Origin of the sequence: Paenibacillus sp. FSL H8-0282 (assembly GCF_037963825.1) — a bacterium.
Classification (GTDB): domain Bacteria; phylum Bacillota; class Bacilli; order Paenibacillales; family Paenibacillaceae; genus Paenibacillus_AQ; species Paenibacillus_AQ odorifer.
The window spans coordinates 3,748,641-3,806,311 of record NZ_CP150146.1 but is presented as its reverse complement, the minus strand read 5'-3'; the positions used below and the strand labels follow the sequence as shown (position 1 = coordinate 3,806,311).

The 57,671-nt window shown below is 42.8% G+C and carries 55 protein-coding genes and 1 pseudogene (2 of these 56 cut by a window edge); 42 read left to right on the top strand and 14 right to left on the bottom strand.

The window, feature by feature from the left end; translation table 11 throughout:
* The 4 genes in view from NST94_RS16380 to NST94_RS16365 are tightly spaced (at most 36 nt apart) and all read left to right on the top strand, a layout consistent with a single transcriptional unit that may run on beyond the window.
* Window positions 1-675, top strand: the 3' portion of a protein-coding gene (locus NST94_RS16380) for an ABC transporter permease (protein WP_036687660.1). Its footprint begins 288 nt before the window's first position; 675 of the gene's 963 nt are visible here — the last part of the coding sequence; its start codon lies beyond the left edge, outside the window; the stop codon is at window positions 673-675.
* A 36-nt stretch (window positions 676-711) separates the two neighbouring features.
* Complete coding sequence (locus NST94_RS16375; protein WP_081383373.1) at window positions 712-1,614, top strand: ABC transporter permease; 903 nt, start codon at window positions 712-714, stop codon at window positions 1,612-1,614.
* A gap of 1 nt (window position 1,615) precedes the next feature.
* Window positions 1,616-2,602 carry an ABC transporter ATP-binding protein gene (locus tag NST94_RS16370; protein ID WP_076302597.1) on the top strand — a complete coding sequence of 329 codons (987 nt, stop codon included), beginning with the start codon at window positions 1,616-1,618 and terminating at the stop codon, window positions 2,600-2,602.
* Window positions 2,592-3,548: an ABC transporter ATP-binding protein gene (locus tag NST94_RS16365; protein WP_076130038.1), complete on the top strand. Its 957-nt coding sequence runs from the start codon at window positions 2,592-2,594 to the stop codon at window positions 3,546-3,548. The genes NST94_RS16370 and NST94_RS16365 overlap by 11 nt, the downstream gene beginning before the upstream one ends.
* A gap of 142 nt (window positions 3,549-3,690) precedes the next feature.
* Here NST94_RS16365 and NST94_RS16360 read toward each other — a convergent pair whose 3' ends face one another.
* The 3 genes from NST94_RS16360 to NST94_RS16350 all read right to left on the bottom strand — a co-directional run bounded on the left by NST94_RS16360 (window position 3,691) and on the right by NST94_RS16350 (window position 6,208).
* Entirely contained in the window at window positions 3,691-4,398 is a 708-nt protein-coding gene (locus tag NST94_RS16360) for a DsbA family protein (protein ID WP_076218221.1), read from the bottom strand.
* Between the two features lie 109 nt (window positions 4,399-4,507).
* Window positions 4,508-5,254, bottom strand: coding sequence for an HAD hydrolase-like protein (locus NST94_RS16355; protein WP_076098782.1), 747 nt, complete (start codon window positions 5,252-5,254; stop codon window positions 4,508-4,510).
* Window positions 5,255-5,290: 36 nt separating this feature from the next.
* Window positions 5,291-6,208 carry a helix-turn-helix domain-containing protein gene (locus NST94_RS16350; protein WP_036687649.1) on the bottom strand — a complete coding sequence of 306 codons (918 nt, stop codon included), beginning with the start codon at window positions 6,206-6,208 and terminating at the stop codon, window positions 5,291-5,293.
* Window positions 6,209-6,367: 159 nt separating this feature from the next.
* Here NST94_RS16350 and NST94_RS16345 point away from each other — a divergent pair, with 159 nt between their 5' ends.
* The 6 genes from NST94_RS16345 (at window position 6,368) to NST94_RS16320 (ending at window position 12,872) form a co-directional block, all read left to right on the top strand.
* Entirely contained in the window at window positions 6,368-7,522 is a 1,155-nt protein-coding gene (locus NST94_RS16345) for an MFS transporter (RefSeq protein WP_076302651.1), read from the top strand.
* 90 nt (window positions 7,523-7,612) lie between these two features.
* Window positions 7,613-8,338, top strand: a complete 726-nt coding sequence (locus NST94_RS16340; RefSeq protein ID WP_036687647.1) for an ATP-binding cassette domain-containing protein — start codon at window positions 7,613-7,615, stop codon at window positions 8,336-8,338.
* A gap of 34 nt (window positions 8,339-8,372) precedes the next feature.
* Entirely contained in the window at window positions 8,373-9,653 is a 1,281-nt protein-coding gene (locus NST94_RS16335; protein ID WP_248548717.1) for a hypothetical protein, read from the top strand.
* The gene (locus NST94_RS16330; RefSeq protein WP_036687642.1) at window positions 9,646-10,344 is read left to right on the top strand and encodes a response regulator transcription factor; all 699 of its coding nucleotides are present in this window, start codon (window positions 9,646-9,648) and stop codon (window positions 10,342-10,344) included. Before NST94_RS16335 ends, NST94_RS16330 begins: the two co-directional genes overlap by 8 nt.
* Complete coding sequence (locus NST94_RS16325; RefSeq protein WP_051491526.1) at window positions 10,341-11,807, top strand: HAMP domain-containing sensor histidine kinase; 1,467 nt, start codon at window positions 10,341-10,343, stop codon at window positions 11,805-11,807. The genes NST94_RS16330 and NST94_RS16325 overlap by 4 nt, the downstream gene beginning before the upstream one ends.
* Before the next feature lie 6 nt (window positions 11,808-11,813).
* Window positions 11,814-12,872, top strand: a complete 1,059-nt coding sequence (locus NST94_RS16320; protein ID WP_339281087.1) for a GNAT family N-acetyltransferase — start codon at window positions 11,814-11,816, stop codon at window positions 12,870-12,872.
* 100 nt (window positions 12,873-12,972) lie between these two features.
* Here NST94_RS16320 and NST94_RS16315 read toward each other — a convergent pair whose 3' ends face one another.
* Window positions 12,973-14,196, bottom strand: a complete 1,224-nt coding sequence (locus NST94_RS16315; protein WP_339281086.1) for a glucose-1-phosphate adenylyltransferase — start codon at window positions 14,194-14,196, stop codon at window positions 12,973-12,975.
* Between the two features lie 216 nt (window positions 14,197-14,412).
* On the opposite strand from NST94_RS16315, the gene glgB reads away from it, so the two are divergent.
* The 5 genes and pseudogenes from glgB (at window position 14,413) to NST94_RS16290 (ending at window position 22,139) form a co-directional block, all read left to right on the top strand.
* Entirely contained in the window at window positions 14,413-16,350 is a 1,938-nt protein-coding gene (glgB, locus tag NST94_RS16310) for a 1,4-alpha-glucan branching protein GlgB (RefSeq protein WP_076302596.1), read from the top strand.
* Between the two features lie 47 nt (window positions 16,351-16,397).
* Window positions 16,398-17,822, top strand: a complete 1,425-nt coding sequence (gene glgA / locus NST94_RS16305; RefSeq protein ID WP_076302595.1) for a glycogen synthase GlgA — start codon at window positions 16,398-16,400, stop codon at window positions 17,820-17,822.
* 452 nt (window positions 17,823-18,274) lie between these two features.
* Window positions 18,275-19,738, top strand: a pseudogene (locus tag NST94_RS16300) (ABC transporter permease subunit); the annotation flags it as partial.
* Window positions 19,725-20,447, top strand: a complete 723-nt coding sequence (locus tag NST94_RS16295; RefSeq protein ID WP_076130044.1) for an amino acid ABC transporter ATP-binding protein — start codon at window positions 19,725-19,727, stop codon at window positions 20,445-20,447. The pseudogene NST94_RS16300 and the gene NST94_RS16295, both read left to right, overlap by 14 nt.
* A gap of 162 nt (window positions 20,448-20,609) precedes the next feature.
* Window positions 20,610-22,139 carry a Ppx/GppA phosphatase family protein gene (locus NST94_RS16290; RefSeq protein ID WP_076130045.1) on the top strand — a complete coding sequence of 510 codons (1,530 nt, stop codon included), beginning with the start codon at window positions 20,610-20,612 and terminating at the stop codon, window positions 22,137-22,139.
* Here the strand turns inward: NST94_RS16290 and ppk1 are convergent.
* Window positions 22,087-24,201 (bottom strand): polyphosphate kinase 1, encoded by a 2,115-nt coding sequence (gene ppk1, locus NST94_RS16285; protein WP_076130046.1) that lies wholly within the window; start codon window positions 24,199-24,201, stop codon window positions 22,087-22,089. The two genes, NST94_RS16290 and ppk1, sit on opposite strands and share 53 nt — an antisense overlap.
* Window positions 24,202-24,601: 400 nt before the next feature.
* Between ppk1 and NST94_RS16280 the strand changes: the two genes are divergently transcribed.
* On the top strand, window positions 24,602-25,258 hold the full coding sequence (locus NST94_RS16280) for a 3D domain-containing protein (protein WP_076304109.1): 657 nt from the start codon (window positions 24,602-24,604) through the stop codon (window positions 25,256-25,258).
* Window positions 25,259-25,358: 100 nt separating this feature from the next.
* On the opposite strand, the gene NST94_RS16275 is transcribed toward NST94_RS16280, so the two are convergent.
* Window positions 25,359-26,240: a polysaccharide deacetylase family protein gene (locus NST94_RS16275; RefSeq protein WP_339281085.1), complete on the bottom strand. Its 882-nt coding sequence runs from the start codon at window positions 26,238-26,240 to the stop codon at window positions 25,359-25,361.
* Between the two features lie 187 nt (window positions 26,241-26,427).
* Between NST94_RS16275 and NST94_RS16270 the strand changes: the two genes are divergently transcribed.
* The 8 genes from NST94_RS16270 to glp all read left to right on the top strand — a co-directional run bounded on the left by NST94_RS16270 (window position 26,428) and on the right by glp (window position 32,761).
* Window positions 26,428-27,462, top strand: a complete 1,035-nt coding sequence (locus NST94_RS16270; protein ID WP_339281084.1) for an NADH:flavin oxidoreductase/NADH oxidase — start codon at window positions 26,428-26,430, stop codon at window positions 27,460-27,462.
* An 87-nt stretch (window positions 27,463-27,549) separates the two neighbouring features.
* On the top strand, window positions 27,550-28,254 hold the full coding sequence (locus NST94_RS16265) for a dihydroorotate dehydrogenase electron transfer subunit (RefSeq protein WP_076098787.1): 705 nt from the start codon (window positions 27,550-27,552) through the stop codon (window positions 28,252-28,254).
* Window positions 28,247-29,179: a dihydroorotate dehydrogenase gene (locus tag NST94_RS16260; protein ID WP_076098788.1), complete on the top strand. Its 933-nt coding sequence runs from the start codon at window positions 28,247-28,249 to the stop codon at window positions 29,177-29,179. The genes NST94_RS16265 and NST94_RS16260 overlap by 8 nt, the downstream gene beginning before the upstream one ends.
* A 24-nt stretch (window positions 29,180-29,203) precedes the next feature.
* Window positions 29,204-29,542 carry a hypothetical protein gene (locus NST94_RS16255; protein WP_076190204.1) on the top strand — a complete coding sequence of 113 codons (339 nt, stop codon included), beginning with the start codon at window positions 29,204-29,206 and terminating at the stop codon, window positions 29,540-29,542.
* Window positions 29,543-29,612: 70 nt separating this feature from the next.
* A complete protein-coding gene (locus tag NST94_RS16250; protein ID WP_036687619.1) occupies window positions 29,613-30,281 on the top strand; it encodes a PspA/IM30 family protein in 669 nt (222 codons plus the stop codon).
* Between the two features lie 123 nt (window positions 30,282-30,404).
* The gene (locus NST94_RS16245) at window positions 30,405-30,809 is read left to right on the top strand and encodes a DUF350 domain-containing protein (RefSeq protein WP_036687618.1); all 405 of its coding nucleotides are present in this window, start codon (window positions 30,405-30,407) and stop codon (window positions 30,807-30,809) included.
* Between the two features lie 14 nt (window positions 30,810-30,823).
* Entirely contained in the window at window positions 30,824-31,330 is a 507-nt protein-coding gene (locus NST94_RS16240) for a DUF4178 domain-containing protein (protein ID WP_076130052.1), read from the top strand.
* Between the two features lie 168 nt (window positions 31,331-31,498).
* Window positions 31,499-32,761 (top strand): gephyrin-like molybdotransferase Glp, encoded by a 1,263-nt coding sequence (gene glp / locus NST94_RS16235; RefSeq protein WP_339281083.1) that lies wholly within the window; start codon window positions 31,499-31,501, stop codon window positions 32,759-32,761.
* Window positions 32,762-33,431: 670 nt separating this feature from the next.
* Here the strand turns inward: glp and xerS are convergent.
* Window positions 33,432-34,514, bottom strand: coding sequence for a tyrosine recombinase XerS (gene xerS, locus NST94_RS16230; protein WP_076190208.1), 1,083 nt, complete (start codon window positions 34,512-34,514; stop codon window positions 33,432-33,434).
* 165 nt (window positions 34,515-34,679) lie between these two features.
* Here xerS and NST94_RS16225 point away from each other — a divergent pair, with 165 nt between their 5' ends.
* The 8 genes from NST94_RS16225 to NST94_RS16190 all read left to right on the top strand — a co-directional run bounded on the left by NST94_RS16225 (window position 34,680) and on the right by NST94_RS16190 (window position 41,122).
* Complete coding sequence (locus NST94_RS16225; protein ID WP_339281082.1) at window positions 34,680-35,189, top strand: GNAT family N-acetyltransferase; 510 nt, start codon at window positions 34,680-34,682, stop codon at window positions 35,187-35,189.
* A gap of 363 nt (window positions 35,190-35,552) precedes the next feature.
* Window positions 35,553-35,654 carry a sporulation protein YjcZ gene (locus NST94_RS16220; protein WP_197069683.1) on the top strand — a complete coding sequence of 34 codons (102 nt, stop codon included), beginning with the start codon at window positions 35,553-35,555 and terminating at the stop codon, window positions 35,652-35,654.
* A 186-nt stretch (window positions 35,655-35,840) separates the two neighbouring features.
* Window positions 35,841-36,464: a TetR/AcrR family transcriptional regulator gene (locus NST94_RS16215; protein ID WP_076281734.1), complete on the top strand. Its 624-nt coding sequence runs from the start codon at window positions 35,841-35,843 to the stop codon at window positions 36,462-36,464.
* Between the two features lie 60 nt (window positions 36,465-36,524).
* Complete coding sequence (locus NST94_RS16210; protein WP_143766469.1) at window positions 36,525-37,376, top strand: hypothetical protein; 852 nt, start codon at window positions 36,525-36,527, stop codon at window positions 37,374-37,376.
* 33 nt (window positions 37,377-37,409) lie between these two features.
* A complete protein-coding gene (locus NST94_RS16205) occupies window positions 37,410-37,889 on the top strand; it encodes a flavodoxin domain-containing protein (protein WP_076302590.1) in 480 nt (159 codons plus the stop codon).
* A 240-nt stretch (window positions 37,890-38,129) separates the two neighbouring features.
* Window positions 38,130-39,002 (top strand): AraC family transcriptional regulator, encoded by an 873-nt coding sequence (locus tag NST94_RS16200; protein WP_076302589.1) that lies wholly within the window; start codon window positions 38,130-38,132, stop codon window positions 39,000-39,002.
* 227 nt (window positions 39,003-39,229) lie between these two features.
* Window positions 39,230-40,204 (top strand): phosphotransferase, encoded by a 975-nt coding sequence (locus NST94_RS16195; protein WP_076184404.1) that lies wholly within the window; start codon window positions 39,230-39,232, stop codon window positions 40,202-40,204.
* Window positions 40,205-40,381: 177 nt separating this feature from the next.
* On the top strand, window positions 40,382-41,122 hold the full coding sequence (locus tag NST94_RS16190; RefSeq protein WP_081383371.1) for a class I SAM-dependent methyltransferase: 741 nt from the start codon (window positions 40,382-40,384) through the stop codon (window positions 41,120-41,122).
* 172 nt (window positions 41,123-41,294) lie between these two features.
* Here NST94_RS16190 and map read toward each other — a convergent pair whose 3' ends face one another.
* Together map and NST94_RS16180 are read right to left on the bottom strand one after the other, a co-directional pair.
* Window positions 41,295-42,041: a type I methionyl aminopeptidase gene (map, locus tag NST94_RS16185; RefSeq protein WP_076302587.1), complete on the bottom strand. Its 747-nt coding sequence runs from the start codon at window positions 42,039-42,041 to the stop codon at window positions 41,295-41,297.
* Window positions 42,042-42,048: 7 nt separating this feature from the next.
* A complete protein-coding gene (locus tag NST94_RS16180; RefSeq protein WP_248548709.1) occupies window positions 42,049-42,753 on the bottom strand; it encodes a TetR/AcrR family transcriptional regulator in 705 nt (234 codons plus the stop codon).
* 419 nt (window positions 42,754-43,172) lie between these two features.
* On the opposite strand from NST94_RS16180, the gene NST94_RS16175 reads away from it, so the two are divergent.
* The 4 genes from NST94_RS16175 to NST94_RS16160 all read left to right on the top strand — a co-directional run bounded on the left by NST94_RS16175 (window position 43,173) and on the right by NST94_RS16160 (window position 46,891).
* Complete coding sequence (locus NST94_RS16175) at window positions 43,173-43,985, top strand: hypothetical protein (RefSeq protein ID WP_076302586.1); 813 nt, start codon at window positions 43,173-43,175, stop codon at window positions 43,983-43,985.
* A 538-nt stretch (window positions 43,986-44,523) separates the two neighbouring features.
* Window positions 44,524-45,486, top strand: a complete 963-nt coding sequence (locus NST94_RS16170) for a YafY family protein (RefSeq protein ID WP_076302585.1) — start codon at window positions 44,524-44,526, stop codon at window positions 45,484-45,486.
* A gap of 109 nt (window positions 45,487-45,595) precedes the next feature.
* Window positions 45,596-46,222, top strand: a complete 627-nt coding sequence (locus NST94_RS16165) for a type 1 glutamine amidotransferase family protein (RefSeq protein ID WP_076302584.1) — start codon at window positions 45,596-45,598, stop codon at window positions 46,220-46,222.
* A gap of 312 nt (window positions 46,223-46,534) precedes the next feature.
* Complete coding sequence (locus NST94_RS16160; RefSeq protein WP_256716486.1) at window positions 46,535-46,891, top strand: DUF3889 domain-containing protein; 357 nt, start codon at window positions 46,535-46,537, stop codon at window positions 46,889-46,891.
* 504 nt (window positions 46,892-47,395) lie between these two features.
* Here the strand turns inward: NST94_RS16160 and NST94_RS16155 are convergent.
* A complete protein-coding gene (locus NST94_RS16155) occupies window positions 47,396-48,331 on the bottom strand; it encodes a Gfo/Idh/MocA family oxidoreductase (protein ID WP_076302583.1) in 936 nt (311 codons plus the stop codon).
* A gap of 111 nt (window positions 48,332-48,442) precedes the next feature.
* Here NST94_RS16155 and NST94_RS16150 point away from each other — a divergent pair, with 111 nt between their 5' ends.
* Complete coding sequence (locus NST94_RS16150) at window positions 48,443-49,399, top strand: WYL domain-containing protein (RefSeq protein WP_339281081.1); 957 nt, start codon at window positions 48,443-48,445, stop codon at window positions 49,397-49,399.
* 163 nt (window positions 49,400-49,562) lie between these two features.
* Here NST94_RS16150 and NST94_RS16145 read toward each other — a convergent pair whose 3' ends face one another.
* Window positions 49,563-50,807: an MFS transporter gene (locus NST94_RS16145; RefSeq protein WP_339281080.1), complete on the bottom strand. Its 1,245-nt coding sequence runs from the start codon at window positions 50,805-50,807 to the stop codon at window positions 49,563-49,565.
* 143 nt (window positions 50,808-50,950) lie between these two features.
* Between NST94_RS16145 and NST94_RS16140 the strand changes: the two genes are divergently transcribed.
* The 3 genes from NST94_RS16140 to NST94_RS16130 all read left to right on the top strand — a co-directional run bounded on the left by NST94_RS16140 (window position 50,951) and on the right by NST94_RS16130 (window position 54,350).
* Window positions 50,951-52,723 (top strand): ABC transporter substrate-binding protein, encoded by a 1,773-nt coding sequence (locus NST94_RS16140; protein WP_339281079.1) that lies wholly within the window; start codon window positions 50,951-50,953, stop codon window positions 52,721-52,723.
* 255 nt (window positions 52,724-52,978) lie between these two features.
* The gene (locus NST94_RS16135) at window positions 52,979-53,902 is read left to right on the top strand and encodes a ketopantoate reductase family protein (RefSeq protein ID WP_339281078.1); all 924 of its coding nucleotides are present in this window, start codon (window positions 52,979-52,981) and stop codon (window positions 53,900-53,902) included.
* A gap of 34 nt (window positions 53,903-53,936) precedes the next feature.
* Window positions 53,937-54,350: a VOC family protein gene (locus NST94_RS16130; RefSeq protein WP_339281077.1), complete on the top strand. Its 414-nt coding sequence runs from the start codon at window positions 53,937-53,939 to the stop codon at window positions 54,348-54,350.
* A gap of 126 nt (window positions 54,351-54,476) precedes the next feature.
* On the opposite strand, the gene NST94_RS16125 is transcribed toward NST94_RS16130, so the two are convergent.
* The gene (locus NST94_RS16125) at window positions 54,477-55,037 is read right to left on the bottom strand and encodes a TetR/AcrR family transcriptional regulator (protein WP_076184392.1); all 561 of its coding nucleotides are present in this window, start codon (window positions 55,035-55,037) and stop codon (window positions 54,477-54,479) included.
* A 153-nt stretch (window positions 55,038-55,190) separates the two neighbouring features.
* Between NST94_RS16125 and NST94_RS16120 the strand changes: the two genes are divergently transcribed.
* Window positions 55,191-55,871: an SDR family NAD(P)-dependent oxidoreductase gene (locus NST94_RS16120; protein WP_076184391.1), complete on the top strand. Its 681-nt coding sequence runs from the start codon at window positions 55,191-55,193 to the stop codon at window positions 55,869-55,871.
* Window positions 55,872-55,983: 112 nt separating this feature from the next.
* Here NST94_RS16120 and NST94_RS16115 read toward each other — a convergent pair whose 3' ends face one another.
* Window positions 55,984-56,376, bottom strand: a complete 393-nt coding sequence (locus tag NST94_RS16115) for a hypothetical protein (protein WP_248548701.1) — start codon at window positions 56,374-56,376, stop codon at window positions 55,984-55,986.
* Window positions 56,377-56,562: 186 nt separating this feature from the next.
* Here NST94_RS16115 and NST94_RS16110 point away from each other — a divergent pair, with 186 nt between their 5' ends.
* Window positions 56,563-57,435, top strand: a complete 873-nt coding sequence (locus NST94_RS16110; RefSeq protein ID WP_081383378.1) for a GNAT family N-acetyltransferase — start codon at window positions 56,563-56,565, stop codon at window positions 57,433-57,435.
* 121 nt (window positions 57,436-57,556) lie between these two features.
* On the opposite strand, the gene NST94_RS16105 is transcribed toward NST94_RS16110, so the two are convergent.
* Window positions 57,557-57,671, bottom strand: the 3' portion of a protein-coding gene (locus NST94_RS16105) for a hypothetical protein (RefSeq protein ID WP_175618918.1). The gene runs 53 nt beyond the window's last position; 115 of the gene's 168 nt are visible here — the last part of the coding sequence; its start codon lies off the right edge, out of view; its stop codon occupies window positions 57,557-57,559.

The following is a 57,671-nucleotide window of genomic DNA, read 5'->3' as shown; positions in this document are numbered from 1 at the left end:
CCGTCTTTGCAAATTGCGACTCAACTGAAGCAGGCTTTGCCGATCAGTACACTTTTGGCCTTTGGATCTGTTGTTCTTTCGGTAATTATCGGGGTTCCGCTTGGCATTATTGCAGCACTCAAACGTAACACTTGGATTGATTATGTGGTAAGCACCATCTCATTGACGGGTCAGGCTATTCCGGCATTTGTTCTCGCGGTGATTATGGTTTTGTTATTTGGTGTTGTGTTTCAAGGGATTCTGCCCGTAACGGGATGGGGTCACTGGAGGCAAGCAATTTTGCCGATTATTTGTTTATCTGCGGCGAATGTCGGTGTTGTTGCCAGATATATGCGGGGCAGTCTGATCGAAACCATGAGGTCGGATTTTATGCGAACCGCAAAAGCTAAGGGTGTCAAATATTGGCCGATGATTTTTAAGCATGGTGTCAAAAACTCGCTGACTGCGATGATAACCGTCATCGGACCACAATTTGCTTTTACCGTGATGGGCACGATCTGGGTGGAGCAAATTTTCGCCATTCCAGCGCTTGGTCAGGTGATGCAGACGGCATTTACCAGTTTCGACTATCCGCTCGCCATCACATCTGTATTTCTGCTGGGATCCATGATTATGATTATGAATTTACTCGTTGACATTATTTATGCCTTTATTGATCCGCGTGTCAGATTATAAGCGGCACAGACTATACGAACCTAGGAGGGGGAGCAATTGGCTGGCACAGTTGCAGCAACTCAATCGGATGTAGCTTTGAAGAGAAAAAAGAATCTTCAGAGATCCCAGTTTTATCAAGGTTGGAAGCGATTTAAAAGACATCGTCTTGCCGTTATTGGTTTGGTCTGGGTTATCCTTTTTTTGATCGCGGGGATCATTGGACCTTGGGTGGCCCCATATGACTATCGCACGGGAGATTTTTTGGCCATCAATCAAGGGCCGACCTGGCAGCATATTTTTGGTACGGATAATGTGGGGCATGACATGTTCAGCCAGATTCTGTTCAGTGTTCGAAGCGCTCTGATTATTGCTTTTGGCGCGACTTTGGTCAGCTTCATTATCGGGATTATATTGGGCTTGTGGGCCGGATTGCGCGGCGGAATCGCCGATATGATTATTATGCGTGCTGTGGATTTTATGATGACCTTGCCGGGGTTTTTGTTCGCCTTGATATTAGTCATTATGCTGGGACGTGGGTATTTATCTTTGATTCTAGCAATTGGAATTCCGGGTTGGGCGGGATATGCACGCTTGATCCGAAGTCTGGTCCTAAGTATGCGGGACGGGGAGATGGTAGAAGCGGCAAGAGCGTTAGGCGCATCTCAGGCGCATATTGCCAGACGGTATATGTTGCCGAATGTTATCGGCAGTATGGGTGTCTCTCTCGCCTTCGGGATTCCCGGTGATCTCATCCAGATTGCAGGCTTAAGTATTTTTGGCATGGGGCTTCGGCCGCCAATCCCTTCATTTGGGAGTATGATTGCTCAAGCCAGTGAGAATATTCTCGGCTTTCCATGGCTGCTGTATTTTCCGGCAGGTATCTTTGCAATAACCTTGCTTTCGTTTCTGTTTGTAGCAGACGGTCTCCAGGAAGCATTCAGTCCGAAAGGAGGCAATTAATATGGGTGAACCGCTACTTTCTATTGATGACCTTCATGTGAAGTTCTCCCGCAGTGAAGATGAAGTTTATGCCGTAAACGGCGTCAGTTTTTCGATCAATGAAAATGAATCCTTGGGGATTGTTGGTGAAAGTGGCTCCGGTAAGTCTGTTACATTGATGTCATCAATTGGGCTCATCCGTGAAAATGGAAAAATAACATCGGGGACAGCTCAGTTTAATGGTAAGGACTTACTTAAAATGCGTCCCAAACAATTAGAAGATATTCGTGGGTGTGACATCGGCGTTGTTTTTCAAGATCCGATGACCAGCTTGAACCCGATCATGCGTATCGGGGATCAAATAATGGAAGCCATGCTGACACATCAATATGCAAACCGGAAGGAAGCTTTTGACCGAACCATTCAGCTCTTGCATGAAATGGGGATTCCGGATCCTAAATCACGGTTTAAAAGTTATCCTCACGAATTTTCCGGTGGTATGCGCCAACGTATCATGATTGCTATTGCTTTGGCATGTGAACCGCAATTATTGATTGCCGATGAGCCAACAACCGCGCTTGATGTCACTGTGCAGATGCAGATTCTTGCACTATTGCAGGAATTACGCAGAAAACATGGGATGAGCGTAGTTATGGTAACGCATGATTTTGGCCTTGCGACCAACTTTTGTGACAAAATCATCGTGATGTACGGGGGCCAAATCATGGAGAAAGCCACTACGGACAAGTTCATAAGTGAGGCGGCGCATCCCTATTCACTTGGATTGAAACGCTCCATTATCGAAGTGGGCCACAAGGGAAAAGAAATAATGCCTATTCCAAAGACGGCAAAGACACTTACACAGACATTGACCGGCTGCCCATTTGCCGATCGTTGCTTCTATACAACTGAACGGTGTCAGAATGAAGTTCCCAAGCTTCGTGATTTTAGCACCGATCATCAGATCGCCTGCCATCATGCTGAGGAGGTCGCTTCCTATGCCCAATAATCCGCTCTTGCGCGTAGAAAATGTCTCGAAAACTTTTCGGGTACAAGGAAAAAAGCTGCATGCCATCGAGAATGTTTCTTTTACCCTGGAAGCGGGGAAAACACTGGGGCTTGTTGGGGAAAGTGGCTCAGGAAAATCAACCTTAGGGCGAATGGTTCTGCGTCTACTCGAATCTGACAAAGGAAAAATATTTTTTGAGGACGTGGAGCTCTCAAAGGCAAATAAAGAGAAGCTGCGGGCGATGCGCCGGGATATGCAAATTATTTTCCAGGATCCCAAGGCGAGCCTCAGTCCGAGAATGACGGTAGGAGACGCTATTGAAGATGCAATGGCTATCCACAAAATCGGAACTAAAGTAAGCCGGCATGAGCGTGTGATCGAACTACTTGAGCGGGTCGGTTTGCCTTCTGAAGTCCAATACGCTTATCCGCATGAACTGTCAGGTGGACAATTGCAGCGGGTTGGGATTGCCAGAGCGTTGTCACTGAATCCCAAATTGCTCATTTGTGATGAACCGGTGTCCGCATTGGATGTATCTATTCAGGTTCAAGTCATTCAACTACTAAAGGATTTGCAGAAGGAGTTTAACCTGACTTATATCTTTATTTCGCATAATTTGGCAGTAGTGGAGTATTTGAGTGATGATATCGCGGTTCTTTATTTAGGAGAGGTGGTTGAGCAGGCTCCGGCGGATGAATTGTTCAAGAAACCTACGCATCCTTACACGCAGGTCCTGCTAAATTCGATTTTGAAGATTCCGGATAGTGTGGAGCAGAAGCAGCAGATGGTATCGATTCAAGGTGAGGTACCATCTCCGCTCAATCCACCAAGTGGCTGCACTTTTCATCCCCGGTGTTCTTTTGCCTCGGATGTATGTATGGCTGTCAAGCCTGAACGGAAAATCGTGTCAGAAGGCCATAGTGCCGTGTGTCATTTGGTAGAATAAGCAGAGGCTTAATTAAGTAATCAGCAGATGACTTCTGTATATCATAGAAGTCATCTTTTTTAATTCATACACACAAAAAAGCCCTGTAAGAAGGTCACTTTTTTCAAAGTGAACAGCTTATAGGGCGCAGTTTAAAGACTGCTTACTGCTTGTCAATCGCTGCTGCTAACCCTTCATACGAAGAATCCTGAAGCAGCACTCCGTTCACCATAAATTTAGGAGTACCGTTCACTCCGTAGGAACCAGCGATCTTAAAGTCTTCTTTTACATCGAACATGTAGGTATGATTCTTGAGATCTGTTTCAAATTGGGCGTAATCAATGCCCTCGATGTTATTCTTAACGAATTTTAAAATGAATTTCTGAGTGGCCCAAATTTGACTCTCATCGCCTTGATTAGCGTACAGCTTATGAAGGTATTCCCAGAACTTCTCGTTGCTTTGCTTGTAGATGGCTTCGCCGGCGCTAGCAGCAAGATAAGAGTCCCGGTCCAAAAATGCAAAGTTCATGAAGAAAAGTTCCACTTTTCCGGTATCTACGTAGTCTTTAATAAAAGTATCCAGATACTTTTCAGTCCACATTTTGCAGGCGGGACATTTGAAATCTGCGAATTCGATAACTTTAACTTTGGCATCAGGACTTCCAAGATGAGGTTGCTTCTCATATTTCAGCCCATCAACAACAATGCTTCCCTTTACGTCGGTGTAGTTGGGTAGATCTGCTGTATCATCAGTCTTATTGCTTAAGATGAAAACAATTACAGCGAGAAGGATTACAACAACGACACCTAATATCATGGGAAGCAAAGGTCTTTTGGTCTGAGATTGTTTAGCTGACACTTTCTTATTCATATCTCACCTCCTAGACAATATAGGAATACTATAAAAATAGTATAATCATCCAGTTGGTAGTGTAGATATGTCATTTGTAACAATGCTACGTAACGTTGCAGCTAGATTATTAGTTTTTGAATTTAGCGGCTGAGCGAATGACAGGGGGCACCTCGTGGATGGACGAAATAGTCATCACGGCTTGCTGCATCTCTTGCTCCAGCTCGATAAGGTTATAGCTCCATTCATTTTGCTGCTTCAGGTAAATACTGTTGATGCCTGCGGTAACTGCGGGAAGTACATCTGTACGTAACGAGTTGCCAATCATCCAGGTACGTTTGCGGTCAAAGCTTTGGGTAGCCAAAATATTTTCAAGCGCCTCAACATTTTTATGCTTCCGAATATAGATACGATCGTCAAAATAAGCATCCAGCTTCATTTGTTCAATTTTACGTTGCTGAATGGTGTCGTCCCCGCCAGTATACAAGAATAAATGGTGACCCTCTTGCTTCAGCGTATCGAGTGTTTCAACCATGCCAGGGTAAGCTTCAATTTCTTGGTCATAAACGCTTAGGCCGAGCTTGTGTAATTGCTGCTCTTGAAAGCGATCTGTCGGACGGTTATATTTGGCGCAGAAATAACGGTAGGTGGCGATTAAGGATTTGGGAAAGTTGTCGCTGGCCAGGCCACTTGTGTTGACGGTATCAACATCAATTTCTATTTGCTTGCTGCGTAATTCACTGGTGCTTGGGCCAAATTCATTAAACCAATCAGTCATGAGCTCGAAATATTGCCCTAAAATTAAATCGAAATATTTGTTGCAATGAACCAGCGTATCATCTAGATCGAAAATTACTTGTTGAGTTGTGTATTTCATATCTCTCACTCCTTGGATCTGTATCTGTATAGTGTTCTATAGGTGAATATAAGATTCTAGAAACATTTGAAGCTCAGAAGCGCCGTCTGGACGGATACTGAAGCGCTCGTCTTGTTCCCCGCGAAGATGGATACGGAGTAAACCGGCTACGCGTAGGATCATTAGGTGATGCATAAGCATTTCTCTGGATTGATTTAGATCGGACTGCATCTCCCATAGAGATTTGGGTTCATGGGCGACATACCGAAGCAATCGGAGTCTGGTTGGATCTGACAGCGCCTTGGTCATGCGCAATAGCACCATCGGGGGTTCATTTTCATCTTCCAATGGCACATCTACAGGATACTGTACAATCACCATAGTTTTGTAGAAGCAGTAGGTGTTAATTGGTCGATTATGAACGGTAGGCAATAATACTATAGTCTTAAGATCCCGTATATCCTCGAAAACTACACCACCGGATGCATATTCAATTAAAGAAATAGGGTCCATTTTGCTTTCCAGCATCTTTTTCTCAGAGGCATCTTCAATTAATAACGGTAAAATCTTGTGTTCAACATGACGAAAATATTGCTCATACCAGAGTCTAAGAAGCGGACTATAGCTGCTCTTGATCCGGGAAGCTTCATCTATGGTGAAATCATGAATTAACGGTGCGATCTGCTGATAACACTCTTCTATAGAAGCTGAATCCAGATCATCCAGGAAATGCAGCACTGATGTTGCGGGCCCTCGGCTGTAAACCCAAGCATATAACACATCATAATCTGTAAATGGCCACTCGGCAGCTTGCATGAGAGCTGTTACTTTATGAGGAGTAATGCGATCTTCCACATCACTAACCCAGTGGGGACCGAGGTCTAAATTGGAGATCCATTTTCTGGTTACATATATCATAAAACTGTCCAACAGTTCATAAACCGGCGATACGTCGATTTTTAATTCGTAATCCATGTAACATGCACCCCCAGAAATCCGTAACTTCTCATATTATCTCTTGTTTTGAAGAGGGTTGTCCACTATAATGTTCGGTGTTTGCCAATTGGCGTTAGATCACATCATTGTTTTTATTATAGGGGGATATCATCCGTGTCAGACCGGCTTAAAGTATCTATACGAAGTAATAGCAAAATGACTTTCATGATTCTTATTACCGCTACTATAGCCGCAGGGCTTAGCCAAGGGCTGTTGCTGCCCATTCTATCCATTCTTTTGGAGCAAAAAGGAGTCTCCTCGTCACTGAACGGATTGAATGCTGCCGCCCTATACATAGGATCATTTGGGATGACCTTGATTGCTGAACGTGTTCTTGGAGCGGTTGGATTTAAAAAATTGATAGCTGGTGGGATTAGTTTAGTCTTAGTAAGCTTGCTCATGTTTCCCTTTTTTACAGGGATCAAGGTATGGTTTGTATTGCGTCTGCTTGTGGGTGTGGGCGATGCTGCGATTAATTACGGGGCCCAGCTTTGGGTTCTGCTTATGACACCTGCCGAGCATCGCGGGCGTAATCTTTCACTATATGGCATGTCCTATGGTCTGGGTTTTAGCTTGGGACCACTTGGGATTAGTCTGCTGCGTTATGGACAGGCCGTGCCTTTTATTGTTCTCGCATTTCTATTTTTGTTAGTCTTAATCCTTGTGACTACAATTCTGCCGGATTCCCGGCCAGATAAAGCGGAGAGTGGTGAAAGCCAGGTTCGCCGTTTCGGTCGTTGTTACAGCTTAGCCTGGTTCGCTTTAATTCCAGCCCTTTTATATGGCTTTATGGAAGCTAGCTTAAATAGCAGCTTTCCGGTATATGGTCTGCGTATCGGTTACAGCACAGATCAAATTGCAGCGTTATTGCCTTTTGCAGGGATCGGAGGACTGCTTCTGCAGTTTCCATTAGGTCTGTGGAGCGACCGGTTTGGCCGCAAGCGGGTACTGATTATTGCTGGGATCGGAGGCGGGATCGCCTTCACTATGTTGCCGCTGGCAGGTGATCATTTTGCGCTGACAATGGTACTTCTGATGATCGCAGGAGGATTAGTGGGCTCCTTTTTCTCATTAGGGCTAAGTCTGGCCGCGGATATTTTGCCAAGACATCTACTGCCTGCTGCTAATGTGGTTGCTTCTTTCCATTTTAGTATTGGCAGTATTATCGGCCCCGGCATTGGTGGTTTGTTGCTGCAAGTGGGCTTAAGCGGCGGTATTTTTGCCCTGATGGGTGGTTTATATATCGTGTTCGGCTTGCTTGGGTTATTATTCTCGCCACAACCTAGAAATTGAGGTAAGATAAGAACGAGTGCTCGCATGGAAATTGAACTCACATTCAGAGTACACTATAGATTATAGATGAAGACAGGGAGAGGCTGAACTATGATCACAGTTGAACACTTAGCCAAGGCAGTTGGGGAAGACAAAAATCCGGTCCTGCAGGATATAGGATTTCAATTAGAGCCGGGTGAACTCGTAGCCATACTTGGAGCGAGTGGGAGCGGTAAGACGACTTTATTACGCTGTTTAGCGCTGCGAGAGAAGTGGGACAGAGGGAATTTTAGAGTGGACGGTACGGATATTATGGCGAGTGCCTTTTCCGGAAAAAGAAAAATTCGCCGGGAGTGGGCTTACCTGGAGCAGAATGCAGAGCTCAATCCTAACCGCACAGCGCTGAAAAACGTGCTGATCGGCCAGTCCGCACAGACGCCAATGTGGCGTATGGTTACAGGGATGGTTCGTTCAGATGATTATATGGGTGCGATGGATGAATTAGATGCCCTTGGACTTCTAGACAAAGCGAAGATGAAGACTAGCCAGCTAAGCGGTGGAGAACGTCAGCGTGTAGCGATTGCTAGAGCATTAACTCATGGTGCCAAAGTAATTCTAGCGGATGAACCGGTTACGGGTCTGGATCCCAAATCGGCAGAAAGTGTATTGGAAACTTTGCGCAGACTGTGTAAAGAGACGGGTCTTACCGTAGTGACGGTGCTGCCTATTGAACTGGCTGAACGTTTCGCTTCACGTATATGGGTACTAGAAGATGGACGAATTAAGCATGATATAAAGGGACGTAGATTAACGTCTCAGGAACGCGCGAATTTGTAAAGTTCGGACACGGATAAGGAAAAGAGTGATGAGGTTGAGTATAAAAAGTCTTAGGTGCCTGGCAGCTGCAACACTGTCGTTATCCGTACTTTCGGGTTGTACTTTCATCAGTGATCCCGTTTCGAAGATGAAAGCTCCGCAGCTGTCTGCTGACAAAGCAACACTTATGGCTGCTATTAATTCACATATTCCAGCGGGTACGGAGTTGATCCGCCCGGTTAATGATGAGAGCTCAATTTTCACAGAGGATCTCAATAACGATGGAATTATGGAGTCGTTGGTGTTCTATAGAACGCCAAGCGAAGCTGTAGAGATTCACGGGATGATCTTAGAGAAGCAAGGAGATGCCTGGGTCAAAAAGCTTGTTTTTGATGGGGATGGAACTATGCTGGAGTCCGTCGATCTGAAAGATATGACAGGTGACGGGAAGCTGAATATCATTACAGGTTATTCACGCGGGGAAGAAAAAGGCCTCGTCGTGTATAGCTATTCCAGCGGATCATTGGAAGAAGTGCTTTCACTTCCTTACACCAAATATATGCTTGATGATCTTAACAAGGATGGAATTGAAGACATCACCGTTGTTTATTTTAAAAGAAATGAATTTGCAACCATTTCGATCTATCAGTACAATGATGGCTTTAAGGTGCTCGATAAGATCGAGGATATCGATCCGTATTTTTTTAATTATTACAATATTGTCGCAGGAAAGATTGCCAAGGATAAAGAAGGAATCGTATTGGACGCTTCGGTGGATTTCCAATCCGCCTACAGCTTAATTGTTCTTATGGAGCATAACAAGCTGCGCGTGGTTTTGCCAGGTGATACGAGGACTTACAAAGATCGTCTGATTGCAAGCGAAGATATCGATCATGATGGCATTATTGAAGTTGGATTGCTTGAAGCGCCAAAAGGATGGGAGTATTTCGACCCCGCAGATATTCCTTATTTCACCTCCTATTATAAATGGGATGGAAAAGATGGCCTAACCTTTGCAGTCCAGCTATATCGTGATCCATCGGATCGCTTTACTATTAATTTTGATCCAGAGCTGCATGGAAAGGTAAGTATTGATACGAAATCTGTTCTGGATAAAAACCTTAAGTTCATCATGACTGATACCGGAGAGACTTTTGCTGAGGTTTCCTTCTTTTCTCCTTCGGAATGGGATAAGGCTAAGAATGAAGGCTGGGAGCTGCTTGGACGGGATTTAGATAAAGTCATCGGCTACCGTGGTGAGCTAGAACAAAGTACAACTAAAGAAGGAAGCAATAAGATTGCCTCCCCTATTGAAAGGAAGGGAATAGATGAGTAAAGTTCTGATATTGGAAGATGAAGAGTCCATTCGCAGTTTCATAGTCATTAATTTGAAGCGTAATGGTTTCGAAGTGCTGGAGGCTGCTGACGGGAATGAAGCATTGCATAAATTAACCACTATACCTGATATTGATATTGCGTTATTGGATGTTATGGTTCCCGGCATTGATGGATTTGAAGTTTGTAGACGGATTAGGGAGACTAATGAACGCTTGGGAATTATTTTTCTTACCGCCAAGGTTCAGGAGCAGGATAAAGTTTACGCTTTGTCCGTAGGTGCAGATGATCATGTTAGTAAGCCATTTAGCCCAACGGAGCTAATTGCGCGTATTCAATCTTTGCTGCGCCGTGTAAATGTGCATCGTGAACAGTCGGCCAAGGTTTCTTTTCATTCGGGGCCTTTCAGCTTGGATCTTATTACCAAACAATTCAAACGTGATAATGTAGCCATTGAACTGACGCCTACGGAGTTCTCTCTGATTCAATTCTTTCTTGAAAAAGAAAACACTCCACTTAGCCGCGATCTTCTGTTGGATCATGTGTGGGGCAAGGAGTATATGGGTGATCCCAAAATTGTAGATGTAAATATCCGGCGCTTACGCCAGAAGATTGAGAACAATCCTTCGGAGCCGGAATTTTTGCAGACTGTATGGGGGCACGGATATAGATGGAAAGGCCAAGGACAATGATTAAGAAGGGGATGCGCAGACAGATTGTTCTGCACTACATTCTTGTAGTTTTTTTGGCGCTTCTCCTCGTAGAAGTTATCTTCCTGCTGGCCATCAGAACATATTATTATGACAGTGTATACAGCAAGATTAAAAATCACATTTCTGTTTCAGAGTCGTTTTTTCAAAAGAACATGATACCCAGCGATAATAGCATCTATCTGCTACAAGAAGTACTGGAGAGGTTCTCATTGAGCAAGACGGAGCTGGAAATCTTATCGCTAAATGGGGATATCATCACTAGTTCCACTGGCTTTCAGCCGGATCGGACCATTACGACCAGTGATGTACCAGAAGCCGTTGGCGGCAGCGTTGGACGCTGGGTAGGGCGTCAGGCAGGCACGAATGAGAGCGTAATGGCGGTTTCCAAAATGCTGCAGATTCATGGACAGGATAAGTATGTCCTAAGGTATATTACTTCACTAGAAGAAATCAATAATGATTTGCTTAATCTTACCTTATTGTCTACTGCTATTGCTGCAGCTGTTATGGCTGTAGTTGTTGGGTTTAGCTTCGGATTGGCCAATTCGATTGTGAAGCCGCTGAATAATATTACGGCAGTTTCAGCCCAGATGGCCAAGGGGAGATTCAACGTACGGATTAAGGGAGACTATAAATTTGAGATTGGTGATTTGGCTTCAACGCTGAATTATATGGCTCAGGAGATTGTACGCAGTAATCAGATCAAGGATGATTTTATCTCGTCCATTTCTCACGAGCTGCGGACACCTCTTACAAGTATCAAGGGCTGGAGCGAAACCTTGGTTTCCGGCGGGTATGATCCGGAGGAGACAAAACTTGGAGTCAGCATCATCTCCAAAGAAAGTGAACGTCTGATTGGGCTGGTGGAGGAGATTCTCGACTTTTCTAAGCTGCAGCAGAACCAAATGAAGCTGTCGATTGGGGTTGTAGATGTAAAGGTGCTGCTACAAGAGACCATACTGAATGTTTGGGCTAAAGCGGAAAAGAAACGAATTCATCTGCTGCTGGAATGTGAAGACGCGATCTTTGTTAAAGGGGATGCCAATCGATTAAAACAGGTATTCTTGAACTTGGTAGACAATGCAGTAAAATTCTCACATGAAGATTCCAGTATTGAATTGTCAGCAAAGAGGCTGTCTGCTACAGAAACAGCGATTATGGTACGAGACAGCGGGATAGGGATTAGTGAAGCGCATATCTCCAGAGTGAAGGACCGTTTCTTTCAAGTGGATGCACTTAATGGAGGAACAGGCTTGGGGTTAGCGATCTCACAGCAGATTGTAGAACTTCATAATGGGACACTTGATATGGCAAGTGAGCTTGGAAAGGGAACGGAAGTAACCGTCATCTTGCCTCTTACTGAACCACAGCCGGAAGTTAACTCAGATGAGGTAACTCAAATTACAGCTACCTTTCCTGAATTAGATGATTGGGAGACGTGACCTGAGATGGGGATAACGAAGAATTCGATCCGTATAGTTCGTGGAGAGCCTGATCGGGTTAATGACATCTTGAGGCTGTTGCAAGAAGCGGCAGGATGGATGGAGCGTAACGGGATTAACCAATGGACACCCGGACAATTTAATGAGACCGATATTGCAGGATATTTCGCTGACAGACATGTTTATTTAGCCCTTGACGATGGGGCTGTAGTTGGCATGTTCACGTTGCAATTCAGTGATCCACAGTACTGGGGCAGTAAAAATGATGAGTCCTACGCTTATTTGCACCGATTGGCTGTGAAAGACTCCCACCGCGGCCGAGGACTTGGACAGCAAATGCTTAAATATGCAGTAGTTCTAGCCAAAGATCTAGGCTGTAAGAGTCTTAGGTTTGACACTGTGGCACATAACATTAAGCTTAATCGTTATTATCAGAGCATGGGTTTTCACTACATGGGCACTAACGATATGGGAAATGGTCGTTTAGTGAACTTATATGAGCATTTTGAGGAAGGTGCTGAGTCAGACCGTCTGATCCTAAGGTTTATATCGGAATCTGATTTTGAACACTTAAAGCGCTGGAGTGTTTCTCCAGAGTATCTGAAGCAGTGGGCAGGACCTTCGTTAACTTATCCTTTAGATGATGAGCAGCTTGTTAAATACTTAAAGGATGCTAATCATCCAGGCTTATCCGATCGCCTTATCTTCTGTGCAATTCAAGAAGCTACGCAGCAGGTAGTGGGCCATATTAGCTTTTCAGTCATTGACCGGGTTAATCGTTCTGCACGTATCGGCAGGGTAGTAGTAGATCCTGAGTTTCAAGGTAAAGCCATTGGCAAACGTATGATGCAAGAAATGCTTCGAATCGGATTTGAAGGTCTGGACCTGCATCGTCTGTCTCTGGGTGCTTTCGATTTCAATACGGCTGCCCTGAAAGCTTATGAAGCTGTTGGCTTTAAGCGGGAGGGTGTTCAACGTGAGTCTGCTTTATTCGGTGAGCAATATGTAGATTGTGTGGAAATGAGCATATTAGACAGAGAATGGACGGCTAGCCGTAATTCATAAAATCACTAATTCTTTATAACCGAAGGGGCTGTTGCTCTGGTCATGATCGACCAGGACAACAGCCCCTTTTTATATAAAGTATTTTTCTATATAATGGTTGTTATGAAGGAAGAACTTCACGCAAACGTCCTGTCTTCTCATACACATCCTGAAACAGACGGGAAGGTTGGTTTCGGACCGCCGGCTTGGCAGCCACAGTCTCATGTGGTCCAACGACAACGATATTATTTATGCTTCCCTTGATGACTGCTCCATCCTTAATGATTGCCCCTTCACCAATAATGGCATTCTCAATCAGCACTCCACGGCCAATGCGAACTCCAGGCATAATAACACTTTGTTTGATCTGGCTCATCTTACCGATTTCTACCCCATTAAAGACTACAGAACGTTGTAGACTACCTTCTTGGGAGCAGGATTCATTCACGAGAGAGTCCGTTGCTGGGTTCTGTACACGTGGTTTATGAACTGCAAGCTTAGTCCGGCGAACCCGACTATACATAGGCCAATGAGTCTTGTCTAACTTCATGCCATTGTCTTTTTGCAGAAGGTCCATATGTGCTTCCCAGAGACTGCCGACTGTACCTACATCTCTCCAGTAACCCTTGAAACGGTAAGCGAATAAATCATCGTTCTGATCCAGCATGGTAGGAATTACGTCTTTACCAAAGTCATGGCTGGAATTAGGATTAGCTGCATCCCGCAACAAGTGCTCCTTCAGATAAGCCCACTCGAACAGGTAGATACCCATTGAAGCAAGATTACTTTTTGGTACTTTAGGTTTTTCCGCAAATTCGGAAATTTTCAGATTTTCGTTTACGTTCATTACTCCAAAACGACTAGCCTCATCCCAAGGAACCTCCATTACTGAGATGGTTGCTTTTGCTCCTTTTTCAATATGATAATTCAGCATCTTACGGTAATTCATATGGTAAATATGGTCACCGGATAGAATGAGCACATGTTCTGGGTTGCGGCTATCAATAAAGTCAATGTTTTTATAAATCGCATCAGCAGTCCCTGTATAACTGTCTCTGCCTTCAACACCTGAAGGAAGCAGTGTGACACCTTTATCCTTTTGACTAACTAAGCCCCAAGGCTCACCTTCACCGATATGATTATGCAAAGAGTCAGCTTCGTATTGTGTCAGAACACCTACTGTATCAATGTTCGAATTTACACAGTTACTTAGCGGGAAATCAATAATTTTATACTGTCCACCGAAAGGGACTGCAGGCTTAGCCATACTGGAAGTCAAGGGAGCCAATCTGCGGCCTTCCCCTCCTGCCAATAACATGGCGATACAATCTTTTTTGTTGTTCATTTGTTATCCCTCCCATTATTTTGTCAATGCTTGTAATATAAACTTACGACAAGCGCTTGAAACGACATAGGTGAAATATATTGCTTTGTAAACAGAAAAATTACAATTAATATTTCTTTATCAGAAAATCTTTTCTTTTAACATCAAAACATTTTCAAAATGGTAATATTCGGGTAAGGTAATAGGTACAAGCACATTGAAAAAGGTGGTGTAGAATTGGCTGAAAAAGCAAAAATCGAGACCCTTCCGTCAGCTGCTGATATCTATCTGTTCCATGAGGGCACCAATTATCGCAGCTATTCTATGCTGGGTGCACACACTGCCGCTGAAGAAGGCGTTACCGGTGTGCGCTTTACCGTGTGGGCTCCTCATGCGACATATGTAGGACTAGCTGGTGATCATAATGATTGGGACGGAACACAGGGCGTGGACTCGTTATATAAGATACCCGATTCAGGATTTTGGAGTCGTTTTTTTCCGGGAATACAGCCGGGAACTTTTTACAAATACAGGATTCTTGCCTCAGATGGATCAAGTTTCCTTAAAGCGGATCCTTTTGCTTTCAAAGCTGAGGTTCGACCGGCAACGGCTTCGGTAGTAACAGAACTGGATGGCTACCGCTGGGGAGATGCAGCATGGCGTAGGAAAAGCAAAGCTCCATATCAACAGCCAATGAACATTTATGAAATGCACTTCGGTACCTGGCGTCAAAAAGAGGATGGTGAGTTCTATACCTACCGGGAAATGAGCGAGCTGTTAATTCCTTATTTGGTGGAGATGAACTATACACACGTGGAATTTATGCCGTTGGCAGAACATCCATATGATCTATCCTGGGGTTATCAAGGGACGGGGTATTTTGCGGCAACCAGCCGTTATGGCGAACCCCATGAGTTGATGTATTTGATCGATCAGCTGCATCAGGCAGGTATCGGTGTGATTTTAGATTGGGTTCCAGCTCACTTTGCCAAAGACGCACACGGATTACGTATGTTTGATGGAGCGCCACTTTATGAATATGCCGATCCAATGTTAGCTGAAAAACCAGGCTGGGGGACACTTTCGTTTGATTTCAGTAAGCCGGAGATTTCTTCATTTCTTATTTCTAATGCGCTGTTTTGGTTCGAGTATTATCATATCGACGGAATGCGTGTAGATGCGGTTACGAGTATGCTTCGATTAGATTTCGAAAAGCGGGATCATCAATATCGGCGGAATGTTAATGGTGGATTGGAGAATCTGGAGGCCATCAAATTTATCCAGAATCTGAACAAGGCTATCTTTCATTATTTCCCAAAAGCATTGATGATGGCTGAGGAGTCCAGTGCTTGGCCGGGGGTTACTGCACCAGTGCATGAAGGGGGCCTTGGCTTCAATTACAAATGGAATATGGGTTGGATGAATGATACGCTAGGCTACATAGAACATGATTTTGGTGGGCGCCCTTATCATCATAATTTACTTACGTTCCCAATATGTTATGCTTATGCCGAAAATTACGCATTGCCGCTATCGCATGATGAAGTTGTTCACGGCAAGAAGTCTTTGTTAGACAAAATGCCGGGTGCTTATGAACAAAAGTTCGCAGGCCTCAGGCAGCTGCTGGGATATCAGATCTCTCATCCCGGTAAAAAGCTTCTGTTTATGGGTGGGGAATTCGGTCAGTTTATCGAGTGGAAGGATCAGGAGCAGCTGGACTGGCTGCTTTTGGATTATGAGAGCCATCGTCGTATGCTTGCATACACGGCTGCACTTAATAAACTGTATCGCTCCGAAAAAGCGTTGTGGGAGCTTGATCATTCTCAAGAGGGTTATCAGTGGATTGATGCGGATGACAATGATCAAAGTGTGATTTCGTATATACGCCGAGGGAAGAAACCAGGAGATACGCTGCTTATAGTCATCAATTTTCAACCGGCAGAACGGCACAATTATCGTATAGGCGTGCCACGGGCCGGGACTTATGAAGAGCTCTTTAGCTCAGAAAATGTAGAGTATGGTGGCTCCGGATTGCACAATGTCCCTCAAAAGAGCGTTAAGCTGGAATGGCACAATCAGGTGAACAGCATAGAGCTGACTCTTCCGCCCCTTAGCTTCCTGGTGTTTAAAAAAACGTCACGAATGGGTAAGAATAAAGAGGCAAAAGAGTTATAGATCTAAGTACGAATAGAGAATCCGTACAGTTTAAGGGGGAAATAATCATGAAAGTTTTATTTGCCGCAGCTGAAGCCCATCCTTTTGTCAAAACGGGTGGTTTGGCCGATGTCATTGGAGCATTACCTAAAGCGCTGAAGGCTGCCGGGGTAGATGTACGAGTGATTTTGCCTAAATATCGTGGGATTCCTGACAAGTTCACCGCTCAAATGGAGCATTTAACGGAAGTGTATGTTCCAATTGGCTGGCGAAAACAATACTGTGGAATTGAACGCATTATCTATGAGGGTATCCCCGTTTATTTTATCGACAACGTGTATTATTTTGGCCGTGATGGAATTTATGGTTATATGGACGATGGTGAACGGTTTGCGTTCTATAATCGTGCAGTGCTGGAGTGTCTGCCAGCCATTGATTTCCAGCCTGATGTACTGCATTGCCATGATTGGCACGCGGCCGTAATTCCAATGCTGCTACAGGGGCATTATCGCCACAATCCATTTTACAGTGAAATGCGGAGTGTATTTACAATACATAACCTGTTGTATCAGGGAGTGTTTCCTTATGAGGTACTTGGAGAGCTGTTAGGTCTGGATAGCAGCTATTTTGGTAGTGTGGAGTACTATGGTAATGTGAATTTCTTAAAAGGCGGGATTGTATTCAGTGATCGGGTCACGACCGTCAGTCCGACTTATTCAGAAGAAATTCGCACACCTTATTATGGTTACGGCCTGGATGGTTTGTTGAACGCACGGTCAGATGTTTTAAGTGGGATTGTGAATGGCATTGATACTAAAAGTTATAATCCAGCGACAGATTCGAGCCTTGTTACCCGTTATCGTTCTAATTTGACCAAGAAGACGGAGAACAAAGTAGCCTTGCAGGAAGAGCTGGGATTACCTGTGGATGCTAATATCCCAATGGTAGCCATGGTCACGCGTCTCGTGGACTCCAAAGGTTTAGATCTGCTTACCCGAGTGCTGGATGAGCTGCTATATCACGATGATATTCAATTTGTGCTGCTTGGAACAGGTGATGAATCCTACGAGCGTTGGTTCAAGGAAGCGGCATGGCGGTATCCGACCAAGCTGTCTTCACAGATCTTATTTAATGATGCACTCTCACGAAAAATATATGCTGCCAGCGATATCTTCCTTATGCCGTCTAAGTTTGAGCCCTGTGGCATCAGTCAGCTGCTCGCTTTACGGTATGGTAGCATACCCGTTGTCCGTGAGACAGGTGGCCTAAATGATACTGTGCACGCTTATAATGAAGAAACCGGTGAAGGTAATGGCTTTACGTTCAGCAATTATAATGCACACGATATGATGTTTACGCTGCGCCGGGCGCTTTCTTTTTACAAGCAGCCTGAACATTGGAAAAAGATCACAAAAAATGCTTTCGCGGGAGATTATAGCTGGAATGTATCCGCTCAGCAGTACATGGATATCTACGATGATATAACCAGATAAAGTTTAACGAATTCTGTAATGGGTTAATAAGGGATTGCACCTGGGAGTATGGTAAATACTCTGGGAGCAGTCCTTTTTTTATGAAATTAGGAATAAACAGTCGAATGATTTAGCTAGTATAGGGGATAGTAAAAATGTATGAATTTAGCTTCAACGTGAATAAAAGTGATTTTTTAGCTGCGTATTATAGAATTCCCCTCATAGAAATCCATTAAAAGGAAGTTATTGTCACAATTATGCCTTTGCATATTCATGCGTTCTGATTTATAATAAGTCAGTCATTGGGTCAACTTAGATTTTTTCATATGAATAGGGGAGATATAGAAATGAACAAATGGGGTAAACTTAGTTTAGGAATGGTATTAGCGGTAGGTCTGCTTTCAGGCTGCGGTCAAAATAAAAATGATAATGATACCGCTGCTAGTGGTAATGCAAATTCCGGTGCAGTTACTAAAAAGCTGATTATGGGAACAAGTGCAGATTTTCCTCCGTACGAATTCCATAAAGTAGTGGACGGAAAAGATACCATCGTAGGTTTTGATATCGACATCGCTAAGGAAATTGCTGCCGACATGGGCGCTGAGCTTGAAGTTAAGGATCTGCCTTTTGATTCACTGCTTAACGAATTGTCCAGTGGACGCGTAGATATGGTAATTTCCGGCCTTAGCCCGACTGAAGAACGCAAAAAAGCGGTTGAACTTTCAGATATTTATTACAAAGCAGAACAAGCTATTGTAGTACGCGAAGCAGATAAAGATAAATACGCTACTATGGACGCGGTGAAGGGGACCAAAATTGGTGTACAGACAGGATCTATTCAAGAAGAAATCGCCAAAGAGATTGAAGGCGCAAAGATCACTTCTCTTGGTAAAATCTCCGAGATCGTTCTGCAATTGCAATCCAACCGTATCGATACAGCAATTATTGAAGGACCTGTAGCCAAATCTTTTGTTAAGAATTTAGCGGGTCTTGTAATTACCGATGCTAAGCCTGAAGTAGAAGATGATGGATACGCAATTGGGATTAAAAAAGGCAATACAGAGCTTCTGGATAAAGTAAATGCTACACTTAAACGTCTAGAATCAGAAGGTAAGATTGATGAATATGTAGCGGCTGCCAGCGAGCTTGCTGAAAGCACGAAGTAAGGAATGTATATTGTTTTAGGTCTGCTGAAGTAAATTGTATGTGTATTACAGAAAATAGCGGAACTTTGCTATTTTCTATTTTTTTGGAGATAGGAGGATAAGATATTGGATATTACTTTATTTAGAATGGCTTATGATTATCGTGATCTTTTCTTGACTGGACTACAATATACCTTGCTACTTGCTGTTCTTGGTGTATTATTTGGCTTCATTCTTGGGATTATCGTCTCTCTACTACGCATGTCAAAATGGAGAGTGTTACGTTTCTTAGCCACAGCTTGGGTTGAATTTTTGCGGGGCACTCCAATGCTTGTACAACTGTTTCTCATCCATTACGGACTGGCGACATTTGGTATTGAGTTTACTCCGATTCAGTCCGGGGCGATTACACTCTCCATTAACAGTTCTGCTTATCTGGCAGAAATTTTTCGTGCCGGGATTCAGGGTGTCGATCGTGGACAAACGGAGGCCGCACGTTCACTTGGAATGAAACAAGGGATGACCATGCGTCATATTGTACTTCCTCAGGCACTTAAAAGTGTACTTCCGGCAATCGGTAATGAGTTCATTACCATTATCAAGGAATCATCGATTATTTCATTTATCGGAGTAACGGATTTGATGTTTCAAGCTCGTACAGTTACAACGATTTCGTATGATGGCATGACACCACTCGTGATTGCTGCATTTATGTATTTTGTTCTAACATTTACGCTTTCCAAGATCCTAGGTAGACTCGAAAGGAGGCTGAATACCGATGATCGCCGTTAAGAACCTGCAGAAGCATTACGGAAAGCTGGAGATTCTCAAGGGAATCGATTTGGAGATTAAAAAGGGTGAAGTTGTCGTTGTAATCGGGCCCAGTGGTTCGGGAAAAAGTACCTTTCTGCGCTGCTTGAATTTATTGGAGCAGCCTACAGGTGGAGAGATCACTTTTGAAGGGGAATCGATCACCTCAAAGAAGCATGATATCAATGCAACGCGTGAGAAGATGGGGATGGTTTTTCAGCAGTTCAACCTTTTTCCGCACAAAACCGTTCTGCAAAACATTACGCTCGCACCGATTAAAGTAAGAAAACAGCAGCAGGCTGTGGCCGATAAATTCGCAATGGAGCTCCTCAAGACTGTAGGGCTTGAAGATAAAAAGGATGTTTATCCAGCTCAATTGTCCGGTGGACAAAAGCAGCGGATCGCGATTGCTCGTGCATTAGCCATGCAGCCCCATGTGATGCTTTTTGATGAGCCTACCTCAGCGCTTGATCCGGAAATGGTAGGAGAGGTACTTGAGGTTATGAAAAAGCTTGCCGAAGACGGAATGACAATGGTTATTGTTACACATGAGATGGGCTTTGCCCGTGAAGTGGGTGACCGCATTCTGTTTATGGATGGCGGGTTCATCGTTGAACAGGGTACTCCTGAACAAGTATTTGGTAATCCTACACATGCTCGGACTAAGGATTTTTTAAGTAAAGTATTATAAAGAATTCGTCAAAACGGCCCTGGACAAGTATCCAGTGGCCGTTTTGTTATAGGGTCCTGAGGGTAATGTGGGAATATATCGCTGGGGGCTGAGTTCATTTATTTATGTAAACCATGTATAATAGATGGTCAGTCAATCAACAGGAAAAGGAGTACATACATAATGAGAGATGATCTACGCCGGATAGGCATTATTGATATTGGTTCGAACTCCATTCGTCTTGTAATTTATGATACAACGCGCGAAGGAGGCTATAAGATCATCAAGGAGTGTAAGTACTCCGCTCGCCTTAGTGAGAAGATTACGAAGGAGAATAGACTGGAACAAAAGGACATGGAAACGATTGTTCCGGTCTTGCGGCAGTTTAAGGAAATCTGCAACGCTTTTGCAGTGGAAACCATTCGGGCGGGTGCAACGGCAGCCATTCGTAATGCGGCTAACTCAAGTGAAATAATAAGCTTTTTGTCACAATCCTCTTCCATTCCGATTGAGGTGATCAGTGGCCACCAGGAGGCATATTATGGCTTCTTGGGTGTTATTAATGCCTTTAATGTAGAGGATGGTTATGTCATTGATATTGGTGGCGGGAGTACTGAAATCACTCTTTTTTGTGAGCGGCGATATCAACACAGCATTTCTTTCCCGTTCGGGGCAGTAAATACCAACCTAATGTTTGGCCAAGGTGGGAATTGGAGCGATGAGCAGATTCACAAGCTGCAGACTTTTGTTCTCGGCAGACTGGTTGAGCATGATTGGCTAAATGCCAAAGCTGGGCTTCCTTTATTCGGTTTAGGAGGGACGGTTCGTTCCTTAGGGAAGCTGGATCAGAAGACACGAGCATACTCATTGCCTAACTCCCATGGCTATACGATGACCAGTGAGACGATCGAGCACTTTATGAACACCTTACCTTCAATGCCTTACGAAAAACGTAAGGATTTAGATGGATTATCTAAGAGTCGGGCGGATATCATTGTATCCGGGTTGATTATTTTCCATACGGTGTATCAGTATATTGGGGCGAGTGAGGCGGTAATCAGCGGGGAAGGGCTCAGAGAAGGCTTGCTGCATGATCTGCTGGAGCCGGAGCAGCCAGTGCGTGATAGTGCATTGGAATATAGCTTAAACACGATCATTCGCTTTGATATTCATACTTCTAAACGGTATTTAGATCATATCAACAAGCTAGCACTCAGCCTGTTTGACGCATTTAAAGATGAATCGAATAGAGCAGAGCACGAGATGTTAATTTACGTGTCCATCATGCTGCATCGTACGGGAACGAATATTAACTATTACCAATCCAAAAGACATACTTTGTATTGGTTGATGAATTCACCAATTCGTGGACTTACCCACCGTCAGCTTATTCTTTGCGCCATGATTGCCTCATACAGCACAAAAAGCCGGAAGCAGAAATTGTCCCAACAACATAAGGACATTTTGCTGCCATCCGACGAAGAGTGGATTCATAAGCTCGGGTCGCTTGTCCAGCTTAGCATTGCGCTGGACAGCACGGAGATTGGAATTGTAAGCGGCCTGAAGGCCAATCTGCACGGCAATACGCTTCATCTGGACTTAGAGGGCGCATCGTCACTGCTAATTGGCCTAGAGGACATTGAGAACGCGATAAAAGCATTTAAGAATGCTTGGGCGGTGAAGGTAAAACTCGGCTTCCCTTCCAACGTGTAACATCCATTGCAGCAAACTGGCTCCGGAAAGGGGCCTTTTTGTCGTCTGGTTGTTCGTAATATCCATTAGCCTGCAAGAAGCTGGCTTTAACATTATCTTTTAGAGACAACTCTAGAATCTTGACGATCTGTTTACGGATGCCGCTGTCTCTGACAGGACACATCAGCTCAATCCGGCGGGTTAGGTTTCTAGTCATCCAGTCGGCACTGGATAAATACACCTCAGGTTTGCCGCCATTTTCGAAATAATAGATCCGGGAGTGCTCCAGAAAACGGTCTACAATACTGCGTACGGTAATGTTTTCGCTTAAGCCCTCTATTCCCGGACGTAGGCAGCAAACCCCTCGCACGATTAAGTCAATGGAGACACCGGCTTGGGCTGCGCTATATAAATCGTCTATTACTTGCTGATTAGAGAGCGAGTTCATCTTGGCGATTATGCGAGCGGGTCTGCCTGCCCGTGCATGTTCAGCTTCACGCATCATTAGCTTTTGCAAGGATAAGCTCATATTCGTCGGTGCAACAATGAAGGAATGCCAGTCAAAATTAGCCGAATATCCAGTCATTTGATTAAACAGCTCAGAAGCGTCCAGTCCGATATCGCTTTGGGCGGTGAATAGACTGAGATCCGTGTAGGCCTTGGCTGTACTGTCATTATAATTTCCTGTGCCTACATGCACGTAACGGCGCAGTTCAGGGCCTTCCTGGCGGACAATCAAGGTCACTTTGGCATGCGTTTTGAGTCCGATCAGACCATAAACGACATGACAGCCTGATTTTTCAAGCTGGCGTGCCCAAGCGATGTTCCGTTCCTCATCAAATCGAGCTTTTAACTCTACAACCACTGTAACTTGCTTACCAGACTCCGCAGCATTGGCTAGTGCAGTAATAAGTGGAGAATTTCCACTGACACGGTATAAGGTCATTTTAATCGCCATCACTTGCTCATCCTCTGAAGCTTGAATGATAAAGTCTGTCATTGCATCAAAAGACTCGTAAGGGTGGTAGACTAATACATCCCGTTCACGCAGCACCTCGAAGAAATCCTCATTTTCTTGAAATTCAGCAGGATAAACCGGCTCAATAGGTGGATAGTTCATGTAACCAAAACCTTTTAAGCTTCCGGCAAAATTACGAAGAAAGCCTAGATCAAGCGGACCTTCAATTTCAAATACGAAGTCCTCCAGCTCAAATTCCGCTTGCAGCTGCTCAAGAGCATAGGGATGGATACCTTTTTGTACTTCCAAACGGGCTGGCACCCCGCGACGACGCTTGCGCAGCTCTTTTTCGATCTCTTCCAGCAGATCCTCTGCACCTTCCTCATCGATTGTAAGATCTGAGTTACGAGTCAAACGAAACTCACTAACCGCAACAGGTTCGTAACCGCTGAATAAGGTTTGAATGTGATGGCGGATCACATCTTCAATAAATACAAATTGTCTTTTCTTACTATTAGAGCGGTGGGGAAGAGGGATACATCTTGGCAGATTCGAAGGAATTTGCAGGATAGCAAAATAAGGCTCCTCTTCAAGACCATTCTTACGAGTAAGAACAACAGCTAGGTAGATAAACTGGCTGTGCACGAGTGGAAACGGCCGGCTCTGATCAACAGCCATTGGCGTTAGTACAGGATAGATGATATCCCGGTAATACTGTTCTATGGACTGCTCTTGGGCATGGGTAAGATCCTCATAATCCACAAATACGATGCCTTCTTTATGCAAACTCCGCGAAATATCACGGAACGTCCGGTATTGATCGGCAATGATTTTGGTTACGCGTTTGATGAGGCGTTTATACAGCCCGGAAGGGGTGTAGCCTGTGAAATCTTTTTTAGTATAGCCTGCCCGGATCTGATCCTGAATTCCCGCCACACGAACGCTTATGAATTCATCCAGATTGCTCGAGACGATCGCCAGAAATCTGGCACGTTCCATTAAAGGGTTATCAGGGTCCTGCGCCTCCTTGAGTACGCGGCGGTTAAATTCGATCCAGCTCAAATCCCTATTGAGGTAAGCAGTAGCTGGACTGCTCTGATTGTTTTTAATCTCTTCTGTATTCATGGGACCTCCAAATATGCTTCGATGTCTATATCTCAAATCTATTTATCATATTCTATCATTTTACTATTGGATGAGGCACGAAATGTTAAATCTATGTAAAATCTCAAAGAATATTATTTAATTATCTTATATAATAGGATGTGATTGTCGCTATTTAGTTAACATAATCAAAATTACGTTAACTTCTTAATGGACAAAAGACAATAATTAAACATGTTATTTCAGAATGGTAACAATTACATACGCATAGGTTACAAAATTGTGATATATTAAGTCCTGTCAGTTTTACAAATGACAACAATACATCAGGACATCACACAAGATGTACATAAGTACAGGAAATGTACACGAGCGTATACGGAAGTCATACCGCTTACGCCCATCTAAAGAGGAGGCATTTATGAAGAACAAGTTCAGAACCATTAAAACCCTTGCTGCAGTTATGGGAATTAGTGCATTGCTGCACACCGCTCCTGCTTTTGCAGACAGCGTTCATATTGCAAAGGAAGGCAATACTTTCTATACTCTATCTCAGCAATACAATGTCGGTGTTAATGATTTAATGAAAGCTAATCCAAACGTTGCTGCTCTTAATATTTACGATGGACTTAAAATAACGATCCCAAGTAAAATGCAAGCAGAGTCTGTGGCTACGACAGAAACTCCAGTGCTTACACCAAGCCTGAATGTTACTCCAGAATCAAAAACAGTTGAAGCATGGGGCAAGTCCTTTAACTACGAGAAATCGATACAAGTTAAGGCTTCTGCTTATTCCTCAGCGGCTAGTGAGAATGGAGGCTGGGGTGCCGTTGATTATTTCGGAAACCCACTCAAGCTAGGAACCATCGCAGTTGATCCAAGTGTAATTCCTCTGGGAACTAAAGTATTGGTTACCGGACATTCACACGCAGGATTGCCTAAAGAAGCTTTTCTGGCTACTGCAACCGATATGGGAAGTGCCATTAAAGGTAACCGGATCGATATCTTTATCCCAGGCAGCCAAAGCTTTGTATCCGATTTTGGTTATCAATATGTACAATTATACATTGTTAAATAGCTAGATAAAAATATAGAGATTTATTATAGAGATATGAAATGGGTTAAAAAGGTTAAACAAGAAACGGAGGGAGTCCTTAGCGGCTGCCTCCGTTTCTTGTTTATTTATTTTTAGAGACCTGCAGCAATTGAGGAACGGTAACAAAAGAATAGCCACGTTTACGCATAATCGTGATTACCTCAGGTAAAGCCTGAATCGTTCCGCGAAGATCACTACCCGGCCCACCTCCACCATGCTGAAGGATAATTGCTCCTTTTCCAGCATTAGCTAAGATGTTATTTCTAACTTGAGTTTTGGAAAGTCCCTTCCAGTCCAACGAATCCACATTCCAATTTACAAGCTTATAACCATGATTTTTTGCCCATCTCAACTGTTGCTCAGAGATATCTCCATAGGGTGGACGAATCAAGCGTGGTTTATATCCGGCTAAGGTTTGAATAATGTTCTCGGTCTCAATGATCTGTGATCTGAAATCATGCATCTTTAGCTTCACAAACTGAGGATGATCATAAGAGTGATTTCCAATAGCATGTCCTTCTCTAATCATCCTCTTCACTAGAGCGGGATGTTTCTCAGCTCGGCTTCCCACCACGAAGAAGGTTGCTTTGACATGATATTTCTTAAGAACATCTAGCAATTGGGGTGTAAACCTTGGGTCAGGCACATCATCAAAAGTTAAGGCGATGACTTTATTCCGAGGACCGCTGGTCTTAAAGGTCTCGGGATATTTGTGTAATAGCTGACTCAGAGACAAGCCCTTAGTGTTCTTATTGTTGCTGCTCGTTGAATTATTTGTAGTAGAAGTTCCCGCAGATATCGCCTTGTCTTCGTCAGTGGTTTGCGTGCTTTTAATTTGATCCAACGAGGATTTCTGACTCTGAGCTGGGGCTGAAGCAACCTCTGCTGAAGAGGTTGGAAATAGCAGGACAATGATTGATCCTAATACTACTAGCAGTTTCTGGACTCTCCGTTGATCATACATCCCCATATGCCTCCTTTACTACCTGATCATCACCATATTCTTCATTGTTATCTCCATTGAAGGATGAATTTATGCCGTTTCTTCAAGGGCTCTGGTAAAGATTTCTTGCACACCCTAATGCGTGTATACTAAATAGAACGGGATATTCCCGGGCCAATTATAGACAGGTGGAAGGATGGGGACAAGGATGTCAGAATTGTTTGCACCTTATGAATTGAAGGGTTTAACGCTGAAAAATCGTATTGTTATGCCGCCTATGTGCCAGTATTCGGTGGATAAAGAGGATGGAATTCCTAATGATTGGCATTTTGTTCATTATGTAAGCCGTGCTGTTGGAGGTACTGGTCTAATCATTGTCGAGATGACTGGAGTCCATCCAGACGGTAGAATAACGAACCGGGATACAGGGATTTGGAGTGATACACATATAGAGGCTTATCGTAAGCTCACAGATAGTGTACATGCCTATGGGGCAAAAATAGCCATTCAACTAGGTCATGCTGGACGTAAAGCAGTCGATGCTGAACCGCCGGTTGCCCCTTCTGCAATTCCATTTGATGCTCGTTCTAAGCAGCCACAGGCGCTTTCTAAGGAAGGCATCCTTGAGATGATAGAAGCCTTTCGTGCTGCCGCTCGTAGAGCTGTGGAGGCAGGATTTGATACTGTGGAGATTCATGGTGCGCATGGCTACTTAATTCACCAGTTTCATTCACCTCTGACCAACATCAGATTGGATGAATATGGACAAGATCCAGCACTTTTTGGAGTACAAGTAGTTACAGCAATCCGAGAAGTAGTGCCAGTAGATATGCCCTTGATCATGAGGGTTTCCGCGAAAGAATATGTTGATGGTGGATATGATGCTGACTATGCCCTGGCGTTTTGCCGCCGATATAAGGATGCTGGAGTGGATATGTTCCATGTGTCTTCAGGTGGTGAAGGTCCCATTGGCTCTAATGGTGGACCTAATGCGGGCCCAGCCTACCAAGCAGATCTGGCAGAATATATTCGCAGTGGATTACAAGTGCCAGTAATTGCGGTAGGACGGCTTGAAGCCTATTCTGAGGCACAGTCCATCATTGCAGAAAAAAGGGCGGAGCTTGTAGCTATTGGCCGTGGGATGTTAAGTGATCCTTATTGGGCTTTACATGCTGAAGAAGCGCTTGGTGGCGTACATGATGTACCTAAACCTTATGAACGTGAGATTTGGAAAAGAGGCTAGACCATTTTCGGTGTGAAGTTTGTCACAGATTTTATGCTCCTTCTAAGGCAATCTTAATAAAGATAAAATTTGAAGGAGCTTGATAACGTGGGGACGGTTCTAAGTAACGAACGGCTGACAGATGGTGTGTATCACCTTAAGGTAGAGACGAATAGTGGCGGAGCAATGGGTCAATTCTACATGTTACGGGCATGGGGAGCTTACCCCATCCTATCCAGACCCTTAAGTATACATGAAGTACACGAGGATAGTGTTGAATTTCTGTATCACGTCGTTGGGGAAGGTACGGAGATATTCTCACGACTGGGTTCAGGTGATTCGGTAGAGCTTGAGGGCCCTTTTGGAAATGGATTTCCACAGGTCGAAGGGAAGGTTGCACTCATCGGCGGTGGGATCGGAATTGCACCGCTTTATTATTGTGCGAAGCAGCTTCCGGGGAGTGATATTTTTTTGGGCTTTAGCCGTGAAGCTTACCGGACAGAAGCGTTTCGCCCACTTGCAAGTGAGCTTGTAGTCGATGTTGGCGGTTTAATTTTGGATAGTGTGGATTTCAGCCAATATGATCATGTCTTTGTCTGCGGCCCACACCCTATGCTTAAAGCTGCTCAACGTAAAGGCATTGCTGCTGAAGAAGCAGGCAGTAGAACGAAAGTATACCTTTCTCTAGAGAACCGAATGGCTTGTGGGATTGGAGCCTGTCTGGTCTGCAGTGTATCCTGCCGTGATGGCCAAAAGAAGGCCTGTGCAGACGGACCTGTGTTTCTTTCTGAGGAGGTGCTTTTCCATGACTAAGTTGAACACAACAATTGCTGGCGTTCATTTTAAAAATCCAATTATAATGGCCTCTGGAACGTTTGGTTTTGGCCGTGAATATGGCAAGCTGTATGATGTGTCTCTGCTGGGCGGAATCTCTGGCAAGGGGTTAACCCTCAATCCGAAAGCGGGGAATCCCGGCACTCGTGTATACGAGACAGCTTCTGGTATGCTGAATAGTGTGGGACTCGAGAATCCGGGTGTAGCTGCATTTTTAGATAAAGAATGCCCTTATTGGGAAACACTCGACACCGCTCGTTTGGTCAACCTGGGTGGAGGCACACTTGAAGATTATGTTCTTGGAGCTGAGATGATTCAGCGGGATGCAGATGCTCGTGCGAGTGCAGGTAAGACAGCAGTAGACATGATTGAATTGAATATTTCTTGTCCAAATGTTAAAGAGGGCGGCATTGCGTTTGGGATCCAAACTTCAGAAGCTCAAAAAGTAGTACAGGCTGTTAGACGCGCAACTAAACTGCCCCTCGCTGTAAAGCTGTCGCCGGGAGCCGAAAATATCGTTGAAATGGCACAAATGTGTCAGGAGGAGGGTGCAGACGCTGTCTCGCTCATCAACACTATCTCAGGAATGAAGATTGATGTTCGCCGTAGAAGCAGTGTATTCAATAACTTATATGCTGGATTGTCTGGACCTGCGATTAAGCCTGTCGCTCTGCGTATGGTGCATCAAGTCGCACAAAACGTAACGATTCCCGTGATCGGAATGGGTGGCATCACTTCAGCAACGGATATCATCGAGTTTATTATGGCAGGTGCTGCAGTTATCCAAGTGGGAACTTATAATTTCATGAACTTGCGTGCAGGTAGTCAGCTAGTTGCAGAGCTTGAGCAATTTATGGTTGAAGAAAATATTCAATCACTAGAGGAAATACGGGGCATTATATAAAGTGAAGTAGTGAGGGGAATACTAATGACTACTAACCAGATTGATCCTGAGGATATTGAGCTGAAGGCGACGGCTGTCGGATGTGATCTCTTGCTCTTAATTAGTGGAGGTGTTCGGCATATTGGTGCGACGAGTACTGCTTATCTGGAGGGGGAGCAGGTTAAAGTACTGACTTCAGCGGTTCCTCATCATAAAGAGTACACGATAAGCGAGCCCATTGCGATCAGAGTAGCTGAAGCGCTGAACAAGACGGTCACAGTAGTGATGGGGATTCATTACGACAATCTCACGAAAGAAGGTATTATGGAAGTCGTGGAAATTGTGAATTTAAAAGTAAATCAATATTTAGCGCAACAAATATGAAACGGTAGTGGCAATTCTACGTAAAAGATAGCATGTGAGGAATTAAATTATCTTTTGGAGGAATGAAACCATGTCTATATTTAAAAGATTGCGCGATTTAACCATGTCTAATGTGAACGCGATTATTGACAAAGCAGAAGACCCGATTAAAATGACAGATCAATACATTCGTGATATGACCGAAGATTTAGAAGATGCAGAAAAAGCTGTAGCGGCGCAAATCGCCATTGAGAAGAAATTCAAACAGCTGTATGAAGAACAAGAAGCGCTTGTTAACAAACGTACCCAACAGGCTCATGCAGCAGCTCAAGCGGGTAATGTTGACCTTGCTCGCCGCGCTCTGGAAGAGAAAAATGCTGCTGAAGCTAAACTGGTAGAATACAAAGCCAGCTTTGATCAGAACAAAGCCTCTGCGGATAACCTTCGTGGCAAGCTTGAAGAGATGCGCAAACAGCTTACCCAAATGAAGAACAAACGTGAGACATTGGTTGCACGTTATAACGCTGCCAAAGCTCAAACCGAGATCAACAAAGCAATGAGCGGATTTAGTTCCGATTCAGCGTCTGCAGGACTCAAACGTATGGAAGATAAAATGCTGCAAGCAGAAGCTCAGGCTGAAGCCAGCAATGAGATGAGTTCAGGCAATAAATCTCTGGATGATGAATTCGAGAAGCTGAACAAAGATCAAGCGGTTGAAGATGAACTGGCGGCTCTGATGAAACAATACGAGAAGCAATAACATTTGATCTTTAGCCGGTTCACGGCTGGTGTTCACAGGCGAAGGGGAGACAGAAATTCGTTTCTTCTTCGCTTTATCTATGCTTATGAAAGGCATGCAAAATGATTAAGCGGGGGCTATAGAATGGATCTCCATATTCTGGTGTCCATGGTCGTGTGGACGGTGAGCGGCGCTGTGTTGCTGTTTGTACTGATGTATATAGATTCACTTTTTACTCGTTATAACGATATAGAAGAGTTAAAGGCAGGAAATATGGCGGTGACTACACGGTTTGTAATGAAGCTTTTAGCTCAGGCCTTCATTTTATCTTCATCGATAGCGGCTTCTAATAGTTTGTTAGATGCGTTGCTGATTTCGTTGGTATCATTTTTGCTTTTGTTAATTTTAGAAAGAACGGTTCGACTTCTACTAGCAAATTGGGGGAAGCTGGATCTGGATCATGGTACACAGCTTGGTAAAATCGGATATGGCCTGCTATCAGGTTCACTGCAAATTACGGGTGCTTTAATTATTACTGCCTTTATGTAGGAGGAACGATCAAGTTGAGTATGTGGAAACGTATAGGTAACCTTTTCTCTAAGCCAGCGCCTCAGGAAGTTCAAAAAAGTATGCTTAATTTGTCTCCCGGAGACATTTGTGAAGTATCGCTTGTCACCTATGAAGTTACTGGCCGGACACATAATAGGGGCCGTAATGCTGTTGTTCTGACCCTTAGAGATGGAAGCCAGATAGCTTATCTTCATATAGAAGAGCGGGAACAGCTGCAATATGGATTGTACAGACCAATCGATGGGCGGTTAGATAATCCTGCTGAGGTTCCAGCAACGCTTGAGCTCGATGGCTATACATTTTTCCTGGAGGAAGAATATGAAGGTTTTGTTGCTGTTGCAGGTCAAACTCCTTTTATGAACGGTGGAGAGCAGCATGTGTGGCAATATCAATCAGATGATTCACGTCTACTGCGTGTAGAGTGGCAACATGGACGGTTTATGCTTTATGAAGGGGAGAAAATAATCCCTGGGGATGTAAAGGTAATTAGAGCATCCTAGACTAGTAGAGAAGTAACGGATCACTATACCGGAAAAAATATTGTAGAAAAGGCTGCTGCCCATAAACATGGATGGTGGCCTTTTGTGTTTATAATTTTACTTCAAGAGGTCTCATGTTAAAATAATACCTATTACTGCAAACATCGAAGTTTCAGAACGGAGGTCTTTATGAAGGATAATAGATTTCATCGTGAAGCGCTGCAAGTAAAAGAAGCTCAGGCCAAAATAATCAAATATGCCAATCCGCTAGAATCAGAAGACGTATCGCTGGATGAGTGTTGTGGACGTTATTTGGCTGAAAAAGTGATCGCTCCACACCCATTTCCTGCGTTTAATCGTTCGAGTATGGATGGATATGCGATTATCGCGGGGGATACCCGTAACTGTGTTAATGGACAAGTGGTATGGTTAGAAATTGTGGATAATATTCCGTGTGGCGCAGTGCCTGCGGTAGATATAACTCCGGGAACAGCCGCAAGAATTATGACGGGTGCACAAGTACCGGTTGGTGCAGATGCTGTGGTGATGCTGGAGGTCACGGAGAGACGTGAAGAGGAAGGAAAGACTTACGTTGGAATTCGAAGAAAACTAGAAGCAAACAGCAATATCACACCTCAAGGGTTCGAATTAAGCCAAGGTGATCTTGTATTGCCTACAGGAAGGTTAATCTCTGCGGGGGATATAGCTGTTCTTGCAGCGTTTGGATTACATACCGTGAAAGTCTATCGTCGTCCCAAGGTAGCCATCTTTGCCACAGGAACAGAGCTGCTGGAAGTGTATGAGCCGCTGGAGCCTGGCAAAATCCGCAATAGTAACTCCCCTATGCTCGAAGCTTTAGTCAAAGAGACAGGGGGGGTTCCAGTAATGTTAGGCGCTATTGTGGATGATCTGGAGCTGGCTAGAAGTAAAGTACAGATGGCGCTGGAAACTTATGATTTTGTGATTACAACGGGTGGCGTTTCTGTGGGGGATTATGATATCATGGGCGACTTGGTTCGCGAACAAAGTGGTAATATGTTATTCAATAAAGTGACGATGCGTCCGGGAAGCGTAACTACTGCTGCGGTTAGAGGGGGTAAGCTGCTGTTAGCTTTATCAGGAAATCCGGGGGCTTGTTTCGTTGGGTTTCAACTGTTTGCACGACCTGTGATTTCACTGATGCAAAGTTCTTCTAAGTCTTTTTTACCGGAATGGAGCGCTACACTCGGTACAGATTATAAAAGAGTGAATAATTTTACTAGATTTGTGCGAGCTCGGTTAGAAATTAAAGACGGTAGTCTGTTTGCTTATCCGGCACTCATTGATGAATCTTCCGTAACGGTCACGATCAAGGATAGCGACTGTTTGATAGTTGTACCCCCAGAAGAAAAGGGGCTATCCGCCGGAGATAAGGTAACAGTGATCAAGCTGCCAGGGGAGATTCGGGGCTAGATGTGGAGGGTACTCTGGCCATCGAGGATTAAAAGGTATTTGATATCCACGCACGCACAGAAATCGCCATATAATTGCTAAGCCAACGTTATTATTGCCAACATTTCAACATATGAAAAATTCACAATAGATAAACAAAAAACAGTTTTCGCGCTAACCCAATAGTCGCTTACAACCGGTTTAAAGGGAGATTTTACCCCAGAAACTAGAATAAGAAAACCCACTTGCGTACCGTAAGTGGGTTTTTAGTGCAACAATAAAAGGGTTAGGGGTGCCCGCCGGTTGTACTCAAATTTGAAAAAAAGCGAGAATGAAATGCCCGGGTAGGCAACACTATCATAGCAATTCTCCTATCGGAAGAGTCGCTGCTCTGCTGGTTGGAGTTATTAGCCTACACCACTGCCGAGATTAATCCCCCGCGGATGCTTAAGGACTCAGATGATCTTATTTGTTTATTTATCACCTTTTAAGCGGGGTTTCGGACCTCAGCGTCGCTATTTCATAGAATGGAGCTCATATTTACGTATTTCAGGCCAATAGCGACCTTGGGGGTCCGTTAGCCACCCAAATGTGAGATAATCCTGCATTTAAGGTCCGCTGAGACCGATAACAACTCTGCACTAGCGAAGAGCGGCTACTCATCCGAAGTATAAGCTCCCCTTGGTGATGATTAATTATCGGTACGCCGCTCGATCGCCTCGGACATCGTTTTATCCGTTAGATGAGCGTAGATCTCAGTTGTTTCGGTGGATGCGTGCCCGAGCTGTTCCTTCGTTTTATAAATATCATTTTGCAGATAATAATCTGTTGCAAAAGAATGACGCAGCTTATGAACCGTAAGATACGGTTTACCAAAGCGTTTAGCGTACTTAATAATCATTTCTTGAATCGCACGTTTGGTCATACGTTTGCCTTCTTGACGCCCGTTAGGGAGAGAGATAAACAAGGCTTTTTCTCTCTTGGGTGTTTTGTAGCGAGATTGGCGCAGACTAAGATAAAGAGCTAGATCATCTTTAGCTTGCTCTCGAAAATAGACAGGTGTCTTGAACGTTTCGTCATTATTCCCTTTGCGGGTGACATATAGCAGCTTGTTGTTAACATCCAAATCGTCTACGTTTAGATTGACTACCTCAGACACACGCAGGCCAGAGTTCAGAATTAAGCTGGCAATACAGGCGTCGCGCTCATGATTTAATTGAAACGAATAATAAGCCTGTTTGTTACCTTCCACATCCCGTCCATAACCTTCATAAATGTACCCCACAAACTCCAGTAATTCCTCATCTTCCAAAATCTTACCCTTTAACTTAGCGGCAGTATCCTTTGGCTTATGTGTTCGTTTGACCTCAACCTTAGCCATAATGTTGCGTTTAAGCAATGGATAAAAGTTCTCATCCTCGGCGATTTGACTTAAATAATGAAATAAGGAGCGTAATGCAGATAACTTACGGGATACAGTAACTCGAGTGTTCGTTCCCTCGGCGCGAGTAGTTAGATGCAACCGATATCCGACAATACTGTCCATATGTAGGGTTTCCAATTCTAGAAGTGTGATCTCGGTATTTGAGCCGGCTTGAGATAAGCCCTCTGCACGCAACCAGCCGAAAAAAGATTCATAATCCCGGATATACTCCAGCAGTGTGGAAGGGGAGAGATCAGGGCGTTTATAATCAATAAACTGCTGAACGAACCAGGGCATGAGGGGTAGCTTTTGATCAAGTTTTTTACGGTCATCGTTCTTTTGAACGCTCATGTGATTCACCTTTTTCCATAGATTGCATAAAATCTCTTCCTTCTATCTTAACATGTTTTGTCCCAGATTGGACTTCGAATGAAGGGGAAACTAGGTCCGAGCCTTGCTCCTGATGCCGCTAAGCTTTATGATGTGAAGTAAACATAAATGTCAGAGGTGCACATAATGAAACTTGAAATTGAGCTGGTTCCCAAAGAACATAAGCATACTATAAGCAGATTAATGCAGTTCTACCTATATGATTTCACCCGTTATTTAGAATTTGATGTCAATCAAGACGGGGTATTTCCGGCCTATCCAGGACTAGAAGCTTATTGGAGTAGCGGAAATAATAAATTCGCATATTTGTTTAAGGTGGACGGGCATATTGCTGGTTTTGCTTTGGTGGACAGGTTATTGCGTAATCCTGAAGGCCAGTTTTATATGACTGAGTTTTTTGTGATGCAAAAATACCGCCGAAGTGGTGTAGGTACATGGGCTGCGCATAAGCTCTTTGATATGTACTCTGGGGAATGGAAGGTTTCACAAGTCCGTGCGAATATACCTGCTCGTGATTTCTGGCATAAAGTGATCGGGGACTATACCCATGGAGAGTTTCAAGAGCGCTTTAATCCACAGCAAGGCAACCCCAGCCAATACTTCAACACATTAACTATTAATAGGATTAAGAAATAAAAACCGTTATATTGCTGGTTTCTTTTAGCTATGGAGCTTGCTACTAACGGCAAATGGATTGAAAAAGGGGCTAAGCGAGTGAGCGCTAGACAGTAGAGAATGACAAAGAGAGCGTCAAGACGGAAGGTCAGGAAATTGTGATTTTTTATAAAACTGGCTAGCTATTAAGAACATATACGAATTGTGATGTAGGGAGCATCTTATGCTCTCTATTGGAGTTAACATAACATTTATTATGTCAACCTATTAAACCATTCACCATAAAAAAGGTCGTTGGTTTATTTTTTGTGTTCAAAATACCCAGTCAGTGAGGGCAATATTGCATATCTTATGATGTACTCAATTACAAAGGAGGAGTCAACAATGGGCGAATTTGCAGGAGGATACGGTGGTTTCACTTCCACAGGAGCTATTCTGGTTCTGTTTATCCTGTTGGTTATCATTACTAAAACCCTCTGTCTGTAGTCCTTTAACTTCACAAATTAAAGGTTCCGTCAGTCTATATAGACTGGCGGATTTTTTATGTCCAGATATGTAGATTGGAGGAGGGGAATACATGTGACTAAGGATATTGACATAATACTAATCCAAAACATATATTAAACAGTGTTCAAAGATTAAACGGTGTTCAACACATGAGGAGACAAATTTATGACTAAAGAACAACGAAAAGTACGTGAGCGTGAAGAAATGAGAAATCTAATCCTGCAAAATGCAGCTTTATTGATTGCCGAAGAGGGAATAGAGAAGCTGTCTATCCGAAAAATCGCTGAGAAAATCGAATATTCACCGGGAATTATTTATCATTATTTTAAAGGCAAAGAAGAGATTATCGAGAACTATTTGCAACAAAAATATACGGATATGCTTTCTGAGCTTCAGTCTGTGCAACAAGAGGTACAGCAGGAATTACCTCCAGATACACTTTTAAAACGATCATTGGAGAAGTTCATCAGGATGTCTCTTTCTATGGGTGTAGAATACCGGAATGTCATGCTAAACGATGCACCGGCTGTTCTTAGTTACACGGCTGTTCTATTTAGAGGAGCTGCACAGGAACGTAAAGCGATTGGGATGCTCTGCCAGGGCCTGCTCAGATTTGAAGCACAAAAAAACCGTGAAGAAGCTTTCGTAGAACTCACAGCTCAGGTGATATGGAGTGCAGCGTTCGGTTTAATTATGCGGTTGCTTGTCGAAAAGGATCTGCCTGATGATCAGGTCGAAGCTCTGATTTCATGTCATTTGGATTCAATGGTTGCTATTGCCTCCAGGTGAAATCTAAATATTTTCATGGAGGAGGGGGAGGGTGTTATAAAACATATAAGGAAAGTCGTAGTGCTGTCGGTGTTGATTTCGGTTATTGCAGTGTTTGCAACAGCGGTTGGGTTGTTTTCAGATGGGATAAGTGATGGAACAAAATATACTTTCACGTCAATATGGGGCGAGGATGTAAAGCTTCAGGGGTCAGGAGTGTACAGCCATGATTCTGTCTCTGCGGCGGCACAAGCTAAAGCACAGGATGGAGTTACATTATTTCTTGCCATACCTTTACTGCTCAGTTCGCTCATCATGACAATTAAAGGCTCGATAAAGGGGAGGATGCTCCTTACGGGCACTTTGGGGTACTTTTTATATACTTACGTATCCTACAGCTTTCTGACAATGTACAATTCATTGTTTTTAGTTTATGTGCTGTTGTTTTCTTTAAGTTTTTTCGCATTCATCCTAGCCTTATTTTCCTTCGACAAAGAATCCATACATACTTACTTTAAAAACAGTTTACCTTCTAAAGGAATCGGCTTTTCCCTAATGGTTATTGCTTTTATGATTTTATTGCTCTGGCTAGGGAAAATACTGAATTCACTACTGGGGGGAACACCGCCACAAGGGCTAGAGCACTATAGTACATTGGTAATTCAAGTTTTGGATCTTGCGATCTTAGTCCCATTAGCAATTGTAACGGGGATTATGGTCATTCGTAGACAACCTTTTGGGTACCTACTGGCAACTGTCGTTGTTTTTAAAGGAGTTACATTACTGCTAGCAATTACGGCAATGCTGGTGGCAATGATCTATAGCGGTGTGGCTGTGTCTATAGCCGAATGTGTAATTTTTCCGACGATGACTGTAGCTATTGCTGCTTGTATGGTTATTTTGTTAAAGCATGTACGTGAACCCTTAAGATAATATGTGACCAGCGAGCGGCAGGGAGTGATTAGAATGAAGACAATAATTATGTATACCTCGAAATATGGGTGTGCGGAGAAAGCGGCTTATTTATTAAAATCTCAACTGGGCGAAGAAACCGAAGTAGTTAACCTGATGCATGCTAAAGAGCCGACACTGGAACGATATGATACGGTCATCTTGGGAGGATCTATTTATTATGGAAAAATCCAAAAACAAATGACTGATTTTACAACAAAACATCAAAATGAACTAGGGAAAAAACGAGTAGGATTGTTTGTTTGTGCAGGAGCAACAGGTGAACAGGCCTCACAAGAATTGAAATCTGCGTTTCCAGAAGTGTTATATGACCAATCGGTGACGAAAGAAGTTTTTGGAGATGAGATCTATGAAGAGAAGCTAACTTTGCTAGACCGGTTTGTACTGCGGATGGTAAAAGGAAAAAATAAGAACGTAAATGGGTTGTCAAAAGAGACGATAAAGCGTTTTGCTCTTGCTATGAAAAGGTTGTGAAAGTGAGTGGACGAGCGAGCTTATGAACGCACTTCAGATTATAGTTAACATAAATATGATTATGTTAACTATGATTTTGACAACCAAAAAAAGTAGTCCTTCTTGTGAGAAGAGAGTAACTTCCTCGTATTGAGTCTCTGTTCATCGAAACATGAAAAACCCTACAGAATCGTGCAGATAAAGTCGGGAAGATAAAAACCATCTCTGATAACCTTATAATTAACGAGGGGAGGCAACGTCATGGATACGCTGGTACAACTGAACAAAGCAATAAACTATATTGAGGAGAACCTAACAAATCCCATTGATTATCAGGAGGTTGTGAAAATAGCCTGCTGTTCGGAATATCATTTTACTCGCATGTTCTCATTCCTAGCAGGCATTACTCTGTCGGAATACATCCGGCGTCGACGTCTAACTTTGGCAGCACTCGAGCTTTCACAAAGTAATATCAAAATTATCGATACCGCTCTGAAGTATGGTTATAATTCGCCGGATTCCTTTTCTAGGGCTTTCCATAGCCTGCATGGGGTTAGTCCTTCAGAAGCTCGGGTCCATGGACATTCCCTTAAGGCGTTCCCTCGGATGTCGTTTCAGCTGACTATCAAAGGAGGAAATGAAATGAATTACCGGATTGAAAACAAAGAGTCTTTCCGCATCGTGGGCATAAAAAAACGGGTTCCAATCATTTTCCAAGGGGTCAATCCGGAGATTGCGTCTATGTATGAAGGGTTGACGCCGGAAATGATTGATGAGATGAAGAGATTTTCTGATGTTGAGCCCTCAGGGTTTATAAGCGCCTCTACAAATTTTTCTGAAGGACGTATGGAGGAAAAAGGAGAGTTCGATCATTATATTGGCGTTGCCACTACAAAAGACTCATGGAATGGCTTGGAACAGCTGGAAGTGGCGGCCTCTATGTGGGCTGTATTCACAGTCGTCGGCTCTTTTCCGAGTGCGCTACAAGAGATCTGGGGGCGAATATATTCGGAATGGGCTCCGTCATCGGGATATGAGCTAATTAAAGGGCCTGAAATTCTATGGAATGAGCACAAAGATATCACATCGCCAAATTTTAAAAGTGAAATATGGGTGCCTATCACTAAGAAATAAAAGAGTTTGGTTGGACTATTGAAACTGAGCGCTGAATATCCTTTCACAACGAAGCTGCCGCGAAAAATCATTCCGGCAGCTTCGTCAAGCTATAGGCAGGATATTTCGAAAATGTTGTAGAAGTACAATTGGTGAATTGAATGATTTTTAGAATGTAGTAGATTTCAATTTTTATGACTCAGACGAAGATTGAATCAATGAATCCTTCTATTTTAAAGGAGTCCCTTATGACGAACGAGAAGCTTTTGGACTTACTAGGCAGGTACGATATCCAACAGCCTGAGATTATTTTCTTAAGGCATAACGAGAACAGAACCTATCGTGTTAATGACAGAACGGGAAAATCATATTTACTCCGCATTCATGACCCTTTTATAGAGGACATGAAAGGTCTGCAACATACATACAGCGGCATTCTTGGAGAATTGCAAATGCTTGAGAAGCTGGGAAGCTGGAGCACCAACGAAATACAGGCTCCCGTAAGAAACAATGAGGGTGAACTTATTACGATCATTGAATACGAAGGTGAACTGCTAAACTGCTCCGTCCTCACCTGGTTGGATGGAAGAGACATGAATATGAATGATGTTAACAATCTTGAACTGGTAAAAGAACTGGGATCTCAAATAGCAGAACTGCATACTTTTTTTCGGCAGTACGAACATTCAGGTATGGAGATTCGCCCGAGTCAAGGCAAAGCTTATAATGAACGGATGATCCGTGTGATTCATTCGGGTGTGAAAAAGAATTTATTTACGCCTCCTGATGCTAATGTCATTGAACAAACGCTGCAATTGATCAACTCCCGGTTAGATGACCATGGCGGGGAGGCTGGCCCGGACCTTATTCATGGGGATTTGTGTATGGGTAATATCATCATCACAACCGAAGGAAAGGTGCGTTTTATCGATTTTGGCTTTTTCGGAAAAGGTTATGCTTTACTTGATGTAGCCATGGGAGCTATGATGCTGCCTTCCGATCGAAGAGATACTTTCCTAAAGGGTTATTACAGAGAGTGTGAAAATACAGCGAGTGATCTACTACAGTTAGAAGGTTTAATGTTGGTCGCTATTATTGGGTATTACGTCTTCCAGATAGAGAATGTACATGTTCATGATTGGATGCGTGAAAGAATGCCCAAATTATGCGCTGAGTATTGTCGCCCCTTCCTCAATGGTGAAAGTATATTTTATAAAATATGAAATGGAACGTTCAGGTTGAACTAACGAGGACTGGTATGTTTGATAAAAATTGATTATAACCGTTTATCACCAAACGTGTTATCAAAAAAATAGTAAAATAATACTGTTAAGCGCGATGGCTGTCGATTAGCATTTATTTCGATTATATTCTAACAAGGAATGAAAGGGGGAATGGTGTTGATTGAACATAGCAATCTTGAAGAATTTCAAGATCCGGTAAATTACGATCTTGAATTTGACGGTGAAATGGACAAATATCAGTTCTATCTTGAGCTTGCCAGATCGAGTCCTGGGGAAGTGTTAGAACTTGCTTGTGGTACAGGCTTAACAACGATCCCCCTCTCGAAAGCCGGTATAACAATGACCGGTGTAGATATCTCTTCAGCGATGATTGCGTATGCGCGGTTGAAGGCGAAAGGGCTGACTGTTACTTTTATGGAAGGTGATGCCCGTACCTTCGAATCGGACAAGCGATTTTCGATGATTTATTTGACTGGTAATGCTTTTCAGGCATTTTTAAGTGATCAAGATCAAAGCGATTTGCTCACGACCGTTCACAAACATTTACAACCTCATGGAATCTTTGCATTTGAGACCCGAAATCCGGAGGGAACGGATTTATCCGATCAAGAGGAGACAGAATGGGGATCATTTATTGATAAGGATGGAAATAACGTCAAGGTATCAGGCACCCAATGTTACGATGCTGGCCAGCATATCATGCATTGGGTCACGATGCGTGATTGGGGGTATAAGCGAACGACCTCCCGAATTGCTTGTCGGTTCACGGATCCGAATACGCTACATTCTTTATTAACTCGTCACGGCTTTTGCGTCGAACATCAATATGCTGACTGGGATAAAATGCCGTTTTCTCTGTCATCTTCATCTATCATTAGTGTTTGTAGGAAATGTTAGGAGAAACGTAATGCATTGCGATAGACCCCCCCCTCAGATTGAGGGGGATTTTGTTGTTTCTAAGTTTAGCATCCTTTTCGCATTAAGAATTTAATCGGTCCGCGGGCCATTCGTTTTCTGCTCAATAAATAAAAAAGAAGTCGACCCTCTCGTTGGTCGGCTTCTAATTGTTCTATTGCGCGGTCAGGATTTGTGGTCCTTCAGAGGTGATGGCGATCGTATGCTCGTATTGGGCGGCGAGCTTGCGGTCCAGCGTCCGGGCGGTCCAGCCGTCCTGATCAATTGTCATGTTGTAGGTGCCTTCAGTGATCATGGGCTCGATCGTGAATACCATGCCTTCCTTGATGCGGGGGCCTTTGCCGGGCTTGCCGACATGCATATAGGTCGGCTCCTCGTGAAGGTCACGACCGATGCCATGAGCGAGAAGGTCGCGCACGACACCGAAGTTGTTCGATTCGGCATGCCGCTGGATTGCGCTCGTCACGTCTCCGAGCCGATTGCCGGGCTGTGCCTGCGCGATGCCGAGGTCAAGGCACTCCTTCGTGACGCGCATCAGCTTCTCAGCCGTCGGTGAGATCTTCCCGACCGCATAGCTCCAGGCTGAATCGCCGAGCCAGCCGTCGAGCTCCGCTACCGTGTCGATCGTCACAATATCGCCTTCCTCAAGTGGCTTATTTGTAGGGAAGCCATGTGCAATTACGTCGTTGACGGAGGCACAGGTCGCATATTGATAGCCATTGTAACCCTTCGTGTATGGTTTGGCGCCGTGCTTCAAAATAATATCCTCGAATATGCGCTCAATCTCGTTCGTTGTGATGCCCGGTTTGATGAGCGGGGCAATTGTGCGATGGCATTCGGCCACAACCTGGCATGCCTTGCGTATGGCTTCGATTTCATACTTGCTTTTTAAGATAACCATGTTTGTATTAGGACTCCTTTGTAATAGCTTGCATCGCGAGCTGGGCAATTCGATCGATGTCCAACTCGGAAGTGTTCGCATAGTAGTGCAGACCGCAGCAGCTGACCAACACGGCAAGCATAAGGTCGACGCTGTCGTCTTCGCGCTGGATGATCGATTGGAGTGGAACATACAGTCTTTCCGTGAATCGTCTTTTGGCAGGATGCCGATCTTTCTCTGGCAAGCCTGTAAAATGTTCCGCTGCCATTTTGTAGACGAGATATGCGCGGGCATCTGACTGCCACAACCGGAGTAACGTCTTGCAATACGTTAACAACTGCCTGTCGTCAGGGGTGTCCCGGCTGATGTTCGCCCATTGAGTCAGGGTTTGCTCACATCGCTCGAAGCCGCTGCTCAGCACATCTTCTATTAGTAAATGCCGGTTGGGGTAATAATGGTATACCGTGCCATAACCGAGACCAGCCTCGCGGGCGACGTCGCGAATATCAAAGCTTCCGCCCGTACGGAAGTAGGTGCGCGCGGCGAAGTCCAGGATTTGTTCCCTGCGCTGCATGCGTATGAGCTCATTTTGTTCTTTGGTACGGGGGCACATGGGCGCGTTAACCTCCTTTTTATAGACCTGCAAATTTGTCAATGTAAAGAGTGTAACGCATGAGGCGGAGAAATGCAATTGTTTGTTGGCGTTCGATGAAAACAACAAGGACACCATCATTGCGTCGTTAAAACGAAAGATGAAGAAGCTCGAAGAAGAAAATAAAAAGTTGCGAGAACAACTTAAGTTTTCCTATGCGGATGTCTATCAAAGGATTCGAGGGAATGACTGTTAACTTATTCACTTACGGGCAGCTTAGTTTAAGATCAGACTCGGTGAATCGTATCATAAATAGGGGCAAGTTTAACCCTTGAAACCAGTGAGCTAGGATCAATTTCGTTTCGAGCTAATGTAAATAGTAGCCGTTATTTTAAAATATGCGACAAGAATTGCATTTAAGGAAACAATATTGTATGATTTTGGTGTGTTAAAAATTGGAAAATTTAATCGTCATTGTGTGGACAGTACGTAAACTACTTCAGCAGTTAATTATGGCGTAACCAAAGTTTCTTATACTCATTAACTAAGGAGAAGCAGCCTTGCGTAAGAAGAAATATGTTAGCATTGCCTCAATTACATTGGTTGTGATTATGGTCGTTCTATTCTTCAGTATGAAAAATGTTCTTTTCGACGGCTCTTCTAACAAATCAGAGGAACAGGCCGCCACAACAACCAGTGAGATGATTAACGAGACAGAGAAACCAGCCGCTACAATAACGAATAAGGTAACCAATGAAAAGAAGAGCGTAACCGCGATGGAGGCACTGCGCCTTGGGTACTCAGAGGCGAAGAAGCTGACGGAAGAAGAGCCATTACTTATTAACATAACAAGCACGGATGACACTTCTGTTTCCCAGGAACGAACCGATGGTTCGGATGGAACAAGAGATGCTTGGAATCTCGAATTTGGCAGCAAGAAAGGGAATGTTTTTATTTATATCAAGATCGATAATGGAATGGCCATTAAGACTGATGTGAAAAGGCACGATAAGAATTTACTTGTAAAAGGACAGTATGCGATATCTGATATTCAAATCGATTCTTCCGATGCAGTTAAACAAGCTGTTGAGAGACTGGGGATGAAACCAGGAAATCCTGCTATAGCTGATGACTGGATCAAGGGGTATCATTTTACTATCAGCGGGTATAATACTGATCCTAACTCCTCCAAAACACGTCTGCTGCTAAGAGTTATGGGCATCTCGCCGAATTCTCCTAATCGTGAGAATGACAGTTTGAGAATGAGCGCTTTCTTTGATGTCAAAACAGGCGAATTGATGAGCGCTACCGAGATGACAGGCTTCGACAAGGATGGGAATACCATGTGGAAGGATATTGAGCTTAAATACTGATGAAGGCATAAATATATGAAGAAGGAAGATATTTTCATAAAAATACAACATATTACCAAATAAAGAGTTATTATTGATGGAACTTACCGTGCGTTACTGCTCATGAGCAGACGCATGGTAAGTTTGTTTTTGTGTAAAGGCGTTATTAACTGTCTACTTGGTAAAGGCTATACGCATCACTCAAGTTTATTGAAACTGGAAATATCCATTCTTCCAGGTGATGTATATGCTGTGTATATTCTTTAGTCCCCTGAACGGCGGTTAGGGCAATTGGAACCTAGCGGATCAAAGAAAGAGCATTCTGCAAAGGATGGCCCAAAAACTTACCGTTACAAACAGCGCGGTGAACTGTATCACAAGTTGTGGTAAAGTAGATTGTTGGGTTGAGCTAAGAGCAGCAATGTTAAAAATTGCAGATTGTTGTTTATAGATTGCTAAGTGAGGATTGAAAGGCTGAAAGATTGATGAATAAAGGGATGCAGGCGATTCGCAAAGTAAATAATTTAGTGCGATCCTAATAAAAGATGAGGTATATGTGATGCCAAAAAACGATAATATGCTGGCAATCCTATGGATGCTGAATTCGGGTGTTAAAATGACCGCAAAACAAATATCCGAAAAGTTAGAAATAAATATAAGGACAGTCTATCGGTATATTGATGCGCTAAGTGCCAGTGGAGTGCCTATAATATCCGACACTGGTCATAATGGCGGGTATAGCTTACTGAATAATTTTATCAGAGCACCTCTGCTATTTGATATTGAAGAAAAAAAAGCACTTCTTCATGCTGCTCTTTTTGCAGAAGAAGCCGGATACCCTTTGAGTGAGGCTTTAGGTAATGCGACATCCAAATTGAAAATGTATTCGAATCAGGAACAGGAAAGTGTTCTCAGCCATCATTTAGCCGGATTTGAAGTTATAAACCGTAGGGGAGACCCTTCTATTCAGCCAGTATTGGCGGAATTGGAGCAAGCTGTAGCAAACGAATTCTCTGTAGAAATTGATTATCACACACGCCGTGATGATCAACCCAAGACTAGGGTGATAGATCCCTATGGAATGGTGTACTGGAACAATAAATGGTATATTGTTGCATTTTGCCACCTGAGAAATGAGATCCGCAGCTTTCGGGTAGAACGGATTTTACAAATCAAGCGGACTCAAAACATATTTAAACGTTCCGAAGATTTTTTGGCTCGGGAATTTTTTTTGCGAAATCTATTACCTGATTTAGTCGGCAAGGACGGGTTAATTGCTTTAATTATCGAAGGTAGGTCAGAGGCGTTGGATGACTTATGCCTGCATTGGTTTTTGGGGCATCATCTGAAAGAACGTACATCAAATCAAGCAATCTTTTTACTTGAGGAAAAATCAATTCATACCTATGTTCCTAATTTTCTCTTATCCTACGGGAAATCCATTCAAGTAATCGAACCACAGAGTTTGAAGGAAAAACTTGTTGGTGTTGTGTCGGAGTTAATGGAATATTATCAACTTTAAAAACTTTACTGACAGCGGATGTCAGTGAAGTCATTTTATAATGATGATAATCATTGATTACCGAAGGTTGGTATCACTTGATGAATTGTAAAATAGGGAGAACTTACAAATGAATAATACGGTATATCTTTATGTGTTTGACACAATGGCAGACTGGGAAATAGGTTACTTAACTGCCGAACTGAACTCGGGAAGATATTATAAAAAGGGGCTGGCCCCATCAAAAATAGTTACCGTGGGAATTGATAAGACTCCAGTAACTACAATGGGCGGATTGAAAATATTGCCTGACATCAAATTGGATGATTGCAGTATTGAAAGATCCGATCTATTGATTTTACCCGGTGGAGAAACATGGACAGAAACCATTCACCAGCCCCTCTTAAAAATCGCTGAAAGGTGTTTAAGGGAAGGTATATGGGTTGCAGCGATTTGTGGTGCTACAATGGGACTTGCCCAGACAGGATTGCTGAATTCACGTGGGCATACAAGCAATGATCTGGAATACCTTAAAATGATCTGTCCCACTTATACAGGAGAAAAGTATTACAAAATGGAGTCTGCTGTAACTGATGGAAAACTGATCACCGCATCTGGTATAGCTCCGTTGGAATTTTCTGCACACATCTTGAAAGCTTTGGATGTGTTTTCTCCAAAAACATTAGACGCTTGGTATAGCCTTTATAAGACTAGTGATTCTAAATATTACTATGAGTTGATGAATTCAATACAATAAAAGATATGGGAATGTCAGGTAAATATACAAGAATGGAACACCCAACGACTTTACATCTATTACCCCATATATAACAGTGTGTTATATATGGGTAAGGACAAGATGCCGTATGAGTAACAATGCGATTTAAAATATTCGTTCCACAGAAATCCTAACGGAGTTCGCTAGTTAAGCATAAAGGGTTCCACATATTAGTCATGACTAATATGTGGAACCCTTTATTATATCTGACTTTCCTAAATCTAGATCTTGATAAATTGAAAAAATAAAGTTGTAGACTGCTCGCTGGCGTTAAGTTGTCTAAGAATACATTTGGATAAAGTAGGAGATATTACTGGAAACTTCTCCAGATGGGCGGTTATTATGAAAAAAATACTGATATCATTTTTGGCGATACTTATTTTTTCCACTGTTACAGTAGAGGCTGCGCCTGAATACGCAAAATGGGGCAAAATTGCAGTAGAGGAAACACAAAAACGATACAATGCAGTCATAATTGATTATAAGCACATTGGTCGTACTGAACTAACACCTAAAAAGTCTGAAGAGAAATTCAAACTATGGATTAGAAGCAAAGCAGGTAACGAGTTTGGAGTTTTTGTATCGATCCAATTTGACCCGCTAACTGATACAATCCAATCGATTCAGTTTTCTGAAACTAATCGTTAGATTTAATAAATCTCGCGATTACGCTAATGGGGCACGATAGCACAATGACAACAGGCTGCCGAGATCATAGGCAGCCTGTTCAGTTAACGGGCAGAATAACGTGATGTAGGTTTGTACTTTAAATGGGAAAAGTAAATAGAGGTGGAGTAAAGATAGGACTTTATTTCCCAGTCCGAGACTGCCGCTGGTTTTATAAGGAGCCATTCTAATTTTGAGAATTTCCATCGTATGACTAGTTTATCCTCTAATTGAAAGACCTTAATCCCAAGGATGAAATCCCTCCAAAATGCTGTGAAATAACAGCTTTTTATGAACAAGAACTAACCATAGCGTTCCAAAAAGGACTAAATTTACTACTTTATTCTACAATTTCAACATATGAAAAATTCACAATAGAAAACTCAAAACCTATTCCTCTCCCTAGCTACTAACCAGTAATTCTACAAATTCTACGCCCATACAAACAAAAACCATGAAAAAGGATATCTACACCAACCCTTATGTTTAAACAAGCTTTTTTTCTATTTTTATTGCTAATTCCATAGCTTGTAAGGCATAGTCTAACTCGATTATTGATGTAGAACCCTCCTCTAAGCACTGGAGAGCATGCGTAATACTCTTTTCAAAAGGATTAGCTTGTTCTAACAAAAGTTGCTGTTTACCTGCAGAGGTATATTCAATTAATGATCCTTCAACCGTGCCGTTCATGTCGTCACTTTCTTGATAGACTAGCTTTCCTTGTTCAAAATAAGCCTCATACCCTACGGAAAAAGGATAACCAGCTGGCATTTGTGAGGATACAACGATCTCTGCGGAGACATTCGTTTTCTGAAAATGGGTACGCACTAAAGCTTGTTCACTTCGTCCACCATCGGTTCCCCACACTGAGTATTCTTCTAACGATCCAAGCAGCCACGTTACAAAATCAAGTTCGTGAATCATCAGATTTGTGGAGATAGAATGAAGTCCGAGATCCCCCCAGAGAGGAGACGTTTCTCTTTTTAAGGTGAAGGCTAAAAGCTTTCCATATTTCTCTTTAGAAGTGGTTTCGTATAAATATTTGTACGCAGGATCAAATTTAATAAATTGGTTCACGAGGATTCGTCTACCATACCGTTGTACTGCTTCCTTCATCGCAAGGGCATCTTCAGTGTTAAAGCATAAGGGGGTCTCACAGAATACATGTTTTCCATGCTTAAGCGCCTCAACGGCATACTGTCTATGTAAAGTCACGGGCAGACAGATATCGATCACATCAATCGTGGTATCAAGCATGATATCCTCTATATTTGTGGTAATCTCAACGCCTAACGTTTGTTTTAAATTTTGCAGCTTAGCTTCATTTCTACCATAAAGAACTACTTTGTCTACACGCTCATTTTTCGTCAATAATTCTGCATGATAAGCTCCGAACCCTGTTCCTAATACGGCAATTTTCATATGTTTCAGCTCCCTTTATGTAATGAACTAATCATAACCTGTTATTGTTGACAACATCATGGCAAGAATTTTGAAGTATACTAGATAAAAAAGAAAAGCTCGGAGGTTCTCATGCGCTTACATCGTTTGATCGCTATTTTATTATTAGTGGAGTCGAGAGGGAAAATGAAGGCCAATGAACTAGCTCAAGCCTTGGAAACTTCTGTACGTTCTATCTATAGAGATATAGATGTACTAGCTGAAGCTGGTATTCCTTTGTTGTCTATGTCGGGGCCCAATGGTGGTATCTCTTTAATGGAGGGATACACAGTTAACCTGAAGCAGTTACATGGTGAAGATGTAATCAATCTATATTTAACAGGTATGGGCATCTATTCTGGGGGACATTCTGAATCGGGTCTTAAGCTGAAAACGACGCTGTTGAAATTACAAAAAACATTGCCCGCATCCTACCAACCTGACATTCAGAAAGCGCAAAAACGCTTTTATTTCGATGACACACCTTGGTGGACAGAACGAATAGAAATTCCCTGTCTTGAATCTATTCGGACAGCCGTTTGGCGATCTCATAAACTACAGATTGCGTACCAAAAGGTTAGCGGAGAAATATCATACAGGAAATTACAGCCCTATGGTCTTGTGGTGAAAAAAGAGGAATGGTATCTTATAGCCTACTGTGAAGAAGCTAAGCACATCCGCACATTTAAATGTGAGCGAATTGCCTCTACGCAGCTTGTGGAAGAAGAGTACTCTATACCTATGGATTTTTCATTAGAAGAGCACTGGAAGCAGCAGGGACAGGTTTTTAAGCAAGTTTGTAAAGAGGAAGAGGTCTATCCTGTTGTGATTAGAGCCGATAAGAGAACAATGTCTTCTTTATCTCAGCTAGAGGTCATGGAAATGAGAGAAGAAGGGGATGCATTCATTTTAAAGGTGAATATGTTTGGTTATGAAAGTGCATGTGCTAATATCTGGAGCATAATAGGACATTCCGAAATCATTGAGCCATTAGAGCTAAGGCAATATGTGAAAGGCCAGTTGAGTTTTCTGCAGGGAATATATGATTAACCGTTTTTTCTATGTAAAAGAGACCGTAGCTATTGCATATTCTGCAAAGATACGGTCCCGATTTTCTGATAAATGAATTAATTCATATAGTTAGTTAACATAATAATGATTATGTTAACTAATATGAGTATGATCCAGTAAATGACGTATTTAATTGGATAAGTTATCCTTTTATTGCTCTAGTTTCAACACCAAGTGTTAATTTCTCTCTGGCAACAAGTCTTTTGTGCGCTACGAGAAGAAAAGGAAGACCAAAAGCTGTTGTTAAAGCCAACGGTACGAAGATCGCAAGGCCATTCTGAGCGCCATAATGGTCTAACAACACCCCCCCGAAGATAGGTGCCATAACACTCCCTAAATTATTAAAGCCAATCGTACCAAAGTACGTCCCTTTCATTTCAGGTTTGGCAATCCGATCGATCAACATATCCATCATCGTAAAGAGTAAGACTTCCCCTATAGTGAACAGAACTACACTGATCATTAATAGAGCCACACCACCTGCAAGCCCCACTAAGAGAAGACTAAGTGCAACGCAGATATTCCCAAGGATTAAAGGGACAATCGGCGGGAATTTACTTGCCGTTCGTACAATGGGATACTGCACTACTAACACGGTTATAGCATTCAGTGACAACATATAGGAGAACAATTGCCCACCATTGGTGAAATGCGTATTCATCGCTAAATATTGAGCCATTGTTGAGCCGAAGTGACCGTATCCTAACACACAAAAGATGGTACCCAGAAGTACAGGTAGAAACACACGGTCTTTACCGGTGATTGTCAAAGCTTCGAGTAAACGTGGTGCTTGAGCTTGTGTACGGTCGGGCATGCTTGAACGATGTGCCTTAAATTGCATGAATAATACAATTCCATATGCAACATAAACGATTCCTGCGATTAGAAAAGGAAAAGTTGATTCCGCAGAGCCGAGCTGTAGCCCAATGATCGGACCAAATACTACACCAAGATTAATTGCTGCATATCTAAGATTAAAGACAAGCAGCTTGCTCTCGGGAGGTGTAATATCAGATAAAAGTGCCCGTGAAGTAGGCTCGAATACAGATCGACATAAGCCGTTCAAGGTGTTCACCAGGAAAAATACCCATAGATGTTGAGCCACTGAGAATCCGAAGAAGACGGCTGCCCAGCCAAATACCGAGATTAACATGACGATTTTGCGGCCAACAATATCAGAAATATAACCGCCATAAAAACTGGCCAATACGCCTGCCAGCGAGCTAACCGCGACCGTAATCCCTGTTTGTGTCGGGGAAGCTCCGAGAACTTGGGTTAGATAGATGGATAAGAACGGGATGCTCATCGAGGTCACCAGACGTCCGAACATGGTGCCGATGATAATTGTCCAGGCTAGTGGGTGAATGTGCCTTAGATGCTGATTCATAATGATTACGATCTCCTAGTCTTATTGCTCTAATATTGTTGCTGCATATTCCTTGTTGATTTATGTATAATTATAATGATAAAAGGGGGAAGGAAAAGTGTAAGGATTACATTAACCATTTCACCTTTAAAGGAGTGAACCATTTGGACCAGATAAGTAATCATTTTTTATGTTTAGCAGCAGGCGTTACTAGTTCGTTCAAACTGAATGAACCTGTTCCTGTGACGATAGATTTATTGGCTTCGATCCTGATTTGCACTCCACGTAATGTTAAATTCGTGCTGCGGAAACTGGAAGAGCAGGAATATATTCAATGGCAGCCGGGGAGAGGCAGGGGGCATATCTCTCAACTTACTTTTTTAAAAAGTATTGATGAGGTATTCGAGGATAGCTTTCAGGAGTTAGTCAGTAAAGGAAAGATAAAAGAAGCTATCGAATTGATGAGCAGCGATCAGGTGACCGGACCCTTAAAGGAACGATTGTTAACGATGTTAAATAAACAGATGGGTTTCCGTAGTGAAGCAGAGTCAACCTCAGGGCTGGACGTCCTGCGGATTACCCGTAACCGGCATATGGAAGTACTGGACCCTGCTTATGTATACACCGCTTTTGAATCCTATTTGCTGGGTCAGATCTATAGCACACTAGTTACTTATGACGCAACGACCGATACCTTTCTTCCTGGTTTGGCCCATATGTGGGAAGCTAATGAGGGCCATACAAGTTACATTTTTTACCTCCGTAAGGGGGTGCGCTTTCATCACGGAAGAATCATGACCTCGAGAGATGTAAAAGAGACGCTACAACGGCTTATCGACTTGAACAGCCCTGCGGTTAGCCTTTATAAGGATATCGAACGAGTAGAGGTTGAAGGAGATCATCGAATCCGGTTTGTGTTGTCACGTCCAAATCTCTTTTTTCTGCATCTGTTCAGTTGTATTCACATGTCCATTCTTCCTTACGATATAGATATCACTAGTGAAGTAAGCGGTACAGGTCCCTACCGTTTATTGGATCTGAATGAGGATGTTTTGGTGCTCGCAGCTTTTGATTTTTATTTCGGAATTCGGCCGCTCCTGGATCGTGTTGAGATTTGGTATTTGCCAAAAGAGGCTTCTAATGAACGCCAATACCAGCTGCCAGATCCTGAACATGGAGAGCTTTTACCTGATATCATCAGCAATCACAGTATAGATTACCCAGCCTTAGGCTGCAGATATATTCTGTTTAATTTTCATAGAGAGGGAATTCATCAGCAGCTATGGTTTCGCCAAGTGATCCGTATCCTTTACAGTCGAACGGCTTTAATAAAAGAATTGGGTGGCAATCGTATCACTCCAGCAGATAGCTTTTTGCCATGGGAGAGCAGTAAGAGAGAGCTTCTAGATCCAACTTTGGAACATGCCCGAGCGCTTTTAGCGGAAAATGGGTATCAGGGAGAAGTCATTACTTTAGCAACTAAGGATAAAAAAGAAGAACGAGAAGAAGCGTTATGGCTCCAAACACGCGCTGCCTCCGTAGGTTTGCAAATTGAGTTATATTTTTTCAATGAATTTAAGGCAGATCATATACAGACAACAGCAGAGATCCAGCTTGCTGAAGAGGTTTTAGAAGATGATTGGCAATGGGGAATGATTAACTACTTTAATAATAAATCTAATTATTTATTTTCTTTGCTTAGAGAGGACCAGATTTCATTGTTTTCGAAGGTATTAGGTCCTTTCGCAGAGTCTCCAAAGGATGAACGGGTGAAACTGCTGAATCAAGCGGAGGGAATTCTACGAGACAATTATTGGGTGCTGCATGGCTGTCATATGAATAAAAAAGCTCAGCTAAATCAAAGCCTGTTTGGTCTGCACACCGGTTCCTTCGGGTTTCTGGACATCTCTAAGTTATGGATTAAAACTAGGCTTTAAGGTTTTCTTTTGTTATACTTTCCAGGGAGGCTGTATCGATAGAATCGAATGGCGCTCTAGATGGATCAGATTTAAGAATAGTAATTTATTTGTAGCCATGGAGGTGAACTCGTTGGATTTTGCTCAGATCCGTATGGACCGAGACAAAAGAACGGTCGATACTTGACTCTTTTTTTGCCATTCGGACCTGTTTAGCGGATAAGCTAAGCGGTCTTTTTATTTGTTAAAAATTAGGTGAAAAAAGGGGAGACTTACATGCGATTTCTATTCGTGGGTGCAGGAGCTATTGGTGGTTATTTTGGAGGGCGTCTGGTTCAAAAAGGGGAAGATGTAACTTTTCTAGTCCGTTCTACTAAACAAAAGCAGTTAGAAGATGAGGGTCTGGCAATAAAAAGTGTGCATGGTGACTTTCAGACTCCCGTTCGGACGATTACATATGGGGAGAAGGCAGCGCCTTTTGACTGTATTATTATTGCAGTGAAGGCCTATCATTTGCCTCAGGTGATGATGGATCTTACCCCTTTCGTCGGTGAACAGACTATGATTCTCCCGCTCCTTAATGGGTATAAACATTTTAGTATTTTGCAGCAGCATTTTGGAGCAGAAAAGGTATTGGGTGGTCTTTGTTATATCGAGACAACGTTAGGTTCTAATGGAGCTATCATACAAAGTAGTTCTTTTCATAGTATTGTGTTTGGTGAATGGGCGGGTGGGGAGTCAGAACGAACGCAGAAACTTCTCAGTCATTTGGATAAAGCAGGATTCACTGTGATACTAAGCTCTGATATTCAGCGCGAAGTGTGGCAGAAATATATATTCGTAGCTAGTTTAAGCGGGATTACAACTTTAATGGATAGCTCGGTTGGACCCATTTTAGCCTCATCTACAGCGCGTACTATTTATGAGCAGCTTCTGAATGAGATCGTGAGTATAGCGCAAAGTGCAGGTATGCCTGTTGGAGCAGATATGGTATCGGTCACGATGCAAAAGATGGATTCGGTGCTACCCGAATTTACTTCCTCTATGCATAGGGATATGCTAAAACATCTGCCAGTGGAAGCTGAACATCTGCATGGTGCACTTTTGGCGATGGCTGTACCTGGTCAAGTTATGTATCCCATTCTCGAAACCTTATATGCCCGTTTGAAAGTATACGAAAGCGTTAATGATATGAGATGATCTGTATAAAATAACTTTAAGGAGCTGGACGATTATGAAGCAACTGAATCAAAAGATAATGACATTTCTAATGTTCGAAGGAAAGGCTGAAGAAGCTATGAATTTCTATACTTCTTTATTTGATCACTCCGAAATCATCAGTATTAAACGTTATGGAGCAAATGAAGCAGGCCCTGAAGGGAGTGTCATGCAGGCTTCTTTTTCATTACATGGACAAGTCTTTATGTGTATAGATAGCTACGTGAAGCATGGATTCACCTTTACTCCAGCGGTATCCTTATATGTGAATTGTGAAAGTGAAGCCGAAATTGACCGCGTCTATGCAGCATTATCCCAGGGTGGACAGGTGCTCATGCCACTAGGCGAATATCCATTCAGTTCGAAATTTGGCTGGGTAGCGGATCAATTTGGTGTGTCATGGCAATTAAATCTTTCGGGGAATGTGTAATCGATTGATGTGTTGCACGGTCAGATAATATTCTGTATCACAAGGGGCCGAGTTCGTCTGTAAATGACGAGCTCGGCCCCTTAGTGTCAGGCAGCGGAAAGGTCTGAGTAATCTTCTGATTTTAAATTACGATTGTAGCCCACGTAAGACTAATGATGAAATTCTCTCGGCGACTTCTTGTTGATTTATAGTATTATTCCCTGTTACCCATTGATAGACACCTTCATGGATCATTTGTGCGATGATCGGTACATAAAAGCTTTTCCCGTGATCTGGGTAGATATCTCCTAAAGCGTTAGATAAGTGAACCTTCAGCTCATTTATAATCTTCTCTTTCAATTGAGGGACAACCATCGCTATATAACTGCTGCGGCATTGTATGTTTGGTTGCTGATAGAAATCGAATACCGATAATACGAGTTGAGTGATGCCTTCTTGATCGAATTTAATTTCACCTTCAGTATGTTTTACAATAGCAGCGGATGCCGAATCACCCATAATATAATCCAATAATTCATATTTATCATTAAAGTGCGCATAGAACGTGGCTCGATTAACTTTAGCTCCCTTTGTTATATCGACGATTGTTATTTTCTCAAAATCCTTCAGGGAAACTAACCGTAAAAAGGAGTCAATTAAAGACTGTTTGGTCTGTGTCAGCCGAATATTGTTTACTTTAGTAGCCATTACTTCACTCCTACCCAACAATTTAGCAATTTTGTTGCTATAGCAACATTTGCAGGTTGATTGTTGATTGATACATTAAATTAGTAGCTGTATATTAGCAATTAAAGCAACAGCTGTTACTTTAATATATCATAGAAAAGGAGTTTATCAAAAATGAGAAATATTGTTATCGTGGGTGCAGGGCCTGGGTTAGGATTGTCTCTAGCTAAAAAATTCGGAGTTAATGGATTTAGGGTGGCTGTCATTTCACGCAATCCCGAGAAATTATCAATGATCATTAGTGAACTTAAGAAACTTAATATTGAAGCACAATCTTTTGTAGCGGATGTGACAGATTTAGCAGCTCTAAAACAAGTCTTTCAAGCGATAATAAAAGAGTTTGGTTCAATCGATGTACTAGAGTTCAGTCCGTATGCAGGGTGGGATAAATTCACTCATGTGCTGGAAACTACACCTCAAAGTGTGTTGGAACAAATAAACAGTTACTTGCTGCCCGCCGTTCTTTCGGTTAATGAAGTATTACCCAATATGATCCATAGAGGATCAGGAGCCATTCTTTTTACCACTGGTATTTCTGCTATGTTCCCTTTGCCTTTTGTAGGAAATGGCGGCATTGTTATGTCTGGTATACGAAATTATGCTACTGCTTTACACAATGAGTTAATAGATAAAGGAGTATTTGTCGGCCATCTTTCCATAGGGACAATGATACAAGCAGGAACAGCTGGTGATCCTGATGTTATTGCAGAGACTTGGTATAGCTTATATGAAAAGCAAGATAACTTTGAGGAAGTATTCCCTCTAGGATTGGATCCGACCCATCTTCCAAATTAAAAAACTAAATCTTATTTGATTAGCAAGTCGCCTTAATGGCGGCTTTTTATCCTATTAGAAGACATATCTCTCATCAGAGTGAAGCAGGATTGAAGGTCAGATGTGAATGGATTTAATTACATTGCTGAACAACGGTTGTGCGTTCATTAGTAATCGTGACTTTGGAATGACCTGATAAATATTCGGTATAACCGCACACGGTTTGTTCTTTAGACTGTCCGTTAGAGTTGGTATATCGAAGATATATAGCACCTTCACCATTTAAACTCAATTTTGGTTTGAATTTTTTCTTTTGTCCTGCTTTTATTGGACTTGTATACAATTTCTTTGAATCCGCACCAATTAATCCTACTTCGAAAGAGTTAATATCAACATCAGATTGATTATCTACGATGACTGAGAAGCTTTTAAACGGACTCAGAAGATTTGATATCGTCCCTACACCAAGAGCAACTCCACAAGTAATCAGAAATATCGTAATCCCTATAAAAAATCGTTTTCTCATTCTTCAGTCCCCCTATATAAGTAAGACAGGGGTTACTTAAAAAATGTTACAACAAGGAGAAGTTAGTTATAAAAATTCATTACCAAATCAAGCGTGGACATGCATGTTATTATAAATATATTCCATATTAATGATTTGAAAAGGGGTTTTGTATTGACTACTATCCGTCATTTTGAACAAGGTGACATGCCATTACTTGGTGAACTTTATAACTCAGTATCTTCAAAGGGGAATGTTGTTTTTTGGTGGGTTGGCACTGAGGAAAATTGGGAAAATGTATATTGCGCTTTCGAGGACGGTAAAATGGTGGCCAAAGGTCAAGTGAGCATCATCAATATTGTTCCGCCCGGCCGTTCCAAGGATAGCAGACATTCGATCTACCTGAACTTAAAAACAATACCAGAACGTGAAGGCGATTATGATTTATTAGAAAAAGTTTATCAGTCACTCTTATTAAGAGCACTCGAATTAAAAGAAACGTTATCAAAGGATTACAAAACTACTCTATGTGTAGGGAACGATTCGGCAGAAGTCTTGAATACTCAATTTTTCGAAAAAGTGAAGGGCTTCTCTCATTATAATAGCTTATTTAAGATGAAACACAATCTAAGTGATGGCTTGTCTGAACCCACTCTGGCTAAGAAACTTGAATTCGCAACCTGGAATATGGAGACGCCTGAAGAAGACGAGCATTATTTGGAATTAGAAGCTGAGATTTGGCCGGAAACTCCGCTAGGGAAAGAACGGTTAGCTGAATTTAAACAAAATCCGCTCTGGACATCACTTGTTGTTCGAGAAGGGGAGAAGGTTGCGGGTAGCTTAATGGTCTGGCAGGAAGAGAAGGGTGGCTACATCGAAAATGTATTTGTACTTGAGCCATGGAGAAGATCCGGAATTGCTAAGTACATGCTTTTTCAAGCATTGAGCTATTTTAGAACCCACGGACTGGAAGAGGCATGTCTGATGGTGCTTACGGAAAATGATTCTGCATTACGGCTATATGAATCTGTCGGATTCATTCTAACGAATGAGGAAAGACGCTATCGGATTGAACTATAAAAGTTTTTGAAAGTGAAGGATTACCAAGCAAAGTGCGATAGCTTTTTTGTCGAGCTTAGGTTCGAGGTTAAGGTCGCACTTTATTTGGTAACCCGTTCTGTGAATTATCTGCTAAATGCTTTCATACCTTTTGCTTCCCATCACATTTCTTACATACGTTAAGCTTTTCACCTGAAATGCCTTTCCCGAAGTACAACAGCTTAATACGTGTGCTGCCACAGATCGGACATGTTCCT

Excerpts from the sequence above, each read along its gene's own strand:
- xerS (WP_076190208.1), bottom strand. The coding sequence starts at position 34,514 with ATGAGCGTTCAAAAGAACGATGACCGTAAAAAACTTGATCAAAAGCTA.
- NST94_RS16115 (WP_248548701.1), bottom strand. The coding sequence starts at position 56,376 with ATGAGAAAACGATTTTTTATAGGGATTACGATATTTCTGATTACTTGT.
- NST94_RS16205 (WP_076302590.1), top strand. The coding sequence starts at position 37,410 with ATGAAGACAATAATTATGTATACCTCGAAATATGGGTGTGCGGAGAAA.
- NST94_RS16215 (WP_076281734.1), top strand. The coding sequence starts at position 35,841 with ATGACTAAAGAACAACGAAAAGTACGTGAGCGTGAAGAAATGAGAAAT.
- NST94_RS16220 (WP_197069683.1), top strand. The coding sequence starts at position 35,553 with ATGGGCGAATTTGCAGGAGGATACGGTGGTTTCACTTCCACAGGAGCT.
- NST94_RS16135 (WP_339281078.1), top strand. The coding sequence starts at position 52,979 with ATGCGATTTCTATTCGTGGGTGCAGGAGCTATTGGTGGTTATTTTGGA.
- NST94_RS16370 (WP_076302597.1), top strand. The coding sequence starts at position 1,616 with ATGGGTGAACCGCTACTTTCTATTGATGACCTTCATGTGAAGTTCTCC.
- NST94_RS16150 (WP_339281081.1), top strand. The coding sequence starts at position 48,443 with ATGCGCTTACATCGTTTGATCGCTATTTTATTATTAGTGGAGTCGAGA.
- NST94_RS16270 (WP_339281084.1), top strand. The coding sequence starts at position 26,428 with ATGTCAGAATTGTTTGCACCTTATGAATTGAAGGGTTTAACGCTGAAA.
- NST94_RS16260 (WP_076098788.1), top strand. The coding sequence starts at position 28,247 with ATGACTAAGTTGAACACAACAATTGCTGGCGTTCATTTTAAAAATCCA.
- NST94_RS16125 (WP_076184392.1), bottom strand. The coding sequence starts at position 55,037 with ATGGCTACTAAAGTAAACAATATTCGGCTGACACAGACCAAACAGTCT.
- NST94_RS16330 (WP_036687642.1), top strand. The coding sequence starts at position 9,646 with ATGAGTAAAGTTCTGATATTGGAAGATGAAGAGTCCATTCGCAGTTTC.
- glgA (WP_076302595.1), top strand. The coding sequence starts at position 16,398 with ATGAAAGTTTTATTTGCCGCAGCTGAAGCCCATCCTTTTGTCAAAACG.
- NST94_RS16355 (WP_076098782.1), bottom strand. The coding sequence starts at position 5,254 with ATGAAATACACAACTCAACAAGTAATTTTCGATCTAGATGATACGCTG.
- NST94_RS16255 (WP_076190204.1), top strand. The coding sequence starts at position 29,204 with ATGACTACTAACCAGATTGATCCTGAGGATATTGAGCTGAAGGCGACG.
- NST94_RS16195 (WP_076184404.1), top strand. The coding sequence starts at position 39,230 with ATGACGAACGAGAAGCTTTTGGACTTACTAGGCAGGTACGATATCCAA.
- NST94_RS16290 (WP_076130045.1), top strand. The coding sequence starts at position 20,610 with ATGAGAGATGATCTACGCCGGATAGGCATTATTGATATTGGTTCGAAC.
- NST94_RS16365 (WP_076130038.1), top strand. The coding sequence starts at position 2,592 with ATGCCCAATAATCCGCTCTTGCGCGTAGAAAATGTCTCGAAAACTTTT.
- NST94_RS16245 (WP_036687618.1), top strand. The coding sequence starts at position 30,405 with ATGGATCTCCATATTCTGGTGTCCATGGTCGTGTGGACGGTGAGCGGC.
- NST94_RS16170 (WP_076302585.1), top strand. The coding sequence starts at position 44,524 with ATGCCAAAAAACGATAATATGCTGGCAATCCTATGGATGCTGAATTCG.
- NST94_RS16120 (WP_076184391.1), top strand. The coding sequence starts at position 55,191 with ATGAGAAATATTGTTATCGTGGGTGCAGGGCCTGGGTTAGGATTGTCT.
- NST94_RS16350 (WP_036687649.1), bottom strand. The coding sequence starts at position 6,208 with ATGGATTACGAATTAAAAATCGACGTATCGCCGGTTTATGAACTGTTG.
- ppk1 (WP_076130046.1), bottom strand. The coding sequence starts at position 24,201 with ATGAATACAGAAGAGATTAAAAACAATCAGAGCAGTCCAGCTACTGCT.
- NST94_RS16180 (WP_248548709.1), bottom strand. The coding sequence starts at position 42,753 with ATGATGGTGTCCTTGTTGTTTTCATCGAACGCCAACAAACAATTGCAT.
- NST94_RS16360 (WP_076218221.1), bottom strand. The coding sequence starts at position 4,398 with ATGAATAAGAAAGTGTCAGCTAAACAATCTCAGACCAAAAGACCTTTG.
- NST94_RS16145 (WP_339281080.1), bottom strand. The coding sequence starts at position 50,807 with ATGAATCAGCATCTAAGGCACATTCACCCACTAGCCTGGACAATTATC.
- NST94_RS16325 (WP_051491526.1), top strand. The coding sequence starts at position 10,341 with ATGATTAAGAAGGGGATGCGCAGACAGATTGTTCTGCACTACATTCTT.
- NST94_RS16295 (WP_076130044.1), top strand. The coding sequence starts at position 19,725 with ATGATCGCCGTTAAGAACCTGCAGAAGCATTACGGAAAGCTGGAGATT.
- glp (WP_339281083.1), top strand. The coding sequence starts at position 31,499 with ATGAAGGATAATAGATTTCATCGTGAAGCGCTGCAAGTAAAAGAAGCT.
- NST94_RS16155 (WP_076302583.1), bottom strand. The coding sequence starts at position 48,331 with ATGAAAATTGCCGTATTAGGAACAGGGTTCGGAGCTTATCATGCAGAA.
- NST94_RS16320 (WP_339281087.1), top strand. The coding sequence starts at position 11,814 with ATGGGGATAACGAAGAATTCGATCCGTATAGTTCGTGGAGAGCCTGAT.
- NST94_RS16315 (WP_339281086.1), bottom strand. The coding sequence starts at position 14,196 with ATGAACAACAAAAAAGATTGTATCGCCATGTTATTGGCAGGAGGGGAA.
- NST94_RS16225 (WP_339281082.1), top strand. The coding sequence starts at position 34,680 with ATGAAACTTGAAATTGAGCTGGTTCCCAAAGAACATAAGCATACTATA.
- NST94_RS16250 (WP_036687619.1), top strand. The coding sequence starts at position 29,613 with ATGTCTATATTTAAAAGATTGCGCGATTTAACCATGTCTAATGTGAAC.
- NST94_RS16275 (WP_339281085.1), bottom strand. The coding sequence starts at position 26,240 with ATGTATGATCAACGGAGAGTCCAGAAACTGCTAGTAGTATTAGGATCA.
- NST94_RS16340 (WP_036687647.1), top strand. The coding sequence starts at position 7,613 with ATGATCACAGTTGAACACTTAGCCAAGGCAGTTGGGGAAGACAAAAAT.
- NST94_RS16280 (WP_076304109.1), top strand. The coding sequence starts at position 24,602 with ATGAAGAACAAGTTCAGAACCATTAAAACCCTTGCTGCAGTTATGGGA.
- NST94_RS16200 (WP_076302589.1), top strand. The coding sequence starts at position 38,130 with ATGGATACGCTGGTACAACTGAACAAAGCAATAAACTATATTGAGGAG.
- NST94_RS16165 (WP_076302584.1), top strand. The coding sequence starts at position 45,596 with ATGAATAATACGGTATATCTTTATGTGTTTGACACAATGGCAGACTGG.
- map (WP_076302587.1), bottom strand. The coding sequence starts at position 42,041 with ATGGTTATCTTAAAAAGCAAGTATGAAATCGAAGCCATACGCAAGGCA.
- NST94_RS16130 (WP_339281077.1), top strand. The coding sequence starts at position 53,937 with ATGAAGCAACTGAATCAAAAGATAATGACATTTCTAATGTTCGAAGGA.
- NST94_RS16110 (WP_081383378.1), top strand. The coding sequence starts at position 56,563 with ATGCCATTACTTGGTGAACTTTATAACTCAGTATCTTCAAAGGGGAAT.